The sequence below is a fragment of the Laspinema olomoucense D3b genome (genome assembly GCF_025370785.1).
GTDB classification, from domain to species: Bacteria; Cyanobacteriota; Cyanobacteriia; order Cyanobacteriales; family Laspinemataceae; genus Laspinema; species Laspinema olomoucense.
On record NZ_JAMXFA010000050.1, the window covers coordinates 1 to 43,194 of the forward strand.

The following is a 43,194-nucleotide window of genomic DNA, read 5'->3' on the forward strand; positions in this document are numbered from 1 at the left end:
TAGGGGAGAGACGGGAGATAGGGGAGAGACGGGAGATAGGGGAGAGACGGGAGATAGGGGAGAGACGGGAGATAGGGTCGTTTCTTCCCCATCCTCCCCATCCTCCCCATCTCCCCCATCCTCCCCATCTCCCTTTAGGAGATACTAAACTTAAAGTCCCTGCTGAGGAGTCGCCCTACCGTGCCTCCTCAGTTCACCTTTAAAAAACCAGCCTCATGTTTGAACAACAACCTCAGACCCTGCGGGAAAAAGTCCAGAAATTAGCAAATCAATCCCTGGCACAATCGGACCCCTCGGCATGGTTTGATATTTTATATACCGAAGCCCAAGGGGATGCGGGACAAGTGCCTTGGGCAAAATTGACCCCCCATCCGGTCCTGGAAAGTTGGGTGAGCGATCGCCCAGTTTCTGGAAAGGGTCATTCTGCCTTAGTTACCGGATGTGGATTGGGGGATGATGCGGAAACCTTAGCCGCCCGAGGATTTGAGGTGACTGCCTTTGATATTTCCCCCACCGCGATCGCCTGGTGTCGCCAACGATTTCCCGATTCCCCGGTGAATTACTCCGTTGCGGACTTCTTTAATTTAGATCCAGCATGGCGGGGCCAGTTTGATTTAGTCGAAGACTCTCGGAATATTCAAGCCTTACCCCTCAGCGTGCGATCGCAAATCATCGAGGCGATCGCGGCGTTAGTGGCTCCAGGGGGAAGCCTCCTAATCATCACCCGCCATCGCGACAACCACAGCGAACCAGAGGGTCCGCCCTGGCCCCTTTCTGACCGAGACCTCGCCGAATTTGAGAACTGGGGACTCGTAGAAATCCAGCGGCAGGAATTTTTTGAAGGGGATAATACCATCAAACAACTGCGGGTGGAATATCGGCGATCGTAATGAGTCCCATTTAACTCATCCTCTACCGACCTCTTAAAATTGGTTGATTTTCCACCGAGGAAGGCGCTGACTGCCACCCTACTAAATCCCCAAAAAAAACGCGAGATGCTAATCCTAGCCTCTCGCGTTGATCAATGAGTTGGAATTTCAAACAAGCAACGATTACACCTTTGCTGCTATTTTGGCTTCCTTGGAAGTTAAGCGCTCGTAAGCGGCCCGCATCTTCAGACCCGTGAGCACTTGGAACAGACCCGTGCCATTGTTAGAACCCGGATAGGTGGGGTGCTGGAGCAACAGTTCGGTCAATTCCCCGTAAAACTTAGTAGAGGTGTTACTGAGGTGACTTTCGATATAGATCATCTCCTCTAAATTCTCGAACTGACCATCTACTTCTAAAATCGAGACTTCATGACCTTCAAAAGCATCCGGTCCGTAGGCCATTTTGATCCCTGGGTAGGAACAGGTGAGTTTACGTCCACAAGGCGTCCAATTAATCGTCGAACCCTCATCAAACAGATAAACCGGATCCATGCCATGCACCCCGTACCGTTGGATCATCTGCACCCGCAGAACCTTCCGTTCTTTGTCATCGGGGATTAAGTTCGTCGGTAACACCCGGATGACCACATCAGCATGAGCTTTTTGCGGTTCAATATAGGCGCTAAAGTCAGGACGACGGGAGTTAATCGATGCTAAAACATCTTCATAACGGTGACCGCGTTCTGCCATGTCCCGTTGAATTTTCCAGGCAATCTTCACCTCATCACTGATATCGAGGTAGACGCTGAAATCGAGCAGGGAGCGAACCCGCTCATCATAAATGGGATGCAGCCCCTCAATCACGATAATGTGATTCGGTTCCACCCGTTCAGGTGGATCGATCATGCCAGTTTCGTGGTTATAGATGGGCTTGTCAACCGCCTGCCCGTTCTTTAGGGCTTTGACTTGTTCATACATCAAGTCAAAGTTATTCGCTCTTGGGTCAAGCGCTGTGACCCCATGCTCTTTCCGCTGTTTGCGGTCTAAACTGTGATAGTCATCCAAGCAGATGACCGTCATCAGTTCTTCTCCAAATAGGTCTTTTAGTCGGTGCAGGAATGTCGATTTGCCGCATCCGGAGTCTCCGGCAACACCAATTAGAACCACGCTATCCGGCTTACTGGTCATAGATTCCCTCTATCGATCTTGCTCTTTGTACCTATGCTACGGTTTATTGCGTATTAAAAGACAATAAAATTGATTCTATCTTGACATATAGCGTGTAACTTTCCTCAATTGAGTCAATCCTCCTCTTCCAGAACAGGCGGGCGATCGGGGATCATGATTCGCCCTAAGCCTTATATCGCATGATTTTGGACAATTGTCAAAAGTTTTTTTATCCGAGTTTTAGCCCCTGGATGCCCCTACCTTCAGTGTCCCGGGATCAAGTCCCTGGATGTCCCTACTCTGAAGAGAGGGGCATCCAGGGACTTGGGACATAAAAGTTATCCCCTCGATGGAAGTAGGAAACCTTGCTTTCTTCGGCACAAGGTCAGTACGGGGACATCGGGCTGTAATCTAGTAATAGTCTTTTTAAAGATCCCTTCATCGCCAGGATAAAGGGATAATCATGACCGGACAACGGGAGGAGAGTGGGCGATCGCAGATTTCATAGAATCTGCAACTGGCTTTCAGAGTCAGCCGCACCGAACCTCTCAACCCCTTGCCGGAAAACAGTTCTTTGATTTGGAGCCATTAACATTATGTACAATCCCAGCGCAGCAGGCGTTACAGTGAATACAGAATCTGGTAACCGCTTTTTCGTATATGAAGTAGTGGGTCTGCGCCAAACTGACGAGAGTGATTCGACCACTAACCCAATTCGTCGCAGTGGCAGTACCTTTATTACGGTACCGTACAACCGCATGAACCAAGAAATGCGCCGGATCACGCGGATGGGTGGACAAATTGTCAGCATTCGTCCTTTGGGCGAAGAAGGGACAAACGGTCACACCACCCCCACCGTCAGTCAAGAGCAGACCCAGAAGGAAGCTCAACCCAGCAAGCCAATGACTGAAACCAAGGCGAAAAAGGCAAAAACCGACGATATTCCTGTTAATATCTACAAGCCCAAAGATCCCTATATTGGTAAGTGCGTTAGCAATGAACCCCTCGTCAGAGAAGGCGGCAGTGGGATCGTTCAACACTTAACCTTCGACCTTTCCGGTGGGGATTTACGCTATTTAGAAGGTCAAAGTATCGGGATTATTCCACCTGGAGAAGACCAAAAAGGCAAACCTCATAAACTGCGTTTGTACTCGATCGCTTCGACTCGTCATGGCGACCATGAAGATGATAAAACCGTCTCTCTGTGCGTCCGTGAATTAGTTTACAAGCATCCAGAAACTAACGAAACTGTTAAGGGTGTTTGCTCGTCTTTCCTGTGCCATTTGAAGCCTGGAGATGATGTCGCCATCACCGGTCCAGTGGGTAAGGAAATGTTGCTCCCTGACGATGAAGAAGCCACGGTCATTATGATGGCAACCGGGACCGGGATTGCTCCCTTCCGGGCTTTCTTATGGCGGATGTTCAAGGAACAACATGAAGACTACAAGTTCAAAGGTTTGGCCTGGTTGTTCTTCGGTATCCCCTACAGTGCCAATATTCTGTACAAAGAAGAGTTAGAAAAGTTACAAGCTGAGTTCCCGGATAACTTCCGCTTGACCTACGCTATCAGCCGGGAAGAACAGAATGCTCAAGGCGGTAAGATGTACATCCAAGACCGGATTGCAGAAAACGCCGAAGAAATCTGGAACCTGCTGCAAAAACCGAATGCTCATACCTACATTTGCGGTTTGAAAGGTATGGAAGGCGGCATTGATGAAGGGATGTCTGCGGTTACCTCCAAGCAAGGGGTGGATTGGTTTGACTATCAAAAACAACTCAAAAAAGAACATCGCTGGCACGTGGAAACCTACTAAGGTTTACTGGGCGATCGCTGCTTAGTTTCTACTTCATCTGTGCATGAGGGGGAGGTCTTTTATGGGCCTCCCCTTCTTGTTTGGGGGGGATTGGTCATTGGTCATTGGTCATTTGTCCTGGGGGATGGGGTGGATGGGGGATTGGGTGGGAATGATGACAAACGGCTGATGAAATGGGCGTTATAATAGGAATAATATATTGATGGGGAACCGGGATATGACACAACTACAAACTGATATTTCTACCCCGACTTTGACTTTTGAAGAATATTTGTACTATCAGGGGAAACCTGATGTGATGTATGAATTATACCGGGGGAAACTGATTGAAATGCCAACACCCACAGGATTGCACACCCGAATTTGCAATTTCTTAACCGCCCAATTTCAGCGTTATTTTGTGACTCACGATTTACCCTTAGTGGCGATGGAGGTGACTGGAGTCCGAACCGAAGACAATACCTCTAGGATTCCTGATGTGTTAGTCTGTTCTGTCGAACTTGCGGACCGAATTTGTAACCGCAAAGGTGCGGGGGCCTTTAATTTTGATGAAAAACCCGTGATTGTTGTAGAAGTCACGAGCGATAATTGGCGGGAAGATTATATCCGCAAAAGGGCAGAATATGCTCTAATCAATATTCCAGAATATTGGATTGTAGACCCGAATAAGTCGAAAATCCAAGTTTGTTTTAACCCCAACAATGACAAGGGGTACGAAGATTTAGAATTTTTGCCCGGACAAGAGCTTCATTCGGTGCAGTTTCCTGACTTTATTTTACCTGTAAATCGCATCTTTTCTCCTCCGCTGGTGACCGATTTAATCCGCGAAGAACAGGCTGAACGAAAACAGCTAGAACAACGGGCCGAAGAGGAACGCCAACGGGCTGAAGAGGAACGTCAACGGGCTGAAGAGGAACGTCAACGGGCCGATCGCCTTGCCCAACGCTTGCGAGACATGGGGATAGATCCGGATGCAGTTTAGGGGGAGTTAGGTTAGAGGCGCTGTTTCACCAGAAAATAAATACCAAAAATTGTTGAGGAGAAAAAATGAAAAGTATTACCCCCCAAGAACTAAGCGGGAATCTTGACAATTTGCTCGATGAAATTTTAAGAACCGGGATCCCTCTGGAGATTGAACGCGGAGGGAAACGGCTTCGTATCATTCCCGTAGAACCCTTAGACAAGTTAGATAAATTGGTATATCGTCCCCATGTTATTTTAGGCGATCCTGATACTCTGGTTGATATCAATTGGGAGCAGGAGGTTAATCTTGATCTACCTTGATACTCATGTCGTAGTTTGGCTCTCTGGAGGATTAACAGACCAATTCAGTGACTTAGCGAAGTCTTTGATTAATGCTCAGACTCCCTATATTTCACCGATGGTACGTTTGGAGTTAAAATATCTCTATGAAATAAGACGAATTGGCGAACTCCCTGACCAGATTATTGCTGATTTGAGTCATCTCATTGGTTTGAGGATTTGTCAAGAAGATTTTAATCAAGTGATTGGTTATAGCCTGGGATTAGATTGGACTCGTGATCCCTTTGATCGCCTCATTGTGGCTCAGGCAGCCCTCAATGGGAATATTTTACTGACAAAAGATACCAAGATTTTAGCTAACTATGCTCAAGCAAAATGGGAATAATGACATTTCTAGGTTTTGTTGAGTTAGTTTGGTTGAGGTAAAGACCTTTCTCAGTTTTGCTGCTGCGGTATGGATGGACTGGGGAGAGGGGGCGTTGGATGGGGAAGAAACGACTGAAGTCGGGACGTTGAACTGGAGGGTTGAACTTGGAGGTTTTATCTCGGATGGGTGTCTAACAGGACCGATCGCCAATTTTTTGGAGGGATTCAGGCGACTTGAGGGCCAAATCCCTGTAAAAATGGTAAGTTAGTCGGTTATGGATTAGAATTGTGAATTTCAAAATTGGTTTACTGGGATTGGGAACGGTGGGCGCGGGAACGGCGCAGATCTTGCTAGACTCCGCAGGACGTCATCCGTTGTTGCAGGAGTTGGAAATTGCTCGGGTGGGGGTGCGATCGCTGGATAAACCCCGGGATATAGAGCTTCCTGCGGATATTTTAACCACGGATTTAGAGTCAATCGTCACGGATCCTGAGATTGATATTGTGGTGGAGTTGATTGGCGGGTTGGAACCGGCGCGATCGCTGATGTTGAAGGCGATCGCCTCGGGAAAACACGTTGTCACTGCCAACAAAGCGGCGATCGCCTTACATGGCGCGGAAATCTTCACTGCCGCCAATGAAAAAGGCGTCTATGTCATGTTGGAGGCGGCAGTGGGAGGCGGTATCCCCGTGATTCAACCCCTGAAGCAGTCTTTGGGAAGCAACCGCATCCAAGGGGTGATGGGTATCGTTAATGGCACTACGAACTACATTCTCACCCGGATGCAACTGGAAGGGGCGGATTTTGAGGCGGTGCTCGCGGATGCTCAAAAATTGGGTTATGCAGAAGCGGACCCCACGGCAGATGTGGATGGATTGGATGCCGCCGATAAAATCGCGATTCTGGCATCCTTGGCATTTGGGGGACGAATTAAGCGTGAACAAGTTTACGCCGAAGGGATTCGTCAAGTTAGTGCAGAAGATATCGCTTATGCCGAAAAACTGGGGTTTGTGATTAAGTTGCTGGCGATCGCCAAGCGGGAAGAAGGTCCTACTCCTCAAACTCAAACCGATGTTGAAGATCGCCTACAGTTGAGAGTTCATCCGACATTGGTCCCCAAACAACATCCTTTGGCAAATGTGAATGGGGTTTATAACGCTATTTTTGTGGAAGGGGACCCCATCGGACAGGTGATGTTTTATGGACGAGGGGCCGGTGCAGGTCCCACAGCAAGCGCCGTGGTTGCGGATATTTTAAATGTGGCGGCAGTGTTGAAAACGGAAACGGAACCGATACCTCATCCCTTGTTAAGCTGTTCTCATCAACATTACTGTGCGATCGCCCCGATGGACGATGTGGTGACGCGCTTTTATGCCCGGTTTTTGACTCAGGATAGTCCCGGGGTCATCGGCGAATTGGGGACAATTTTTGGCAAAAATGGCGTCAGTCTCGAATCTGTGGTTCAGATTGGAATGCGTGAAAATCATGCAGAAATTGTGGTGGTTACCCATGATGTGAAAGAGGGCAATTTTAATCATGCCTTAGCTGAAATTCGCAATCTGGCGGCGATCGTCTCCATTCCTAGTCTATTGCGCGTTCTTTAATTAGTTGATAGAAACCGGCGGGGTTTTAACCGACTAAAAACATCACGCGATCAGACGCTTAGTCGATTTTAACTGACATCTTACGGGTGCATCTCACTGTTGCGAGTATTGATCCCACACCTACCCCTCCAAAGCCTGAACCACCCCGTCAGGCTTCGCCTGCCACCCCTCCAGAGGAGGGGAATGGGAAAAATTCCCCTCCTCTGGAGGGGTGCCCGTAGGGCGGGGTGGTGGTTGGCTAACTCAGATACACCCCATCTTACACTGTTTGCAATAACCGCTGGTTTTTTACCGACTAAAAATATCACGCGATCAGGCTTTTTTTTCAGTCGGTTGAAACCGACTTGATTCTGTTAGGCGGGGGTTCAAACCCCGCCGGGTGTTGCGACTCATCCAAAACTAGATAATTCACTCTAATTTTTACCCCTAAATCCTATGCTAAATTCTCAACCCTCTGTTCCAGAAATAATCATTCCAGATGAGTTGCTTCCGCCCAAGGAACTGCGGTTATCGGTGGGGGGAAGTTTTAAGGCGATCGGGACGGAATTTTTTCGTTATTTTATAGAAATAGCGGGTTTACAGCCCGATGAAGCGGTGCTTGATGTGGGCTGTGGTGTGGGACGGATGGCGGTTCCTCTGACGCAGTATTTGAGCGATCGCGGCAGTTATGAAGGATTTGATATTGTTGAATCCGGAATCACCTGGTGTCAATCCGTAATTTCCACCCGCTATCCGAATTTTCAGTTTCAACGGGCCGATTTGTACAATCAATATTACAATCCCACTGGATCAGAGGAGGCGAGTAACTATCGATTTCCTTATTCAGATAACCACTTTGATTTTGTCTTTCTAACTTCGGTATTTACTCATATTCTGCCCGATGGGTTGGAAAACTATTTGAAAGAAATTTACCGCGTGCTTAAACCAGGAGGGCGGACCTTAGTCACCGCTTTTTTATTAAATGAAAAGTCATTATCCTGCTTAGAATCCGGTCTGAGCACCCTGGAATTGCCAGAAATTTTTGAGAACTATCGACTGGCAGATAAAAGATTTCCCGAGTCAGCAGTTGCTTATGAAGAACGGTTTTTTGTGGCATTGGCCGAACAAGGTGGATTGAGAGTGAATTCACCCCTCTATTACGGGTCTTGGTGTGGACGAGAAGACTTTTTAAGTGTTCAAGATATCCTGTTAATGGGTAAACCTTAGTCCGTTGTGGGGGGATGAAGGGGGCCCCGGGAAATCCCCGCCTTGGGGACCATCGGGGGTGGGCGGGGTGCTGGATAATCGGGAATTAATCCTCAATCCGTGATTCTTAGTTATAAGCAAGGATTTTGGGCAGGGGATTGGGGGCTAGTCTGTTTTTCCTCTACAATTCACTAAAATCGTTGCGATCGCACAGACGAGACTCGGCTAGTACAGTCTATTCTATTTGTTACGGTGATAGGAGTTTAGGTGATGAAGGGTTGGCAGAAATTCCAGGGACCAAGATTTTTTCGGGGACTGGGTGTGGCCCTTGGGGAGACACCTGTAACTCTACGGTTACGCCCCCAGGATCCAATGCGGGTGTTAAGGGTGGTGTTCGGGTTGATGCTGCCGCTGGGAATGATGGACTCGGCAGATGCCCAATCTACCTATACGGATCTTACGAACCATTGGGCACGGACTTGTATTGAAAACCTCGCAGAACGAGATATTCTCTCCGTGTTCTCCTCTGAGACGTTTCGCCCGGAGGACCCGATCCAGCGGGTGGAGTTCGCCTCGGTGGTTCGCCAAGCGTTCCCGAATGTTGAACCTGTTCGGGATCCCGTTGAATTTATTGATATTCCGACGGATTATTGGGGGCGGGAAATTGTCCAGGATGCTTACCGCCGAGGGTTTATCTCTCCTTATTCCGGGCGCACTTTTAACCCAACTCAGGTGATTCCCCGTTGGCAGGCGATCGCCTTGTTAACCACAGGTTTGCGCTACAAATCGCCGGAGGATGGGTTAGAGACGATCGAGGCATCTCTGGTGGATTGGGAAGAGATTCCCGAATATGCCCGAGGGCCGATCGCCGCAGGGATTCAAAACCGTTTGGTGGTGAATTACCCCGATCCTCGGACTTTAAAACCCACGGAACCTATCTCCCGGGGTGAGTTGGCATCGATGATTTGTCAAGTCCAGGAAGATATTAGTGCCATTGCTTTAGTCCCACAACAGTATGTGGCGTCACCGGAGGCGATCGCCACCGCAGAAACACCAACCGCAGAAACACCAACCGCAGAAACACCAACCGCAGAAACACCAACCGCAGAAACACCACCTGTAGAAACACCACCTGTAGAAACACCATCTGTAGAAACACCAACGGCAACGCCTCCAACCCCTCCGACGCCGATCGCTGCTGGGAATCAACGGTGGCAAACTGCTGTTTTGACCAATGTTTTGAACTTCCAACCCACGGGAATCACCCCGGATTCCCAGGTAGAACAATGCGTCACCGATACCACCGGAACCCGGCAATGTGAGTCCATTTCCGCCTCAATGGATGCCTTGGAACTTGCCATTGATGGTCAAGGATTTATCATGGCAAGTGGACATCGCGGGGCGGATTTGGCCCCGATCAATCTCTGGGACCTGAGAACGGGGGACCGGATTCGTACCCTAGAGGGACATCGGGGGAGAGTCGGGGCCTTGGCGATCGCCCCCAATGGACAACGGGCCATTAGTGGCGGTGGTGATGGAGAAATTAAGATTTGGGATGTCAGAACTGGGACTTTGACTCAAACCCTCACGGGACATACCAGCGAAGTGACAGGATTGGCGATCGCCCCGGATGGGAATACCGCAATCAGCAGCAGTCGCGATCGCACCGTGAAACTCTGGGATTTGAATACGGGGGAAGTCTTGCGGACCCTGGAAAATCGCACAGCGGCGATGTTGGATGTGGCGGTGAGTTCTGATGGTCGAATTGCCGCCAGCAGTAGTGAGGATGGACTGGTTCGCCTCTGGAATCTCCAAACTGGGGAGTTAATTCGGACTATTTCTGCGGATATTAAGGCCGTCAGAACCCTTGCTTTTAGTCCCAATGGTCAGACTTTGGCAACAGGTGGAGAGGGAACGATTCGCTTGTGGAATATCGCCAATGGAGATTTACTGCGCACGATCGCCCGCAATCCAGAGGCGACCTTTTTTGAAGTCGCCTTTAGCAATGATGGGGAAACTCTGGTGGGAACGGTTCAAGAAGGGGACATCAATGCGATTCGGGTTTGGGATGTGAGAACCGGGGCGTTGTTGCACTTTTTCCCCACAGCGGCAGCGGCGATCGCCTTAACTCCTGATGGTCAAACGTTGGTGGGTGGGGGTTGGGATATTAAAATATGGCGGATGCCTTAAGGGATGGAAGAATGAACCACGGATTTCACAGATTTTCACGGATGGCGGGAATGATGGTGGGAATGGCGATCGCTTCTGGGGGATTGGGTCCGGTTCCGGTTTTGGGAAGATTTGAGGGGTGGGGGTTGCAGGCGTCGGCGTCGGATTCTTCGCTGTTTAATCCGCCTCTGGCAATTGAGGAGGTGACGGCGATCGCCAAGGATATGACGGTGTTTATTGCGGGTCCGACGTCGGGTTCGGGGGCGATCGTCCATCGTCAGGGGAATGTTTATACTGTTCTGACGACAAAGACGGTGGTTTCTGGGTCCGGTCCCTATCAAGTGGTGACCAGCAATGGCCGACGGTATTCGGTTAGTCCTTCCGGGGTGATTATGCTGCCTCTGGTGGATTTAGCTGTCTTACAGTTTACCAGTTCTGAAACCTATCCGGTAGCGCAGTTGGCCGAACCCTCGGATTCGCAAATTTATCTCACCGTTGCCACCCAACCCCAGACGACGTTGTTCGCGGCGGGCAATTTAGTGTCTACGGCGGGAATGAATCTCTCGGATGGGTACGATTTGCTGTATAATAGTGCTTTGCAATCCGCTGGGAGTGGAGGTCCGGTGGTGGACCGCTGGGGTCGGTTGATTGGCATTCAGGGTCGGTTTAATCCGGAGTCGGTGACGGCAAGTTCGGCGATCGCGGTGAGTAATTTTTTGCGATTAGCGCCTACAGTGGGGTTAAATTTGGGATGGCGGGGTTCTCTCCTTTCTAATATGATTCAACCGGCAACCCAACCCCGGGCGATCGCCTTGAGTCCCGATGGCAGTCTCCTGGCAACCGATGGCGGATACAATCAAATTCAGTTATGGGATTGGCAGTCAAGTCAGTTGATATATACCTTGTCGGGACATAATAGTGAGGTAAATTCCCTGGCGATTAGTCCGAATAAACAGATTTTAGTCAGTGGTGATCAACAGGGTCAGGCGATAATTTGGAATTTGCGAACGGGACAAATTGCCAATACCATCACGCGATCGCCTTCCAATCCGATTACCTCGGTGGCGATTACTGGCAATGGACAAACTTTAATTACCGGCAGTAATCAAGGGATTGAACTGTGGGATATCAACACCGGACGCTTGGTTTTGACCTTGCCTGAGTCCGGGGAGGCGAATGCGATCGCCATCAGTCCGGACAGTCGCACATTAGTTAGCGGTCATCTGGATAACACCGTGAAAGTGTGGAACTTGCTCAATGGTAACTTAGTGCATACCCTGGAAGCAGGAGAACCGGGATTTATTGTGGAATCTGTTGCTATCAGTCCCGATGGTCAAACCATTGCGGGGGGAACCTATCGAGAGATTCGACTCTGGAACCGGGAACGGGGGATTCGCCAGCGCACGATTGTCGCTCATTGTGATTTATGCTATGTGTATGATTTGGCCTTTACCCCGGAAGGAGAGGCGATCGTGTCTACCAGTGAAGATGGTACAAAAATCTGGAATATCGCCGAGGGAACTCTCCTGCGGACCATTGATGGGTCGGCGAAAACCTTGGCATTAAGTGGCGATCGCACCCTGATTTTAGGCGGGGATACCTTGCGAATTTGGCAATTTCCCTAATAAAAATACCGATTGATTCAAGGTTAAAAACTTCCACCCATTTCTAGTAATCCCAGGAAAATTGACATGACTTTGGAAGAGTATTTCGCAGGAGAAGAAATCAGCCCCATTCGTCGCGAATACATTCGTGGGGAAGTCTATCCCATGTCAGCATCTACCCCAGCTCATAACATGATTACCTTGAACTTGGCAACCCTCCTCAGAAAGCAGGTCCGAGGAACGGAATGTCATGCCTTGGTGCAAGATATCAAAGTTAGAATAGACCCGGTAGATGTTTTCTATTATCCTGATTTAACCGTGACTTGTGACCCCCGGGACTGCCCTTTAACTGACTCCTTTATTCGCTACCCCTGCTTAATTGTAGAAGTGCTATCTAAGTCTACTGAAGCATTCGACCGAGGAGATAAATTTGCCGATTATCGACAAATTGAAAGTTTAAAAGAATATATTTTAATCAATCAAAATCGCTCCAGGGTAGAGCTTTTTCGGCGCAATGAAAGGGGACGATGGGAATTATATAGTTATCAGGGTAAAGACCAAATCCAGTTAACTAGCCTGAATCTGCGAATTGATATGGCCACCCTTTATGAGGATGTTTGGTAATAGCATCAATGTTACTGTCCCGAATGGTGTCGGCGACGCCAACCCCGGTGAAGAGTCCGCCAACGGCGAATCAGTTTAATTCCTAAAAAGTAGCTTAAAAATGCACTCAGAGTCGCCATCACCAGACAGCCTACGAAGAGAATAAATACAAAGTCCGCCCCAACTTCAAGTAAGGCTGTCGTGGACTTTAGGCGTTCCATATCAAAAACTTCATGAGATTGCAGCAGCCATTGACCCACCTGAAAATTGAGCAAAAATATCGGTCCAGAGGTTAAGGGATTGCTGATCCAGGTTCCCACGACAGCCATCCATTTATTACCACGCAACAGCATGGCTAAAGCCACCCCGAGAATCGTTTGCACTCCAAATAAAGGGAACAATCCAGCAAATACCCCCGCTGCCAACCCTCTAGCGAGGAATTCCGGAGTGCCCTTTTGCCGGACTAAACGCCAGAAATAGTAACGCCAGAAACGATGCCATCGACTCTGGGGACGTTTAGGTTTAAACAACAGAGAATCTGAACGGAAGCGATTGATTCGGGTCCTGTGGGAGTGAAGATGCAAAGGCTGTTTATCTAACATTGTTTTACCTAGAATAATGGACTAAGTTGTGTAATGGGATTGTCCCCTGAGAATTTTATAAATGAGTCTTTAGCTTGAGATTATGACGGATATTTTAGCCTAATTTCCTCGTCCTAGGGGGGAGATTGACGATCGCGAGGGATAATAAAGTAGTAGTCATAAGGTATGAAATCATGGATCGGGTGACTCAACGGGAGACGATAGCGGCGATCGCCACAGCGATTGTCCCACAGCAAGGGAGTATCGGGATTGTGCGCCTGTCGGGATCTCAGGCAGTGGCGATCGCCCAAACCCTCTTTCATGCGCCCGGATCCCAACCCTGGGAAACCCACCGCATCCTCTATGGGACGATTCGTCACCCCAAAACCCAGCAAATCGTCGATGAAGCCCTCTTGTTGCTGATGAAATCCCCCCGGTCCTTCACCCGCGAGGATGTGGTCGAATTTCATTGTCATGGTGGCATCATTCCGGTTCAACAAGTCTTACAACTCTGTTTAGAACTCGGGGCTAGATTAGCACAACCGGGAGAATTTACCCTCCGGGCATTTTTAAATGGACGATTAGACTTAACCCAAGCCGAAAGTGTGGCAGATTTAGTCGGTGCCCAATCTCCCGCTGCATCTCAAGCGGCTTTAGCAGGATTGCAAGGTAAATTAGCCCATCCCATTCGCCAATTACGCACCCAATGTTTAGATATTCTGGCAGAAATTGAAGCCCGCATCGATTTTGAAGAAGATTTACCCCCGTTGAATGAACCGGAAATCATTCAATCTATTCAAGGAATTATTAAAGAAGTGGAGAAAATTTTAGGAACCGCCAGTCAAGGGGAACTGTTGAGGATGGGATTAAAAGTTGCCATTGTCGGGCGTCCTAATGTGGGGAAATCGAGTTTATTGAATGCTTGGAGTCGTAGCGATCGCGCCATTGTGACAAACCTCCCGGGTACGACGCGAGATGTTGTGGAATCCCAGTTAGTTGTCCAGGGAATTCCAGTCCAGGTCCTCGATACCGCAGGCATTCGCGCCACCGAAGACACGGTGGAAAAAATCGGCGTTGAGCGATCGCGACAGGCTGCCCAATCTGCCGATTTAGTCTTATTAACCCTCGATGCCCAAGCCGGTTGGACTCCAGACGAACAGGAGATTTATCAACAAGTTAACCATAAACCCATTATCGTCATTTTCAATAAAATTGATTTAGTTGAACACATTCCCCCCTTACCTCCCCTAGAAAATATCCGCCAAACCGTTAAAACCGCTGCCGCCCATCAACAAGGTATCGAAGCCTTAGAAACCGCCATTTTAAACGCAGTTAATGCCGGAAATTTGCAAGCAGAAAATCTGGATTTTGCCATTAATCAACGCCAAGCCGCTGCCTTAACCCGCGCGCAAACCGCTTTAGAACAAGTCCAAACCACCATTGACCAACTGTTACCCCTAGATTTCTGGACCATCGACCTCCGAGGCGCAATTCAAGCATTAGGAGAAATCACCGGAGAAGAGGTGACCGAATCTGTTTTAGACCGAATTTTCAGCCGGTTTTGTATTGGTAAATAAATTAGACCTGCCCACACCCTAAAGGGTCTGGCTCCACGAACAAAGCCCGCCTGCGCGGGCTAAACATAGCTATAAACTTAACCATTTCCGGGGTTGAAAGTTGCACCCTGAAGGGTGAGGCTACCCGAACAAAGCCCGCCTACGCGGGCTAAAAGAAATCTTTAAATTTAAACGGTAAATAATGTAGAGGCGATTCGCGAATCGCCTCTACATTATTTAGCATTGTTATTATGCTCTTAGCCTGCGTAGGCAGGCTTTGTCTGTGTAGTCAGACCCTTTAGGGTGCGGGAATTTTTACCCTTATTTCTGCTTCAAAACCAACAAAGTAATATCATCATAAACCTTTTGTTCCCCCATAAATTTCCGGACATCTGCTAAAATAACCTCAAGAATTTCTGTAGCCGATCGCCCTTGTTGTTGACCCGCCAGTTCCGTCAGGCGGTGTAACCCATATTGCACTCCCTCGATATTTTCTGCTTCGGTAATCCCATCGGTATAGACGATCGCCACATCATTGGGGTTTAATTCAATCACCATTTCAGCCACAAACTCTCCAATATCTTCCACTAACCCCACAGGAAAGCCTAAATCAACCGTATCGATTAACTCCACTTGACCCCCGGACCGCACTAGGATAATATCTTCATGTTGTCCACTGACCACCAGTTGGCCCTGGTGATAATCTAGTAACATCAGGGACATATTTTTTTCGGACTTCATCCGTTGCAAATTGCCATAGACGGCTAAATTGAGGAGGGTCAAAAAATGCACCGAATTGCGAATATCACTTTGGAGGAGAGTGCGGACAGCCATTTGCACCATAATCATTAATACCCCGCTTTCTAACCCATGTCCCGTCACATCTCCAATGCCAATTTTTACCCCACCTTGATGTTTAATCACATCATAGTAATCTCCCCCCACTTCCGTTGCGGGTTCCATAAAAGCGGCAATCTCTAAATCCTCAATCAATTGCAACTCTTCGGCACTGGGTAAGAGCATTTGTTGCTGCTGACGAGTGACTTCTAATTCCGCCACCAATCGGACATTTTCATTTTTCAGGCGAAGTAGATTCAAATGGGTTTTAATCCGGGCTAATAATTCATCTTTTTCTACAGGTTTTGTTAGATAATCATTAGCACCTGCCTCAAATCCTGCCACTAAGTCGGACAATTGATTTTTAGCGGTTAATAATAATACCGGGAGTTCCGATGCGTGCCAGGTTTCGCGAATTTTTTGGGTGACTTCATATCCGGTCATTTTTGGCATCATTACATCGAGCAAAACTAGGTCGGGTTTAAAGCCTTTATTGAGGATTTCTAAGGCATCGATGCCATTTTTAGCTTGAATTAGGGTATAATTTTGCAAGGAGAGCATATTGACCAAAACCTGGAGGTTAATGGGTTCATCATCTACAATTAACAGTTTGGCTGACCCGTGATGAGAGGCAATCACCCGAGGTTCCAAGGGTTCGGGGTTTAAATCCGCTGTAACAAACTGTTTGAGTAAGGGCAAAGTTTCCGAGGGATTTTCGGCTTTTTCTCCCGAAAGGGGCAAAGTAAAGCTGAATTTTGACCCTTCTCCCAGGCGAGATTTCACCCCAATTTGGCCGCCATGTAATTCAACTAATTGTTTGGCGATCGCCAATCCCACTCCCGTTCCCCCATACAGTCTCCCCGTAGACCCTTCTGCTTGTTCAAAAGATTCAAAAATTCGCTCTAATTTATCCTCAGCAATCCCAATCCCTGTATCGGTAATGGTAATTTCAACTTGAGAAAACGAGGAAAGGTTTTCCAAAGAATTATCCCCCGATAGTCGCTGGGCAGAAATTTCTATTGTTCCAGTTTCGGTGAATTTAATAGCATTTCCTATCAAATTATGGAGAATTTGTTGCAAGCGATTTTCATCCGCTGTAACCGCTGGTAAATCTAAGGAAATATTATTCACCAATCTCAGGTTTTTATGTCCGACTAAGGGTAAACTGAGGGTCAACACAATTTCCACCAAGGATCGCAAGTCTATGGGTTTGAGTTGTAAGTCTAGGGTTTTGTGTTTGAGTTTGGAAAAGTCCAGCAAATCATTGACTAAATTCGATAACCGACGACCACTTGAGGAAATCATCGCTAAATTGGCGCGAGTGGTCAGGGGTAATTCTCCCGTTGCACCATCAATCAGGGATTCGGCAATGCCAATAATGCCATTAAGCGGCGTTCGCAACTCATGGGATGTATTCGCTAGAAATTCATCTTTGAGGCGATCGAGATGTTGTAATTGAATATTAGCCGTTTCCAGTCGTTGCTTTGCTTGTTCATTTTCACAAATCACCGCCGACAGGGTTAACGTTGTCAGGGAAAAGACCCCCACAAAAGATTGTAACAGGATTAACGATTCCGTGAGATTTGTGCGGATAAAAGGTCCCGAATCATTGGCAGTGGCAAAAATGGCCATCACTGACCCAATTAATAATAACAAAGTTGCTGCCCATTGTCCAAACCGAAAGACCACCCAGACCAATAAAGGCAACAACATATATTCGATAGGGTAGCCTTTAATGAAAGTAATTTGACAAATTACCAGGGTGATAAATACAAAAACCATCCCTTCCATCCATCGTTGTTTCACTTTTTGGCAAAACTCGTTAAATCCCTGCCCGAAGACTAACAAAACCGGGGCAAAAACCAGGATTCCTACCACATCTCCTATCCACCAAGTACCCCAGAGGCCGAGATAAGTGTCCCAAGAAATTCGACCGACTAGCAAAATCGTGGTCACTCCAAAAGTTGCACTGAATATGGGGCTAATTAATCCCGCAAAGACTACAAAATAGATGACATCTTTACCTCGGGAAAATAGCCTAAAATTCACTGAAAATTTATGGATAAAATAGGCGGCAGATAGGGTTTCTAGGGTGTTGCCGAGGGTAAAGCTAAAATTCATCACTAGATCCGCAAAGCCCCAAGCGGTCTGATTAAAATTGACAATGAGATTTCCTATAAACACCCCAATTGCAATTGGGTATCCCATTAATAAAACTGAGGCTAAAGCAATCCCCGACCCCGGCCAGACCGGGCTTCCACCTTCTGGGAGGGCTAGGAAGACTGCCCCCACCTCAGAAATTAGAAAATAGGTGACTGCCACGATGAGGATTTGGACGAAGGTTGTCTCCCTTTTGGTTAAGGATGCCGACACTTTTATTCCTGAATTTGATATCATAATTCCTACCGGGTTAAAAAGTAGCAGAACGATAGAATAGCTACGGGATTGAGACGGAATGAAGTAACCTGAAAATTTATGGGTAAAATCTGAACCTATTAACCAGTCAGATGATTATGAATTGCGGATTGAGAAATTCTCTACCTCTGAGCCAAAAAAACCCGGTTTCTCACCCTGACTGTACCGATGTCCGAGGAAACCATCTCGGGGGACTTGCTTTCCCTCTAATGCTGATTTTTGTCGGGTCGTGAATTTCCCCGACAAAAATCAGAAAAAATCACCGTTTTTCTGTTATACAGCTTTTGCTTGCCTTGCCTGTTTCACCATCGCAATTAAGGTGTGGTGAGCGTCTTCAGAATCGACGAGGGCATGGTCAAAGGTCACCCGAACCGGCAGGGATTTTTCCCCGATTTCCGCCGTGAGGTTCATCCCCAGGGGGTCGATCGCCAGCAGAGTTGCTGAGGTCGCATCGGGAACCTCCCCAAAGATTTGAGCATACAGCAGCACCGAATCTGCATGGTCTTCGTTCATGTGCTTGCAGATGCGATCGCTCACTTGAGCCGAAATAAGATCCGCCATCGTTTAAACTCCTGATCCGATAATTTCCAGTCAACCTGAGATTAATTATCCCTTAATTTAGAAACAATTATCCCAGCTTTTCTATTAAAGCAAAAACAAAATTAGCCGTTAACAGCCCTACCGCGATCGCCAGAATCACAAACAAGGACAAACTGAAAAAAGAGCGGAGAACCGATGGTTTTTTTGGGTTCATATCAAAAAGAGGGATAAAATTAAGCACTTTAGGATACGATGCCGACTATGGCGAACTCATCCTCGAAAACTGGGACAGGGAGGGAGAAAAAATGGGCCGTAACGCCTGTGCCATAGAGACCAGCGTTGTATCATCCATTGCCGGATAGCAAGGGAGATAGAGCAAATGCTGGAACATCTCACGGGTATTGCGCGGTTCCCTTTCCTGGTGAGTTTCCGGCGGATCCACTACCGTCATACTATTCCCCTGAGTTGCGTCAAAACCTGCATTGGCAAGAGTGGCGATCGCAATTTCCGGGTCCTCGGCCAAAATTGGGACAACCCAGTGCAGATTAGGCGAAGCAGCAACACCCGGAACCCCAATCTGGGGACAATACTCCTGCAACAACTGGATCAGGCGCTGACCCCGGTGAGTTTGTGCCGCTAACCGTTCCTCGGTATAACCCTGCAAGCGATGACGAAGTAACGCTAACAGAGGCGCACAAGGTTGATGACGCAGACGCGAGATCAACTCATCCTGGGGAAACCCCTTGACTGACTGATTCAGGAGGCGATCGTAATCAATTCCCAAGCGACGACATCCCCAGATCAATGCCGTAAATCCGGCGCGACTGGAGAGGGTTTTGAGGCCCAGATATTTCAGCAATCGACTGGTGTAATTCCGGGAATCCTGGACTGGGTAAGTCGATTGGATTTGCCGGAGACTGTCCGCGAGTTGGGGGTCACGCAGGCGCAATAACGCCCCACCCAGGGCCGTGGCAAACTTAATATTGCCAAAACTAAAACAACTCACATCCGCATCGGGATGACCCCGAAATCCCGGGGTGAATGCCTGCGCACAGTCTTCCACCAAAATCGCCCCAACGCGATCGCGCGCTGCTAAAATCGGCGCTAAATCCACCCGACCCCCAAACAAATGGGCGATAATAATCACCCGAGTTCGGGGACCAACTGCCCGATCCAAACTAGCCGGATCCGGTGCCATCGTCCTGGGGTCCAAATCAATCGGCACCGGGACCAACCCATGATGACGGACAATCGTCACCATATCGGGAATGGTCAATGCACTCATTGCCACTTCACTCCCGGGAGGCAATTGCAACCCTTGCAGCAGCAAATCCCATCCAGAACGCACGGATAAACAGGCGATTGCCTCCCCAGTCGAGTCAGAAATCCACCAGTCTTCCAGCTTCTTTTGCAACTCCTGACGCTGCGAATTCTCCACCGTCAATGCTGCACCCAGGCCATAAATTAAATCACTATAATCAATATCAAAACGTTTCCGGGACCACATTTGAGTAATCTCTTGAACTTTAACTGATTACTCTAGCGCGATCGCTCCCTAAGTGACACTGGGCCGCCAATCGTTAAAACCACCGCTTTAACGCGATCGGTCCTGAAGAAGCAACCGGCAGTGGTTAAAACCACCGCCTAACAGCAGACTGGAGATTAAATTTGCTCCTTGAGGCAAGTGGTTTTGATACCGCCAAACTCAAAAGTCTAAGAATATTTTAGCTTCTTTAAGTGGGTTCCCCCCCCAGGGGTTTTTCGTTGGGCTGTTGATTTCCTATCACAGACCGTACTGTAGAATTAAGATTATGATAGATCAATTGCTGTTCATGGAGCAGATGAATCATGATTGCAAACGTTAAATCTTCTGGAATGACGGTGGCGGAGTATCTGGCTTGGGAGGCAGAGCAACCGATTAAGCATGAGTATATTGATGGCAAGGTTTACGCGATGGCCGGATCGACGTTACCCCATAATGATATTGCTTTGAATTTGTATAGCTTACTGCGCTCTCATATTCGTGGGAAGGGTTGCCGTGTTAATGTTTCTGATGTGAAGGTTAAGGTTTCTGAGCAGGGGCCGTATTTTTATCCGGATGTGGTGGTGAGTTGTGATGAGCGCGATCGCCGGGCCATTGAAGCGATTCATTATCCTCGGCTCATTGTTGAAGTGCTTTCACCCAGTACAGGGGCATTTGATTATGGCCAGAAGTTTCAGTTTTATCGCCAAATTCCCACCTTTGAGGAATATGTATTAATTGATGCCACTCAGATCAGAATTGATCGTTATACAAAAAATGCGGCGCGCAAGTGGGAGTTAACGACTTTTCCTGAAAATGAAGAGGATTTAGCGGCTTGCCAATTAGAATTAACCAGTCTGGATTTTCGGTGTGCTTTGGAGTTGATTTATGAAGATGTGGAGTTGAAAGGCGATACAAATCTTGGGATTGAGTAAAGACATGGGATTAAGTGGGGTATTCCAACAAATAAATCATCCAAATGCTTTACTCTTGTAGCCTGCGTAGGCAGGCTTTGTCCGTATAGACCCACCCTTTCCTTACGGAACGCTACGCGAACAGGGTGCGGGTTTTTTGGAGATTTTATTTTAGGGAGTTCCCTTGGAATCTAACGATTTTTGACTATTCTTGAGAGCGATCGCCCTCAATGGCGGCAAAGGTTGCACCTCAGTCCGGTTGATTTGACCCAACACTCGCCGCGCACCGGGTAGGGGATAGCACTCCAATTTTACCCCCTACCCAACCCTCAGAAACCGGGTTTCTTACTCCCGTTCATTGGGCGGCGATCGCCGCTTTTGAATAAGCCAAGTAGGGTGGGCAGTAGCTAGAGTAGCACGGCCCACCGACATTAAAGTGGACAACGCCCTACAATTCTGAGGATTCATTTTACCGTTTTTTATCCGATTTATTTTTCCCTCGGTTAATCAATTTCTCCGTTAGCCACCACGCCCCAAATGAACAAATAATGCTCCCCAATAATCCAATCAGAAACGGATGGGGTGGGGTGAGGGGTGGTTGATTGAGATTATCCCGTTGATTCGCTGTTATGGTTGAAGGCTTCTTTTAATACTGCCTGCATCAGTTGTTCGGCGTGAGTTTGGTTTTGGGTGATTTGGCTTTCTAGTTGGTCGCAGAGGGCGAGCAGTTTGTCAATTTTCGATAACATGGCGGCCTGCTCTTCTCGTGGGGGAAGAGCGCAAACCAAATTATTCAAAGTTGGCAGTTTGATATTTGGCTGGCCTGCCATTTGGTAGGCTGCTTTCTTTATCACTGGATAGAAATATCTCAATAAAGCCCAAATGAATTTTTGGTTTTTCATTGGGTTGGGGCGAACTCCTACCATACTGTCCGGAAAACACATATCACAGCCAAGAATTCCTAAATTTCCAATTGTTCCGCCAACAATCGCAACGGCAATTGTTCCTTTTTCAAAAAGCTTGGAAGCTGCGAACCCCTTTTCGTTTAATGTTTGCTTAAAATCATTGATTAAAGAGCCTGATTCATTTAAACTTCCAATTTGTATAAAAGGGTATTCGCCACCAAAGCAAGTAGGATCATTCCTTGGCCTAATCGAAAATTTCCCTCGTTCAAAAAACGCATAGTCTCCCAACCGACACCACTCCCAACCCTTGGGCAGTTCAAATGGTTTTTCCTCATCAGTGATAGGCGGCAGCGGTTTTTGGGGTTTGATTTTCTTGGCTTTGACGAGTTGCGCTTTTTCGATGGCGATGCGTTTGAGCAGTTTGCTGGCGGGTTCCACATCGGGATTTTGCGATCGCCAGTCGGCAGTTAGCTTGCCTTCGATAGCTTCCTGCAAAATCTGTTGGCGCAGTTTTTTCAGCAGAGTTTGTTGGTGGGTGAGTTCGGATTTAAGCTCCTTGTGTTCGTTTTCGATGCACTGAAAACGCTTGAGAATAACAAGCTGCTCCTGCTTCTCCGGCAGCATGATTTCAAGCGACAAAAGATGCTTGGGTTTAATCTCAGTTTTAATACCACCCTTCACTTGTTCCTTTAACAATTGGATAAATAGTGGTGACTTCAAGAAGCGTTTGAAATACTCAACACTAATCACACTTTCATCAAAAGTGTACGAAGAATAGTGAATGGTCGCTGTGACATCCTCTTGCCCGTGATATACGCCAAGTGCACCTTTAGCAACATTGATACCAGAAATAACCAGATCGCCTGTCTTGATCAAGATCATATCAGTTTTGCTGGGCTTGTTTGCGATATGGAAGTTCCCAGAAAAATCAATTTTATCAATTCTTGGAAGCTCTGCAATTTCCTGCGAGTTAGGCTTATAGCGACCTTCTCGCTCAAACAGAAAATCGCCAACTCTTACTTTTTTCCAGGTTGCCACTACGCCAACTCCTTACGCAATTGTTCCAGCAACCGATCGCCCTTTAAAAAAGATTGATGCAGTAAGTCGAGTAATTCGCTGCTGCTGTACTGCTTTTCCTCTTCGGGGCGGTGCGGGTTTTTGATGTCGAGGTTATAGCCATTAGCCTTAATTGTATCAACATCCACCAACCAAGCCTGCTCATTCTCCTCACGATTCTCCCACCAGCTTTTCAGGGTTTTGAACTCCGCCAACTGAATCGGCTTGGTTTTCGAGTAAGCTTTGTATCCTTCCGGTAGTTGGTGTTCGTAATACCAAATTTTTTGCGTCGGCTTACCCTTCGTGAAGAATAGCAAATTGGTTGCCACTGAGGCATAGGGCTGGAATACCGAATTGGGCAACCTCACAATGGTATGCAAATTACAATCTTCCAACAGCTTCTCGCGGATACGTTGCTTCACCCCATCGCCTGTCAGTGAACCATCCGGCAACACAATAGCCGCCCGTCCACCCTCCTTCAGCAGCCGAATAATCAGAATCAAAAACAAATCCGCTGATTCTTTAGTGCGGTAGGTTTGCGGGAAATTGTTTTCATTGTTGTTGGAAACCACACCCCCAAAAGGCGGATTCGCGAGAATCACATCCACCCGATCTTTAGAGGTGTATTCAGTTAAAGGGCGTTCCAGGGAATCACCAAACCGAATATTGGGCGTAGTAACATCGTGCAGCACTAAGTTGGTATTCGCCAGCATATAAGGCAGCGGTTTATATTCCCATCCGCGCACATTCTCACCAATAGCCTCGCGCTCCGCCACAGTCTTAACAGTCGCTTTGAGATGTTCAATCACAGCAGTTAAAAAGCCACCCGTGCCGCAAGCCGGGTCGAGCACAATCTCGCCGTGAGTCGGGTCAACCATCTCCGTCATGAACTGCGTAATGGCGCGTGGGGTGTAGAACTCTCCCAGGGTGCCCGCACTTTGCAACTCGCTCAAAAAGGCTTCATAAATCTGCCCGAACAATTGCAAGTCTTTACTGTTGTTGAAATCAATCTCGTTCAGCTTGTTAATCACCTGACGGAGGTGAATGCCGGATTTCATGTAGTTGTAATTATTAGCAAACACCTCATGCACCAGCACCGCCCGCCGATTGGCTGTGGACAGGTCAATCGCTGACAGAGTTGGGAACAGCTTGCGATCTACAAACTCCAACAGCTTATCAGCCGTCATGCCTTCATCATCACCCGCCCATTCATCCCAGTGCAGTTCAGCCGGAATGGGCGAAGTGTAGTCATCGTCCATCAACTCTAGCTCTTTGTCTTTATCGCTGAAGATTTTCAGAAACAACATCCAGCCCAATTGCAGAATGCGTAACTCGTCACTGCCGGTGCCGATGTCTTTCCGCATGATGTTGCGGGTGGATTTTACGATGCCTGATACGTTTGCCATGAATTATGAATTGACCGCTCTCTTGTTAGTGCTTCACGCCGCTTGATACAGCGCTTTTTCCAGTAGGGACAAGGCTTGCAAGTAGTGCTGCTTGCCCCCAAATAATTTGATGATTTCAGTCGGGGTGCCGAACTGGTCAAAAGGGTTGACTTTCAGCACCTTGATATCTTCGATGTTTTCGATGCCTTCGTCGGCGTATTTGTTCAGCAGAGCCTCCAGCACCTTGCGCGCCTGATCACCATACTGAGTAAACACATCCCGCTTTTTGACCTGTTTGGCACGCTCGGCACGGGTGAGCGGGGGCTGATCAAAAGCCGTGTAGCAAATCATATCAAAAATGTCCATTTCCTTGCCGATGGCTTCTTTGAGGTTTTCCAGCACGATGCCTTGTTCAGTTAGCTCATCGATGATGGCCTGTTTTTTGTCAGCATTCTGCCATTTAGTGAGGAAATCATTCAGCGACTGGTATTGTTCACGCACTTTCTCACGGGTGTAATCTTTCATATTGACGGTCATCAGTTTACCATTACCGTCCATGTATTGGATGCGCTCGTTGAGAATAGCGACGTTAACACCATTGACATAGACCTTGGGGCGGCGATCGCTGATGATGTCGCCCCCGGTGATGATTTCCGGTGGCTCCCTGGACGGCTCGAAAATGACTTCTTCGCCGGTTTCGTCCGTAATGACCTCCCCTCCAGCCAGTTCGTCTTCGGGTGTTTCAAATTCATCCCCTTCACCCAGTTCTTTCACGCGCACCGGGTCGCCATCGAAATCCGGATCGGCACACAATTCGGTAACATTGCGGAAATCGAGAATCGTGAAAAAGGTTTTGCCAAATTCCACATTAATGCGAGTGCCCCGCCCGATAATCTGCTTGAACTCCGTCATGGAGTCAATATTGCTATCGAGCACAATCAGCTTACAGGTTTGGGCATCAACCCCGGTAGTCATCAACTTGGAAGTTGTGGCAATCACCGGGTAGCGTTCTTCAGGATTAAGAAAGTTATCCAACTCGCGTTTGCCTTCCTCATTATCGCCCGTAATCTGCATGACGTACTTGGGATTTTGTGCCATCAGGTCGCTGTTAGCATTAGCCAATGCAGCCCGCATCCGTTGGGCATGGTCGATATCCACACAGAATACAATAGTCTTGTCAAAACGGTTCGTCTTCGTTAGATACTCAGTGATCTTGTGAGCCACCGCCTCTGTCCGTTCATCGATCGCCAGGTTCCGGTCATAATCCTTGCGGTTGTAGATGCGGTCCTCCACCAATTGGCCGCTTTTGTCCCTTTTTCCCGCCTCGGGTCGCCAGCCTTCTAAATCCACATTCAAGCCAACGCGCAGCACCTTGTAGGGAGCGAGAAAACCATCCTCTATGCCCTGCTTGAGCGAATAGGTATAAATTGGATCACCAAAATATTCTGTACTGGAAATGGTTTCAGTTTCTTTGGGTGTAGCCGTCAGGCCGATATGGGTGGCCGTTTGGAAATAATCCAAAATTTCGCGCCAAGCGCTGTCTTCCGAAGCGCTGCCACGGTGGCACTCATCAATGATAATCAAGTCAAAAAAATTCGGGCTGAATTCGCGGTAAGCATCCTTGTCTTCATCGTAGTTGGTGAGACCTTGATAAAGCGCCAAATAGATTTCGTAGGATTTGTCGATCTTCTTGTGTTTGATCACCGTCATTTTATCTTTGAAATGACGGAAATCACCCCGGCCTGTTTGGTCAATTAATGCATTGCGGTCAGCCAAAAACAAAATCCGTTTCTTGACACCGGCCTTCCATAGGCGATAGATAATCTGAAAGGCGGTGTAGGTTTTGCCCGTGCCCGTAGCCATCGTCAGCAGAATGCGTTCCTGACCTTTGGCGATCGCCTCTACGGTGCGGTTAATGGCGATTTGCTGGTAGTATCGGGGGCTGTGGCTGATGCCGCCAAAGAAATAATCCTGGGCACTGATGCGCTCAACTTCCGGCGTGACAATGCCTTTGTAGCGTTTATAGCGTTCCCATAGTTGGTCTGGTGTGGGGAATTCATCAAGGGGGATAATTCGTTCAACGCTGCCACTAGCGGCGGTCCGGTCATGTTCATAAAACCCATCACCGTTACTGCTGAATACCGTGGGGATATCGAGAATAGTAGCGTATTCCAGTCCCTGCTGAATACCTGCCATCACCGATTGCTTGTTATTTTTAGCCTCAATGATTGCTACGGGAATATTCGGCTTATAGTAAAGTATGTAATCTGCCCGCCTGCGCTTGCCACGGGTGGTTAGGTTGCCTTTCACATAAATGCGGCCATCGGTGAAATTGACTTCTTCGCGCACCTGTTTCTGCATATCCCAGCCCGCCTTTTCCAGAGCAGGGGTGATAAACTTAGTGCAAATATCGCGTTCTGATAGATCTTTCTTGTTTGTCATTTAGTCCAAGCCTATAAACATAACGCTTTGCGCCAAATCTCGCCAAAACCCCCCCTGATACGGAATCCGGTTTTCAAAGACCTATAAAAACCCACACCCTCAAGGGTGGGTAAACACGGACAAAGCCTGCCTCAGCCCGCTATGGGATAAAAACGACTTTTAACAAGCGGATTTGGTATGATTCTCCTTTCCCCCTTCCTGCCACTGCACCGCCACCCACTCGCACACCTGGACAAAACCCTCATCCACCAACGCGATCGCCGGGTTAAGAATTTGTTCTCCCCACCGGGACCGGCGAGGACTTCTTGAATGAGGGCGAGGTCCGCCTGCGATCGGTGTTCATCCATAGCCGCCCATCGAGTAGGGGACTAGCACTCCGATTTTACCCCATTCCCAACCCTCAGCAACCGGGTTTCTTTGTTAAATCTTGGTGAAGGAATCCAAAGACTGCTAGAAACCCGGTTTCTTTTGGCCGAACCCTCACAACTCAAACTGAGAAACCCGGTGACTTGCACCTTGCTACAATGAGAAGGTGAATCCATGCCTAACCCATCACTTTATGCAACTCACCCTTGAGATTCCTGATGACATCGCTGAAACTAGCCAGTTTACTGAATCGGACTGGCTGCGAGAAATTGCGATCGCTTTGTTTCAACAAGAACGCATTTCTCTCGGTCGCGCCAGCAAAATCGCGGGACTTCATGTGATAGAATTTCAAAAACTGATTGCGAGTCGTGGCATTTGTATTCACTACGATGTTGAAGACTTTCAGGAAGACATCCAATATCTGCGTGAGCAAGGTTGGTTATGATTGTCGTTAGCGATACATCATCTCTGTGTAACCTTGCCCTAATTAACCATTTGAGCCTGTTACCGCAACTCTACCAGCTAGTAATCATTCCCCCGGTTGTTGCGGATGAGTTGGCAGTCGCACCTGACTCCAGAATCACCAATATTTTGTCCCAGCAATGGATTCAAATTCAATCCCTCAATGATTCCTCTCTAGCCGAACAATTACAGCGCACGCAAGGACTGGATCCGGGTGAATCTTACGCGATCGGCCTAGCGGTTGAACTGAAAGCTGATAGCTTGCTGATTGATGAGCGTTTAGGACGACGAGAAGCCAAAAAATTGGGAATTCCCATCATTGGCATCCTGGGAATCTTAATCCGGGCTAAACATAGCCAATTAATTGGGGAAGTTAAACCCGTGATGAATAGCCTCATCCGTGACGCAAATTTTCGAGTGAGTTCGCCACTCTATCAGGAGATTTTAGCCTTGGCCAAAGAAGAATAAAAAGCCAGTCTCTTTACAAACCTAATACCGCTTTAAAAACACTCAAAAACCGGGGTTTTCCCTCATCCCCTCGTTTTTATCCTCTACCCCCGGAGAAAGTTTCTCAGTTTCATCCTCAGAAACAGCTTGCAAAACATTGTCATACAGAGATTGATTAACCCAGTATTGAGCTTCCGTTATCATTGAATCTAACAGCGGTTTCACCTTGGGGATAATCTGGTTTTGTTTGGCTAAAATCAAAATTCCTAAAGTGCCAATCACTTTCAAATCTAAACCTTGAGCCACTTTTCTGGCTCTTTTTTCATCCAAGAAAACCCTAGTTTTTTGTTGAGTCCGTGCTAAAGCAATCACCTCCCTTTCCCCAGCATCTAATTCTAAAGAGATGGAGTCTGGCATTTCCGGCACCGACTTAACTTTAAGCCAACCGGCTTCAATTCCCTTAACAATGGTTTCAGAACTACGAAATCCTGATTCAACCGTTTCTGAGTAAACCGCTTGGGGAATGACCATCTCAACAAACAGAAATTTTAAGAGATCTAAGCGGTTAATACTGGCAAAATTAATCAAAGGTGTAGCATTACAAATAATTTTCACTATCCCACAATCCTGATTTTACCGCTTCAATATCCTCAGCTAAATCATCCTGGTCGTATTGCCGAACAATATGATTTTCCCCCAACAGTTTTTGAAATTCCCACACGGAATAATTCAATAACCGACGGGCTTGACTAAAGGTAAATATCTTGTTTTCATAAAGTTGCATGGCAACTTGTTCCAAAATTGCTCTTTCACCTTGCTCAATTAATTCGATGGGAATTTGTATATTAATAGCTTGCATCTACCATCACCTCATCATTTTATAAAGACATTCATTAATCACTCTCGCTACCTCCACCGAATACCTCACCCGGACAGCCGAGGCGTTCTTGAATCAGGGAGAGATAAGCCTGCACAGGTTGTTAATCCATAGCCTAGCACTGGGTAGGATATAGCATCCCTATTTTACCCCATCCCCGCGACTGGTGAAACCGGATTTCTTTTTTAAATCTTGGTGAAGGAATAGAGATGCTGCCAGAAACCCGGTTTCTGACCCTCACTATTAACTCCCAAGCCCAAGAAACCGGGTTTATGCGTCAACTTTTGCAACTTATCAAAAATCTGGATAAGAAACCCGGTTTCTAACCCTCATTATTAACTTTCAAGCTCAAGAAACCGGGTTTATGCGTCAACTTCTGCCAAGAAGAACCCCACCCTAACCCTCCCCTTGGCAAGGGGAGGGGACCGGAAGTAATAGATTTATCGGGGTTTGCCGAGGGTGGTGATATACAGGACTGCTTCATCAGCAGGAATGCCGAGAACTTCATTGACGCGATCGTCAAAAAATCCGCCGATGCCACTGACTCCTAATCCCATATAAATCGCCCCCAGATTCAGCCGTTGTCCCAGATGTCCCGCATCCAGGTGCAAGTACCGATAAACCCGATCGCCATATTTTGCGATCGCCTTCTTTAAATCTGCGGTATGAAACACCAACGCCGAGGCATCTCGTCCCAAATCTTGACCTAGACACAGATAATGCAATTCCCGGCGGAAATTTTTAAACCGCACTTGCCGCAGTTCCTCCGCTTTCGGCGCGTAATAATAACAGCCTTCATCTAAACCTGTTACCGAGGAAACGGCAATAAAGGTTTGAATATCCTCTAAATCAAAAAAGTCGGGATACGCATCTAAATTCTGATAGGTGTAATGTTCTGAATGATAGGTAAAATCCAACAATGCTTTGAGCTCATCAAAGGACAGCGGTGCCCCTGAATAGGCACGAGTTGAACGCCGTTTCAAAATTGTATTTTCCAGACCTTCTAAATTAGTTCGCCAGTCAATTGGGCGGGTTTTAGTCGAGACTTTACTACAGAAAGGGAAGTTATATTTATCCTCCTCTGGTTCTTCCTCGTCGCTGAGAGACCACCCCCCGATTCCTGTCTTGTCGGAGTTGATTTTAGTCGCCTGATGGCAGTATTCCAGCAATTCCCCATCGGGAATCGTGGGATAGTCCGTTTGGGTTGCCGAAGGTAAGGCGGTGCGATATTTCGGCAGATTTTGGTCGATATCGAGTAAATCCGCTAGGGGGATAAAGGTGATTAAGGATTCGTGAGTGGGGTCGAGGTAAAGCAACTCGTTGAGTGCATCATCGTTAAATCCGGCGATCGGGTGAGGTCGGTAGTCCGTTAAGGATGCCGCGAGTTCGAGATTGCCCAGCAGATGCCCTGTATCCAGAAAAATCCGGCGATAGGCGCGGTCTTGGTAACGCCAAGCGGACCGGAAGAACACTGCGCTGGTGGCGATCGCTAGTCTGGTATGTTCTAACGCAGGATGCCAAAAGGTCGCCGCTTGTAAGGCAGGCCACACATCGCTATCCCAAAATCGAATTAAAGAATGATTTTGGGCTTGATAGTTATACAAACCGGGGGGTAATTGCGGGGTTCCCTTGGAAAGTAAGTACACTTCGGCAGGGTACAGTCCTCCGGCAGAGGGTGCGGATCTTAAATAAATTTGACTTCCGGTCATGGTTGCCAGCTTCGCGGTTAAACCATAGGTGCAAAATAGCAACCGTGATAGTCGGGTTAACCCCTTGCGGGCCAAATCTTTCCCCCCATCGGGTTCTTTTTTCAGATAGGGTTTGAGGTCAATGGTGGCCCCGATTTTATATTCTTTGAAGGGGACCGGCTGATTTTCCCAGTCGAGTTGATGACTTTTGGCCCCTAGGGTATCGGGATCGTATTTGGTGCGATCGTGATAATGCTGGGCGATGGAGAGTGGCAGTTCTGACATAAGTTTGAGTCAAGTATGGAGGAACAGTCTTCATTTCATCCTCGATCTTGACATCCCTGAGTCCCAAATTTGCTGCACTCTCGATAAACCTCCAAGGTTGAAGAGGCCAGTTCCCTTCCACTGCAAGCGGTTACAGGGTTTTTTCTACTGCTGAGGCAGATTTTCTGCCAAAGATTAAGATAATGTTAGTTAGTTTACCGTTTTGCCTGATTCTCTCTAAAATTAAGTAGAAATACTCCATCACAAAACTGATTCAGTTTTTTCAGTCCCACCCCCAGAGGAAGTGCAGCAAAATCCCCCTATCTTCCCCATCCCCCTATCTTCCCCATCCCCCCTATCTTCCCCATCCCCTTATCTTCCCTATCTTCCCTATCTCCCCATCCCCCTATCTTCCCCATCCCCCTATCTTCCCCATCCCCCCTATCTCCCCCATTTCCCCACCCTCCCCTATCTTTTCTTAAAAACATGGTCCCGCGCTGGCTATTAGAATGGTGCTGTCTGGCAATTGTGGTTATGGTCCCTGGGTCTTGGTGGATTTATAGATCCATAGAACCAAAACCCTTTGCTTTACCGAAATCCGCCAAAAATGAACCTTGGGCCGTCCAAAGTGGGCTAAAAATTGCTAAATTGCGCGATCGCGTTCCGACGGTGGACCGCGTGGTCTTGGTCCCTGATGAGGCGACCTTTCTCTTCGCGATTCGCCAATGGAGTCTCCAGGGTCGCTGGCCGATTTTAATTGAAGATACTCAATATACAAAGCTGTTTCTCGATCGCTTCCAACCCCAGGAAGTGATTCGCTTACCGGCAGTGAATACGCCCTTACCCACGGGTTTAGCTTTGCGACAAGGGATGCAAAATGCCGTTGCTGCTGCCTGGGATGCCCCTAATCGCTTTTCCCTCAACAGTCAATGGGACAATTTGGGATGGGAACCCCCAGGGGCAGTCGTCACCTCTGGAACGGACCCCGCATGGCCTGCGGCAGTGGCTTTAGCCAGCGATCGCGGTCAGCCTTTGGTGTTTTTAGAAGGGGATTTCGGACAAGTCAATGAACGCTTAGACCAAGGCACTTGGACAGTTTTAAAAACCGAGATAGAAACTCTGGTCAAAGGAAGCGGATATGCCTACGATACCCTGGGAGATGCGATCGATACGGTGACCCTGGTCAAAGAATTAGCGGTTAAATATGAATCTTCTCAAAATGCTAAGGTAGATTTAGCCGTAACTGACGGATTAGGACGCCATGAAACTGGCGATCGCTGGGCAGCGGTCGGCTGGATTTATGGAACTCCTGCCCGGGCGGTGTATCAAGCCATGTCCGCTATTTTTATCGATGCTGAAACTGCCCTATTTTATGATAGCTATCCCAAAGAAGAACCCTGGATTCAATATGAAATGAACCAAGCGGCGGTTTTGGTGTCTGAAATTGGCCTGAATGTTCAAGTCATTCAACGACCCCAAGCTACTGTAGAAACCTGGAAAAACTTGAAGGAAACAGACCTGAATTTTGATACGATCTGGGTGAATTCTAAAGGAATGTCTACGGTATTTGCGGCAGGAGGAGGAGATGCATCGGTGGAGGATATTCCGCAACTGAAATACCCGGCGATCGTGCATTTTATTCACAGTTGGTCCGCCACCACTCCCGGCGATCGCAATACCGTCGCGGGTCGCTGGCTAGAAAATGGCGCATATTTATATGTAGGAAGTGTCCATGAACCCTTCTTACACGCCTTTATCCCCCCCTCTCTCCTCGCCCGCCGCCTCAAACGAAGCACCCCATTCCTGATTGCCGCCCGTCAACTTGAATCCCCACCCTGGAAAATCACCACCATCGGCGACCCCCTCGCCATCATCTCTAAACCCAGGGTCCGTCTCAATCCGAGTCAACTCCCCTTACCCACTCCTTAATCATACGGAATCTGATTTTAAAAGGTTTGCTGTAGCCCGCACCCTTAAGGGTGGGGCTACAGGCACAAAGCCCGCCTGCGCGGGCTAAAAACTGTAGGGGCAATTCACGAATTGCCCCTACAGGTAAGGTTGTTTCTCCAAATATGCGTAAGTCTTGAAAAATTAACTCTAGCCCGCGCAGGCGGGCTTTGTTTGTATAGCCAGACCCTTTTGGCTGTGGGTTTAGCCCCGATCGCCCTCCCCAGGAGAATCCCTTTTTTCCCGTTGTTCTATCTGCCTGTGGGCCCGTTCCTTACCCTCTATAGCCGCCTGATAATTGGGTTGATATCGCAACGCCCGATCATAGGCCAAAATCGCCTCTTGATACTGCCCTAAAGTGGATAACCCATTCCCTTTCCCATACCAAGATTCAGCATGATCCGGCTTCAAATAAGCCGCCTCATTATAGGAAGAAACCGCTTCCTGATATCGCTTCAAATTATAAAGCGCATTTCCCTGGTTGTACCAAGCGCGATAGTCCGTTTTCTTCAAGTTGATCGCCTGATTATAAGCCTCGATCGCCTGTTCATAGCGGCGTAGCTGGTGCAAAGCCCACCCCAAATTATACCAGGCTTCCTGATAGACCGACTGAATTTTAACCGCCTGTTCATAAGATTTAGCGGCTTCAGAATAGTCATTAGACTTCATTAAGGCATTTCCGCGACTGTACCAAGCTTGAGCATAATTCGGCTGAAATCGCACCGCTTTATCATAAGACTCTACGGCTTCTTTTTCTTGATTCAATTGCATTAAGACATTTCCGCGATTATACCATCCCACGGCATAATCAAACTGATATTCTACAGATTTATCATAGGATTTTAAGGCCGCTTCGTAATCTTTCAATTGATGAAAAGCCCATCCCCGGGCATACCAGGCTTCTGAGGAGTCCGGTTGAAATTCTAAGGCTTGATCATAAGCGGCGATCGCCTCTTCATATCGCTGCAAACTCAGTAAGGTATTGCCCTTGCCATTCCATGCCTCAGCGGATTCCGGAACCAATTCTAAGGCTTTTTCAAAACTGGCGATCGCCCCGTCATACCGCTGCAATTTATTTAAAACATCCCCACGGCGAATCCAAGCATCCAGATATTGGGGATTCAATTGAATAGCGTGATCGTAAGCCTCCATCGCTGCTTCATTCTGATTTAATCGAGAGAGGGTATCCCCTTTTTCTTTCCAGGCTTCTACATAATCCGCCTTAATTTCAATGGCATTTTCATAGTGTTTTAAGGCATCTTCATACCGGCTTAAATGATATAAGGTATGCCCTTGCTGGTACAACTCACTGGCATTTACTGATTTGATTTTATTCCAAACAAAAACAGAACCCGCAATCATTCCCGCCCCAATCATACCGCAGGAAATCACCCCTAAAACCCATTGATTTTTAGAAAAATTAAAGCGAGGTTGAGGCAGCGGCGCAACCCCAGGGACCGAAACTGTCATCATCGTGGGCTTTTCTAAATCGGCGATCGCCTGTAATGCCTCCGTTGCTGAACCATAACGTTCCCGGAAATCGTACCGGACCATCCGTTCTAATACCTTGATAAATTCCGGACTCACCTCCACCAATTCCGCAACCTTGATTTCTTCCGTCTCTGGATCTTTCGGAAATTCATGAGGTAATAAACCCGAAAGGGCTTGCAAGGCAACAATTCCCACCGCATAAATATCACTACTCGGTTTGGGAAAGCCATTGGCTTGTTCACAGGGTAAATAACCGGGAGTGCCAATACAGACACTAAATCCCGGTTTACCATTTGGATTTAGCAGTTCGGTAGTAATTTGTTTAACCGCACCAAAATCAATTAAAACTAATTTTTTATCGGAATTCCGGCGGAGAATATTGCGCGGATTAATATCCCGATGAATGACATTTCTACTCTGAACAAATTTTAAAATTTCTAACAATTCTTGGATTAAATCCAGGGTAGCTTTTTCATCCAGCTTTTCCCCAGGCGTCAATTCATGACTGAGATCCTGACCTTCAATATACTCCTGAACCAGATAGAATTCTTGGTTTTCTTCAAAATAGGCGAACAATTTGGGAATGCGATCGTGCCCTCCCAACTCATGCAGGGATTGCGCTTCTGTATCGAATAACCGTCGGGCAATTTGCAGGGTGTTCGGATCCGTAGACTGGGGCTTTAATTGCTTGACTACGCAAGGGGCAGCCCCGGGAAGGTGGCAATCCTGCGCGATAAAAGTTGCCCCAAAACCCCCGCTTCCCAAGGAGTTGATAATCTTGTAACGTCCACCGAGAGTTGTTCCGAGCATGATTCCGAGCATGATTCGTTACGGCGAGGGTAGAAACGGGCTATTCTAGCATTTGACTCATTTTGCCATAGGTTAAACAAATGAGCAACCTGGGACCTAGGTGGGAGAGTGGAGGGATTTAGAGGGGAGATTGGGTCCAGAATTGCTGCCCCAAATTACTGAACAGAATAAGACCAGAGAACGACTGAAGTTGTTACTACAAACGAGGGGAAGTTTTTTGATTTTTCTGAATTAATTTTAAGTCGCCACTATAAAAGGAGAAAGGCGCAAGGATAACCTTGCGCCTTTTTGATAACATCCCCTCTTTTTAAAAGGAGTTGGGGTGAATTTGTGCGGATTTTATGCCCCAGCTAGGAAAAGTTCGACTGCATTGCCTGCCTCTTCTTCGGGGAAGAGTTCTTCCACTCGGCTTTGGATTTGGGCGTGGCGTTCGACGCCTTCAAAGGCGTAACGGTTGTAACCATTGCGCTGGATTAACTCTTCCAAATAGCGGAGGCGATCGCTAGAGGCGGGGTGAGAAGATAACCAGTTTAAAATCCCTCGACTACCGCCATCTAATTCCGTGAAGGTTTCCATCAGGTTGCGTAAACCATCGGCGGCATAATTGCTATTCGCTAAGACTCTTGAGCCTAAAACATCGGCTTGTCGTTCGTTTTGGCGGCTGTAAGCGCGACCGACTAGGGCAGCAATTAAATCCCCCATTGGCACAACCCGATTTAAGTTAGAAAGTAGGGCACTTTGAACCACGCGCTGATAGCCATGAGACAACACAGCATGAGCCACTTCATGACCCAGTAAACCAGCCAGTTCGGCTTCGCTGTTAATTTTTTGGAGTGCGCCGGTATTCACGAACACTTTACCACCGGGAAGGGCAAAGGCATTGAGATTTTTGTCTTTGACCACGAAGAATTCATACTCAAATTCATCCCGTCCCATCAATTTAGCCATTTTCAGACCCACTTCATTGACGTAACTGACGATAGCCGGGTCATCGACCATTGGTAATTGCTTTTGGAAAGATTCCGCCAGTTGATTACCAAATGAGGCTTCTCCTTGCATCAACAGCATGGTGAGTTGAAGGGCGGGGATGGTTCCGGCAACGTTTCCCGTGAGGAGTAAATCCCCGATGGAGAGTGCGCCGGTGACGAGGGTTTGACCGATTAAGCGGCGGCGAATTCCAGAACGGTAACGACCTAAATCATCATCAGCGATCGCCTTAAATTCGGCAGCTTGAGGATGTTCCGGATACAGCACTGCAAATTGCCTTGCCGCAATGGAAGATTCCAACCATTTCTCTTCCATTTGTAAGGCCAAAATTTCCGCTTGAATTAATCCCGGTTCGTTGGGATAAAGAGTGGTAGCGCGTTCTAAAACAGCTAGGGCTTCGTCTCCTCTTCCGTACTGTTGTAAGGCTTGGACGAGCAATACATGACCGGGAATAAATTCCGGATGTTTTTCGACTAATTGCTGTAACGGGACAAAAATTCGGGTTTCTAACTGTTGTTCAAATCCCGCTTGTGCTTCGCGCCAATAGACTCGACCCGCGCCGGATAATTGTTCAGGATCGCTGATGGGTTGAGCGATCGCCTGTTCCCCTCGCGGTTGGGAAAACTCCCCTTTTACCTGGCGATAAAGTTGTTCTGCCCCTTGGGTGTCTCCGGCGAGGAAGAGGCGATCGGCTTCCACGAGGGTATTAAATTCTGGGGTTCCCGGCTCGAAAGCCAGTTCCAGCATTTGTTTTAAACTGGAGAAAGTGGGGATTTTGCTCTGAGGTGCAGTTACCCCGGTAGGTGGCAAGGTTGAGTAAGCGGGTGCAAAGGTCAGCAACAAATTCATGCTGAGGAATAAAGCCACTCCAACTGTTGCCCATAGCGCGTGCCGAAATCGTTTCATTGGGGGGGTTCCTCTCGATTGGGTAAGGGATGATGATAGGGTTTCACGCTTTAGCCCGCACCCTCAAGGCTGGGGCTATACGGACAAAGCCCGCCTACGCGGGCTAAGAGAGAAAACAGGTCTTTGACAATGGGATTTGGTATTAGCTTCTTAGAACCCGAATCTGAATCATGAGTTTCCTTGGAGAGTGCAACATCAAAGATGAAGGAGCTTTAAACCCGCTTCCCGAGACCAAAATCCGGTTTTTGATAGCTTTACATGGATTTTTCCAGTTCCTCTTCCAGGAGTTGCTGATAAATGGTGGGTAAATAGGCGCTCATGGAATTAGTTTCAATCCCGTAGCCGAGACTGGTCCAAGTTCCCGAGAGCAGATATAAGACTTCATCTAATTTTCCTTGTTTCAATAATTCGGAAATGTTCACTCCCCACGCTTCTTCATCTTTTAGCCACGCATAAACGACTTTATCTTGGAATTTTGGTTCAAAACTATAGGATTTCCAAAACCAGGTGCCGTCGGGGTTAGGGTGGTAGCGTTCGGCCATTTCTTCCCAGGTTGTGGTGATAAACTGATAGCGACCGGCAGCGGTGCTACAGTTGTTGAGATTGGGTCCGGCGACGATTCGCACGCAGCGATCGGGATGGCGGTTGAAGTCGTCAATATATTGGCCGCCATAGATCACGGCGTAGGGCTGGTCCACGTTGGATTCACTGGCGGAAATGGTTCGCATCAGGGCGCGGATGTAGGGGTCACCATCCTCCATGACTAAGGGCGGTAAGGGGGCCATCACTGCGGGCGGCAGGGGTTCGGTGCGACGAAAGATGACGTTATAAAACAGCATAGGCAAGGCGATCGCCCCGGCCAGCAACAAGACAAACTGTCTGAATTTCGGGGGTTTTCTTCGCCGCTTAACTAGCGGGTTTTGACTCGATTTTAAGGGTTTTAAAGAAGATTCAGAAACCATAAGGGATGATGAATGATTCAGGAATTAGGGTTGATTTTCCAGTATTTTAGGTTTTATTAAACCGATGTAATTCTGCTTGATGCAGTTGGTTTTCTAGGTTCTAATTTAAGGAAAACCTGGAGCCAGTCGGGGCTATTTTCCGATATTAAATGCCCCTTGCGTCAGGTTCGTCACGCACCCTCTTAATGGAAGTATATAGAGCCTTTCTCTGGTTGGTGAATTACCTTAAGGATCCCCCTAAATCCCCCTTGAAAAGGGGGACTTTCCCGGCAAATCCTCTTTTTCAAGGGGAATTTTCCAGGTCCCCCCCGTGATAGAAACATTTATTCCTCTGGCTCCCCCCTTGTAAAGGGGGGCAGGGGGGGATCTCTGGGGGGAGCGAATAGACGTACCTCATGAATGGGAAAATTGCTATATCCAGGTTGATTAGCCCAGATTACGCCTAATTCTAACCGTGTTTGAATTAAACCACACTGGCAAATAGCTCAGGGAATGCTTGGGCTGGTGCTTCCGCATTGGTGACAATTTCCACGATTTTATTTCGGGCAGCCGGTTGAAATAGGGCTTCGACGCTGACTAAGGCGACTTTAGTTCGGGGAATGCTCCCTTCAAATAATTTATCCTGAGATTTCATGACGATCGCGGCTTCATCTTCGGTATTTTTTAATCCGCCTGGACGAACAATGGTGTAAGCTAAACCGCTGTTTTCGATATATTTTTCCGCTTGTCTTTTCCAGACTAAAATCAGCCAAAATAAATTGAGCGGATGGAATAAGTTAGAGACGCACAAGGAGGAAACCAGAACAAAATGTTCGATTCCCTTGACTTTGGCGACATCCACGAGGTGCTTGGTCCCTTCATAGTCAATGCGATAGGGTCCCGTGGGGTCAAAACTGGGAGTTGCACCCGTGGCGCATAACACCACAGTACAATCGGCGATCGCCTCTTTGAGACTCTGGGGATTCAAGACATCCCCCACCACTAACTCCACCTGGGGAGGTAAGAGTTGCTGACCTTTCTCCAAGTTCCGCACCAATGCGCGCACAGGAATCCCCCGCTTGACCAATTCTTCGACAATTCGTCGTCCCGTTTGTCCCGTGGCACCCGCTACAAATGCTTTCATCAGTTTTTTCGGTAAAATTATGGATTGAATGTGAAATTATTGCTGTTTTGCAATAGGGGGCAGCAGTTAGCACCCCAAACCTCCTCTAGTTTAAAAAATTTGGGGGCCGATCGCGATCGCCTAGGTTCGGATATCTACATCACAGAACCTTCCTTGGGTGATTGTTTATTATAGAAACGGATGCCAGCTCAACCTTGATTCCAGTCAAGGCGAAGCTTACCCCAATCAAGGAAAGTCGGGCAGAATTACGGATTTCCTCCCTTCCAAGGACAAGATAACGTAGAGAAAATAGCATCCAGCCACCTCGGTGGTCGTACAAAAACACAAACCCTCAATCAGGGAAGCGGTTATGCAGTCAGATATTTTAAACCATAAGCAAACATCCATCGATGGCGATCGCGAGGCATCTACCTCCGTTGCTTGTGAACCGATGTGGTTTCAGACTCATTTTGTCGGATGCATGGAAATGTATGCCGATGTGGAAACCGTTGCTGCCTATTTTGACGTTCACCAAGGATGGTTTAAACGCTGTGCTCGTCCGATGCAGGCAGATGCTTTAGGGGAAAATGGCTATGCTCTAACTATTGGGCGTTTTGGTGCACTCGGTTATGAAGTGGAACCGAAAATTGGTCTGAACCTCTTGCCACAACAAAATCGGGTTTATCTCATCGAAACGATCGCGATTCCAGATTATGTTCCCCCAGGTTATGACGTAGAGTTTAAAGCAGCCCAGGAATTGGTAGAAATTCCGGCAGATTATTCTAATATCAAACTCCGCCACACTGAGGACTTACCCGCCACTATGACTCGGGTGGAGTGGAATTTAGATTTAAAGGTGGGGGTTTGTTTTCCCAAGTTCATTCATGCCTTACCCCTCCCCCTCGTCCAAAAAACTGGCGATCGCCTCTTGGCGCAAATCGTTAAACAAGTCTCCCGTCGCTTAACCTACAAAGTCCAGGAAGATTTTCACTCCACCATCGGGCGCGATCGCCTGGAACTCTTCAAGAAAAAACGCGCCAAAACCTCCAACTTCGATCTATGTCGTCAATGTAGCGGTTCCAATGGCACTGGCGACGAGATCCCCGAGGAAGGCGAAACGCCCTAACAAATATCCGGTCCCCTCCCCGCTATCGTGGGGAAGGGACCGGAGGTGGCTGCATCCTAGGCGATCGCCTCGGGTCCTCGTGACGTGGCTGAAGCCGCGTCACGCACAATTGGCGGCTCTGCCGCCTCTAGCGCTGGTGAAGAGTTGAAGCAGTGACAAGTAAAATAGGCAGCGATTAGCCCTTGTTTGGGGACCGGAGGCAGAGGAGCCTCCTTAAGAGCGTGACGCGGCTTCAGCCACGTCACGAGGATAATCGGGTTTCTTGTCCTAGCTAATCTAAGACTGTAACGGCGTCTTAGGAAGCACTGCTCAGAATCTTTTGCACGATTTGCAATCCCGTGAAGGCTTGCCAGCCAAACAGGGTGAGCAAGGTCATATTCATCGCCACATGAGTCACTCTTGCCCAAGCAACTCCTTGCTGCATGAAGGGCACGAGGGAGGCGGAAATTGCCACCATTGTGGTCATGCCTAAGCCCACAAGCAGGTGCGGACCAAAAAACAGCTTGCCATTATTCACATAAGTGGCAGCCATACCCACAACGGTGCCGAATACCATCAGGGCCAACATCACGGACCCGATTTGGTAATGCTTAATATTGTATTTGCCCTTAATCAGCTCTTTTTTCTCTTCTCCGGTAGCTTGCCTGGTGCGCTTGAGTTTCACTCCCAGGTAAAGGGCATAAATAGAGAGTCCAAATAACACCCACATCAACAAGGGGTGGAAGAAGGTCAATCCCGTTTGTAACGGTGCGGGCAGTTCTATGGTCATGGTGTTCTCCAGATGGCATGAGGATCTTCATAAAACTTATCATAATTTGGGTCTGGAGACTTGAAAATCCCCCACCCTTAAGGGTGGCCCTACCTGAACAAAGCGGCGTTATTGTAGCAGTCGGGGATCCGGCGCGATCGCTCTTGGGAATATCTGCTTTGCGATCGCGGTTGATTGTCGGCTCCTTTCGCGATACCGTTAAATTACCCCGAGATTGAGTCGATCGCAGCAAATGCTCTCCAACCAGGATCTCTTATTAATTCAGGCGGCTCGAATTGGCAACATTCATCAAGTCATTACTCTGCTGGCTGAGGGTGCTCGTGTCAATGCCAAAGATCGAGAAGGCACAACCCCGTTAATGTTTGCCTCCCAAAAAGGTTACACAGAAATCGCCCGTCACTTGCTCGAAGCCGGTGCCGATGCGAATCTTCCCCGAGAAAAGTACGGCATCACCCCATTGATGTTCGCGGCAGCTAATCATCAGATTGATGTGGTCCGCCTGTTACTCTCCTCGGGAGCACAGGTGAACGCCCGGAATGATGATGGCAGTACGGCACTGATGGTGGCTGCACTCAAAGGCAATCCAGCGATCGCCGATTTGCTGTTAGCCCAAGGTGCACAACCCAATATCAAAGATAAAGATGACGATACCGCCCTCAAACTTGCCATTGTCGAGGGTCATATTGCTATTGTTCGGTCTCTCCTGGCAGCAGAGGCGAATTTAGAGGCGATCTCCAACCTCGATTCCCTCTTATTCCGCATCGCCCAGAAGGGGAATGCGGAACTGTTAGAACTGCTGATCCAAAAGGGTCTCTCCTGTCAAAAATACGATTGCGGCAGTGCCTTGCTGGAAGCGGCAGAACGCGGGGACCTGCCCATTGTGCAAATCTTGTTAGCGGGCGGGACTAACCCCAATGTTACGGATAAAGATGCTGAAACTCCCCTGCTACTGGCGAGCGATCGCGGCCATACCGAGGTCGTAATCGCCCTACTGGCCGCTGGTGCCGATGTCAATGTCAAAAATCTCGATGGCTTTACCCCCCTGATGGCTGGGGCATCTGGCGGCCATTGGGAGATGGTGCGATCGCTGCTGGATGCCGGTGCCGAGATTAATGCCAGCGATAGCGACGGAGAAACCGCCTTAAATTGGGCTGTAGTCGAAGGGTATGGCGATGTGGTCAACCTGTTACTCGATAGAGGTGCCGATTTCCAACGGTGCAATCGTTTGGGAGATACCCCCTTATTTGTCGCCGCCTTGCACGATCGCGCCGATATCGTGGCGGCCCTCCTCCACAAGGGTGCAGAGGTCAACCCCACCAACTTTGACGAAACCCCCCTCACCGCCACCGCTGAACTCGGCCATCTGGACACCATCCGAGTCTTACTAAAAGCCGGTGCCAACCCCAATGCCGTCTCCACCGGAGGCAGAACCGCCCTGATGAAAGCTGCCGATCGCAATTTGACCGAAGTTATCGAGGTCCTTGTTGCTGCCGGTGCCGATGTCAACCGTCAAGATGAAGCTGGGGCCACCGCCTTGATGTGGGCCGCTCATCGGGGTTTTGAGGAAGCGGTGTACCTTTTAATCTCTGCCGGTGCCAATGTTAATCTTAAAAATCGCGGAGGTTACACCGCCTTGGCGATCGCGGAGTTTAATGGCTACAAAAAAGTGGCGCGATCGCTCCGGAATGCCGGAACTCAAGAATAAACAGAAGAGACCTCTCCCCTAAGAGGGGAGGTAGGGCTGTTTCATTCTAAAATTTTCATTACCCCATAAGCTTTACAGCCCAAGGGTTTTCGGTCTGATTTCCTAAGTTTAAACTAAGGACCACCCCGCCCCTACGGGGCACCCCTCCACAGGAGGGGAATTTTGGGGCTGATTCCCCTCCAAGGGAGGGGTGCCCCTTCGGGGCGGGATGGTAATTCCCCTCCCTTGGAGGGGTACCCCAAAGGGGCGGGGTGGTAATTCCCCTCCCTTGGAGGGGTGCCCCAAAGGGGCGGGGTGGTAATTCCCCTCCCTTGGAGGGGTGCCCCGAAGGGGCGGGGTGGTAATTCCCCTCCCTTGGAGGGGTGCCCCAAAGGGGCGGGGTGGTAATTCCCCCCCACAGGAGGGGTGCCCCAAAGGGGCGGGGTGGTAATTCCCCCCCACAGGAGGGGTAGGGCTGTTTCATTCTAAAATTTTCCCGACGCCCTAG

Annotated in this window: 37 protein-coding genes; 19 read left to right on the plus strand and 18 right to left on the minus strand. The window is 48.2% G+C overall.

Annotated features, from left to right (window positions below):
- Positions 1-215: 215 nt before the first annotated feature.
- Positions 216-890: a class I SAM-dependent methyltransferase gene (locus NG792_RS25320; protein ID WP_261198590.1), complete on the plus strand. Its 675-nt coding sequence runs from the start codon at positions 216-218 to the stop codon at positions 888-890.
- A gap of 162 nt (positions 891-1,052) precedes the next feature.
- On the opposite strand, the gene NG792_RS25325 is transcribed toward NG792_RS25320, so the two are convergent.
- On the minus strand, positions 1,053-2,057 hold the full coding sequence (locus NG792_RS25325) for a phosphoribulokinase (RefSeq protein WP_261198591.1): 1,005 nt from the start codon (positions 2,055-2,057) through the stop codon (positions 1,053-1,055).
- A gap of 575 nt (positions 2,058-2,632) precedes the next feature.
- Here NG792_RS25325 and cpcD/petH point away from each other — a divergent pair.
- The 9 genes from cpcD/petH (at position 2,633) to NG792_RS25370 (ending at position 12,666) form a co-directional block, all read left to right on the plus strand.
- Positions 2,633-3,850 (plus strand): bifunctional rod-capping linker CpcD/ferredoxin--NADP reductase PetH, encoded by a 1,218-nt coding sequence (gene cpcD/petH / locus NG792_RS25330; RefSeq protein ID WP_261237232.1) that lies wholly within the window; start codon positions 2,633-2,635, stop codon positions 3,848-3,850.
- Between the two features lie 217 nt (positions 3,851-4,067).
- Positions 4,068-4,832, plus strand: a complete 765-nt coding sequence (locus NG792_RS25335) for a Uma2 family endonuclease (protein ID WP_261237233.1) — start codon at positions 4,068-4,070, stop codon at positions 4,830-4,832.
- Between the two features lie 65 nt (positions 4,833-4,897).
- A complete protein-coding gene (locus tag NG792_RS25340) occupies positions 4,898-5,134 on the plus strand; it encodes a type II toxin-antitoxin system Phd/YefM family antitoxin (RefSeq protein WP_261198594.1) in 237 nt (78 codons plus the stop codon).
- Positions 5,121-5,498 (plus strand): type II toxin-antitoxin system VapC family toxin, encoded by a 378-nt coding sequence (locus tag NG792_RS25345; RefSeq protein ID WP_261237234.1) that lies wholly within the window; start codon positions 5,121-5,123, stop codon positions 5,496-5,498. Before NG792_RS25340 ends, NG792_RS25345 begins: the two co-directional genes overlap by 14 nt.
- A gap of 269 nt (positions 5,499-5,767) precedes the next feature.
- A complete protein-coding gene (locus tag NG792_RS25350) occupies positions 5,768-7,084 on the plus strand; it encodes a homoserine dehydrogenase (RefSeq protein WP_261237235.1) in 1,317 nt (438 codons plus the stop codon).
- Positions 7,085-7,519: 435 nt separating this feature from the next.
- The gene (locus NG792_RS25355; RefSeq protein ID WP_261237236.1) at positions 7,520-8,290 is read left to right on the plus strand and encodes a class I SAM-dependent methyltransferase; all 771 of its coding nucleotides are present in this window, start codon (positions 7,520-7,522) and stop codon (positions 8,288-8,290) included.
- 249 nt (positions 8,291-8,539) lie between these two features.
- Positions 8,540-10,459, plus strand: a complete 1,920-nt coding sequence (locus NG792_RS25360; RefSeq protein WP_261237237.1) for an S-layer homology domain-containing protein — start codon at positions 8,540-8,542, stop codon at positions 10,457-10,459.
- Positions 10,460-10,470: 11 nt separating this feature from the next.
- Positions 10,471-12,063, plus strand: a complete 1,593-nt coding sequence (locus NG792_RS25365) for a trypsin-like peptidase domain-containing protein (RefSeq protein WP_261237238.1) — start codon at positions 10,471-10,473, stop codon at positions 12,061-12,063.
- A 66-nt stretch (positions 12,064-12,129) separates the two neighbouring features.
- On the plus strand, positions 12,130-12,666 hold the full coding sequence (locus NG792_RS25370; protein WP_261198600.1) for a Uma2 family endonuclease: 537 nt from the start codon (positions 12,130-12,132) through the stop codon (positions 12,664-12,666).
- Positions 12,667-12,677: 11 nt separating this feature from the next.
- On the opposite strand, the gene NG792_RS25375 is transcribed toward NG792_RS25370, so the two are convergent.
- The gene (locus NG792_RS25375; protein WP_261237239.1) at positions 12,678-13,247 is read right to left on the minus strand and encodes a DUF2062 domain-containing protein; all 570 of its coding nucleotides are present in this window, start codon (positions 13,245-13,247) and stop codon (positions 12,678-12,680) included.
- 173 nt (positions 13,248-13,420) lie between these two features.
- Here NG792_RS25375 and mnmE point away from each other — a divergent pair, with 173 nt between their 5' ends.
- Positions 13,421-14,803 carry a tRNA uridine-5-carboxymethylaminomethyl(34) synthesis GTPase MnmE gene (mnmE, locus tag NG792_RS25380; RefSeq protein WP_261198602.1) on the plus strand — a complete coding sequence of 461 codons (1,383 nt, stop codon included), beginning with the start codon at positions 13,421-13,423 and terminating at the stop codon, positions 14,801-14,803.
- Positions 14,804-15,103: 300 nt separating this feature from the next.
- Here mnmE and NG792_RS25385 read toward each other — a convergent pair whose 3' ends face one another.
- The 4 genes from NG792_RS25385 to NG792_RS25400 form a co-directional block, all read right to left on the minus strand.
- Positions 15,104-18,016, minus strand: coding sequence for an MASE1 domain-containing protein (locus tag NG792_RS25385; protein ID WP_261237240.1), 2,913 nt, complete (start codon positions 18,014-18,016; stop codon positions 15,104-15,106).
- Between the two features lie 291 nt (positions 18,017-18,307).
- On the minus strand, positions 18,308-18,595 hold the full coding sequence (locus NG792_RS25390; protein WP_261198604.1) for a DUF2470 domain-containing protein: 288 nt from the start codon (positions 18,593-18,595) through the stop codon (positions 18,308-18,310).
- A gap of 67 nt (positions 18,596-18,662) precedes the next feature.
- The gene (locus tag NG792_RS25395) at positions 18,663-18,788 is read right to left on the minus strand and encodes a hypothetical protein (RefSeq protein ID WP_261237241.1); all 126 of its coding nucleotides are present in this window, start codon (positions 18,786-18,788) and stop codon (positions 18,663-18,665) included.
- A gap of 45 nt (positions 18,789-18,833) precedes the next feature.
- Positions 18,834-20,081, minus strand: coding sequence for a DegT/DnrJ/EryC1/StrS family aminotransferase (locus NG792_RS25400; RefSeq protein ID WP_261237243.1), 1,248 nt, complete (start codon positions 20,079-20,081; stop codon positions 18,834-18,836).
- A gap of 341 nt (positions 20,082-20,422) precedes the next feature.
- On the opposite strand from NG792_RS25400, the gene NG792_RS25405 reads away from it, so the two are divergent.
- Entirely contained in the window at positions 20,423-21,031 is a 609-nt protein-coding gene (locus tag NG792_RS25405; protein ID WP_261237244.1) for a Uma2 family endonuclease, read from the plus strand.
- A 587-nt stretch (positions 21,032-21,618) separates the two neighbouring features.
- On the opposite strand, the gene NG792_RS25410 is transcribed toward NG792_RS25405, so the two are convergent.
- Genes NG792_RS25410 through hsdR form a run of 3 tightly spaced genes read right to left on the minus strand, consistent with a single transcriptional unit; the run spans position 21,619 to position 26,798 of the window.
- Positions 21,619-22,953 (minus strand): restriction endonuclease subunit S, encoded by a 1,335-nt coding sequence (locus NG792_RS25410; protein ID WP_261237245.1) that lies wholly within the window; start codon positions 22,951-22,953, stop codon positions 21,619-21,621.
- Complete coding sequence (locus NG792_RS25415) at positions 22,953-24,377, minus strand: class I SAM-dependent DNA methyltransferase (protein WP_261237246.1); 1,425 nt, start codon at positions 24,375-24,377, stop codon at positions 22,953-22,955. Before NG792_RS25415 ends, NG792_RS25410 begins: the two co-directional genes overlap by 1 nt.
- A gap of 33 nt (positions 24,378-24,410) precedes the next feature.
- Complete coding sequence (gene hsdR, locus NG792_RS25420; protein WP_261237247.1) at positions 24,411-26,798, minus strand: EcoAI/FtnUII family type I restriction enzme subunit R; 2,388 nt, start codon at positions 26,796-26,798, stop codon at positions 24,411-24,413.
- A gap of 559 nt (positions 26,799-27,357) precedes the next feature.
- On the opposite strand from hsdR, the gene NG792_RS25425 reads away from it, so the two are divergent.
- Both NG792_RS25425 and NG792_RS25430 read left to right on the plus strand, forming a co-directional pair.
- Positions 27,358-27,609 carry a UPF0175 family protein gene (locus NG792_RS25425; RefSeq protein ID WP_261198612.1) on the plus strand — a complete coding sequence of 84 codons (252 nt, stop codon included), beginning with the start codon at positions 27,358-27,360 and terminating at the stop codon, positions 27,607-27,609.
- On the plus strand, positions 27,606-28,094 hold the full coding sequence (locus tag NG792_RS25430) for a PIN domain-containing protein (protein ID WP_261198613.1): 489 nt from the start codon (positions 27,606-27,608) through the stop codon (positions 28,092-28,094). Before NG792_RS25425 ends, NG792_RS25430 begins: the two co-directional genes overlap by 4 nt.
- A 42-nt stretch (positions 28,095-28,136) precedes the next feature.
- Here the strand turns inward: NG792_RS25430 and NG792_RS25435 are convergent, their stop codons facing one another.
- The 3 genes from NG792_RS25435 to NG792_RS25445 form a co-directional block, all read right to left on the minus strand.
- On the minus strand, positions 28,137-28,688 hold the full coding sequence (locus NG792_RS25435) for a PIN domain-containing protein (RefSeq protein WP_261237248.1): 552 nt from the start codon (positions 28,686-28,688) through the stop codon (positions 28,137-28,139).
- Positions 28,672-28,932, minus strand: a complete 261-nt coding sequence (locus tag NG792_RS25440) for a UPF0175 family protein (protein WP_261198615.1) — start codon at positions 28,930-28,932, stop codon at positions 28,672-28,674. Before NG792_RS25440 ends, NG792_RS25435 begins: the two co-directional genes overlap by 17 nt.
- Before the next feature lie 458 nt (positions 28,933-29,390).
- Positions 29,391-30,923, minus strand: coding sequence for a SagB/ThcOx family dehydrogenase (locus tag NG792_RS25445; protein WP_261237250.1), 1,533 nt, complete (start codon positions 30,921-30,923; stop codon positions 29,391-29,393).
- A 465-nt stretch (positions 30,924-31,388) separates the two neighbouring features.
- Here NG792_RS25445 and NG792_RS25450 point away from each other — a divergent pair, with 465 nt between their 5' ends.
- Positions 31,389-32,831, plus strand: a complete 1,443-nt coding sequence (locus tag NG792_RS25450; RefSeq protein ID WP_261237251.1) for a hypothetical protein — start codon at positions 31,389-31,391, stop codon at positions 32,829-32,831.
- Positions 32,832-33,053: 222 nt separating this feature from the next.
- Here NG792_RS25450 and NG792_RS25455 read toward each other — a convergent pair whose 3' ends face one another.
- From NG792_RS25455 to NG792_RS25470, 4 genes are all read right to left on the minus strand, one after another.
- Positions 33,054-35,150 carry a serine/threonine-protein kinase gene (locus NG792_RS25455; RefSeq protein WP_261237253.1) on the minus strand — a complete coding sequence of 699 codons (2,097 nt, stop codon included), beginning with the start codon at positions 35,148-35,150 and terminating at the stop codon, positions 33,054-33,056.
- Between the two features lie 339 nt (positions 35,151-35,489).
- Positions 35,490-37,043: a M48 family metallopeptidase gene (locus NG792_RS25460; RefSeq protein ID WP_261198619.1), complete on the minus strand. Its 1,554-nt coding sequence runs from the start codon at positions 37,041-37,043 to the stop codon at positions 35,490-35,492.
- Between the two features lie 254 nt (positions 37,044-37,297).
- Entirely contained in the window at positions 37,298-38,005 is a 708-nt protein-coding gene (locus NG792_RS25465; protein ID WP_261237255.1) for a glycoside hydrolase family 24 protein, read from the minus strand.
- Between the two features lie 463 nt (positions 38,006-38,468).
- Complete coding sequence (locus NG792_RS25470) at positions 38,469-39,128, minus strand: NAD(P)H-binding protein (RefSeq protein ID WP_261198621.1); 660 nt, start codon at positions 39,126-39,128, stop codon at positions 38,469-38,471.
- Between the two features lie 30 nt (positions 39,129-39,158).
- Between NG792_RS25470 and NG792_RS25475 the strand changes: the two genes are divergently transcribed.
- Together NG792_RS25475 and NG792_RS25480 are read left to right on the plus strand one after the other, a co-directional pair.
- Complete coding sequence (locus tag NG792_RS25475) at positions 39,159-39,302, plus strand: hypothetical protein (protein WP_261198622.1); 144 nt, start codon at positions 39,159-39,161, stop codon at positions 39,300-39,302.
- 175 nt (positions 39,303-39,477) lie between these two features.
- Positions 39,478-40,233: a DUF1997 domain-containing protein gene (locus NG792_RS25480; RefSeq protein ID WP_261198623.1), complete on the plus strand. Its 756-nt coding sequence runs from the start codon at positions 39,478-39,480 to the stop codon at positions 40,231-40,233.
- A 56-nt stretch (positions 40,234-40,289) separates the two neighbouring features.
- On the opposite strand, the gene NG792_RS25485 is transcribed toward NG792_RS25480, so the two are convergent.
- On the minus strand, positions 40,290-40,478 hold the full coding sequence (locus NG792_RS25485; RefSeq protein ID WP_261198624.1) for a hypothetical protein: 189 nt from the start codon (positions 40,476-40,478) through the stop codon (positions 40,290-40,292).
- A 50-nt stretch (positions 40,479-40,528) separates the two neighbouring features.
- A complete protein-coding gene (locus tag NG792_RS25490) occupies positions 40,529-41,002 on the minus strand; it encodes a DUF4079 domain-containing protein (protein WP_261198625.1) in 474 nt (157 codons plus the stop codon).
- An 83-nt stretch (positions 41,003-41,085) separates the two neighbouring features.
- Here NG792_RS25490 and NG792_RS25495 point away from each other — a divergent pair, with 83 nt between their 5' ends.
- Positions 41,086-41,220 carry a hypothetical protein gene (locus tag NG792_RS25495; RefSeq protein ID WP_261198626.1) on the plus strand — a complete coding sequence of 45 codons (135 nt, stop codon included), beginning with the start codon at positions 41,086-41,088 and terminating at the stop codon, positions 41,218-41,220.
- Positions 41,217-42,707 carry an ankyrin repeat domain-containing protein gene (locus tag NG792_RS25500; RefSeq protein ID WP_317619524.1) on the plus strand — a complete coding sequence of 497 codons (1,491 nt, stop codon included), beginning with the start codon at positions 41,217-41,219 and terminating at the stop codon, positions 42,705-42,707. Before NG792_RS25495 ends, NG792_RS25500 begins: the two co-directional genes overlap by 4 nt.
- Positions 42,708-43,194 lie beyond the last annotated feature (487 nt).

Excerpts from the sequence above, each read along its gene's own strand:
- NG792_RS25320 (WP_261198590.1), top strand. The coding sequence starts at position 216 with ATGTTTGAACAACAACCTCAGACCCTGCGGGAAAAAGTCCAGAAATTA.
- NG792_RS25325 (WP_261198591.1), bottom strand. The coding sequence starts at position 2,057 with ATGACCAGTAAGCCGGATAGCGTGGTTCTAATTGGTGTTGCCGGAGAC.
- cpcD/petH (WP_261237232.1), top strand. The coding sequence starts at position 2,633 with ATGTACAATCCCAGCGCAGCAGGCGTTACAGTGAATACAGAATCTGGT.
- NG792_RS25335 (WP_261237233.1), top strand. The coding sequence starts at position 4,068 with ATGACACAACTACAAACTGATATTTCTACCCCGACTTTGACTTTTGAA.
- NG792_RS25340 (WP_261198594.1), top strand. The coding sequence starts at position 4,898 with ATGAAAAGTATTACCCCCCAAGAACTAAGCGGGAATCTTGACAATTTG.
- NG792_RS25355 (WP_261237236.1), top strand. The coding sequence starts at position 7,520 with ATGCTAAATTCTCAACCCTCTGTTCCAGAAATAATCATTCCAGATGAG.
- NG792_RS25360 (WP_261237237.1), top strand. The coding sequence starts at position 8,540 with ATGAAGGGTTGGCAGAAATTCCAGGGACCAAGATTTTTTCGGGGACTG.
- NG792_RS25365 (WP_261237238.1), top strand. The coding sequence starts at position 10,471 with ATGAACCACGGATTTCACAGATTTTCACGGATGGCGGGAATGATGGTG.
- NG792_RS25370 (WP_261198600.1), top strand. The coding sequence starts at position 12,130 with ATGACTTTGGAAGAGTATTTCGCAGGAGAAGAAATCAGCCCCATTCGT.
- NG792_RS25375 (WP_261237239.1), bottom strand. The coding sequence starts at position 13,247 with ATGTTAGATAAACAGCCTTTGCATCTTCACTCCCACAGGACCCGAATC.
- mnmE (WP_261198602.1), top strand. The coding sequence starts at position 13,421 with ATGGATCGGGTGACTCAACGGGAGACGATAGCGGCGATCGCCACAGCG.
- NG792_RS25385 (WP_261237240.1), bottom strand. The coding sequence starts at position 18,016 with ATGATATCAAATTCAGGAATAAAAGTGTCGGCATCCTTAACCAAAAGG.
- NG792_RS25390 (WP_261198604.1), bottom strand. The coding sequence starts at position 18,595 with ATGGCGGATCTTATTTCGGCTCAAGTGAGCGATCGCATCTGCAAGCAC.
- NG792_RS25395 (WP_261237241.1), bottom strand. The coding sequence starts at position 18,788 with ATGAACCCAAAAAAACCATCGGTTCTCCGCTCTTTTTTCAGTTTGTCC.
- NG792_RS25400 (WP_261237243.1), bottom strand. The coding sequence starts at position 20,081 with ATGTGGTCCCGGAAACGTTTTGATATTGATTATAGTGATTTAATTTAT.
- NG792_RS25405 (WP_261237244.1), top strand. The coding sequence starts at position 20,423 with ATGATTGCAAACGTTAAATCTTCTGGAATGACGGTGGCGGAGTATCTG.
- NG792_RS25415 (WP_261237246.1), bottom strand. The coding sequence starts at position 24,377 with ATGGCAAACGTATCAGGCATCGTAAAATCCACCCGCAACATCATGCGG.
- hsdR (WP_261237247.1), bottom strand. The coding sequence starts at position 26,798 with ATGACAAACAAGAAAGATCTATCAGAACGCGATATTTGCACTAAGTTT.
- NG792_RS25425 (WP_261198612.1), top strand. The coding sequence starts at position 27,358 with ATGCAACTCACCCTTGAGATTCCTGATGACATCGCTGAAACTAGCCAG.
- NG792_RS25430 (WP_261198613.1), top strand. The coding sequence starts at position 27,606 with ATGATTGTCGTTAGCGATACATCATCTCTGTGTAACCTTGCCCTAATT.
- NG792_RS25440 (WP_261198615.1), bottom strand. The coding sequence starts at position 28,932 with ATGCAAGCTATTAATATACAAATTCCCATCGAATTAATTGAGCAAGGT.
- NG792_RS25445 (WP_261237250.1), bottom strand. The coding sequence starts at position 30,923 with ATGTCAGAACTGCCACTCTCCATCGCCCAGCATTATCACGATCGCACC.
- NG792_RS25450 (WP_261237251.1), top strand. The coding sequence starts at position 31,389 with ATGGTCCCGCGCTGGCTATTAGAATGGTGCTGTCTGGCAATTGTGGTT.
- NG792_RS25455 (WP_261237253.1), bottom strand. The coding sequence starts at position 35,150 with ATGCTCGGAACAACTCTCGGTGGACGTTACAAGATTATCAACTCCTTG.
- NG792_RS25460 (WP_261198619.1), bottom strand. The coding sequence starts at position 37,043 with ATGAAACGATTTCGGCACGCGCTATGGGCAACAGTTGGAGTGGCTTTA.
- NG792_RS25465 (WP_261237255.1), bottom strand. The coding sequence starts at position 38,005 with ATGGTTTCTGAATCTTCTTTAAAACCCTTAAAATCGAGTCAAAACCCG.
- NG792_RS25470 (WP_261198621.1), bottom strand. The coding sequence starts at position 39,128 with ATGAAAGCATTTGTAGCGGGTGCCACGGGACAAACGGGACGACGAATT.
- NG792_RS25480 (WP_261198623.1), top strand. The coding sequence starts at position 39,478 with ATGCAGTCAGATATTTTAAACCATAAGCAAACATCCATCGATGGCGAT.
- NG792_RS25490 (WP_261198625.1), bottom strand. The coding sequence starts at position 41,002 with ATGACCATAGAACTGCCCGCACCGTTACAAACGGGATTGACCTTCTTC.